48 protein-coding genes (1 of these 48 running past the window's edge) are annotated in these 57,671 nt (G+C 35.0%); 19 read left to right on the top strand and 29 right to left on the bottom strand.

The window, feature by feature from the left end:
• Window positions 1-28: 28 nt before the first annotated feature.
• Complete coding sequence (locus LZQ00_RS04525) at window positions 29-1,117, top strand: DUF6688 family protein (RefSeq protein ID WP_234512297.1); 1,089 nt, start codon at window positions 29-31, stop codon at window positions 1,115-1,117.
• A 27-nt stretch (window positions 1,118-1,144) separates the two neighbouring features.
• Here LZQ00_RS04525 and folB read toward each other — a convergent pair whose 3' ends face one another.
• The 4 genes from folB to LZQ00_RS04505 all read right to left on the bottom strand — a co-directional run bounded on the left by folB (window position 1,145) and on the right by LZQ00_RS04505 (window position 3,880).
• Window positions 1,145-1,507, bottom strand: a complete 363-nt coding sequence (folB, locus tag LZQ00_RS04520) for a dihydroneopterin aldolase (protein WP_234512295.1) — start codon at window positions 1,505-1,507, stop codon at window positions 1,145-1,147.
• 137 nt (window positions 1,508-1,644) lie between these two features.
• Window positions 1,645-2,079 (bottom strand): FKBP-type peptidyl-prolyl cis-trans isomerase, encoded by a 435-nt coding sequence (locus LZQ00_RS04515; RefSeq protein WP_234512293.1) that lies wholly within the window; start codon window positions 2,077-2,079, stop codon window positions 1,645-1,647.
• Window positions 2,080-2,098: 19 nt separating this feature from the next.
• A complete protein-coding gene (locus tag LZQ00_RS04510; RefSeq protein ID WP_234512291.1) occupies window positions 2,099-3,019 on the bottom strand; it encodes an endonuclease/exonuclease/phosphatase family protein in 921 nt (306 codons plus the stop codon).
• A gap of 72 nt (window positions 3,020-3,091) precedes the next feature.
• Window positions 3,092-3,880, bottom strand: a complete 789-nt coding sequence (locus LZQ00_RS04505) for a DUF3050 domain-containing protein (protein ID WP_234512290.1) — start codon at window positions 3,878-3,880, stop codon at window positions 3,092-3,094.
• 441 nt (window positions 3,881-4,321) lie between these two features.
• Between LZQ00_RS04505 and ppk2 the strand changes: the two genes are divergently transcribed.
• Window positions 4,322-5,131, top strand: a complete 810-nt coding sequence (gene ppk2, locus LZQ00_RS04500; RefSeq protein ID WP_234512288.1) for a polyphosphate kinase 2 — start codon at window positions 4,322-4,324, stop codon at window positions 5,129-5,131.
• Between the two features lie 21 nt (window positions 5,132-5,152).
• Here the strand turns inward: ppk2 and LZQ00_RS04495 are convergent, their stop codons facing one another.
• Together LZQ00_RS04495 and LZQ00_RS04490 are read right to left on the bottom strand one after the other, a co-directional pair.
• Window positions 5,153-5,833, bottom strand: coding sequence for a hypothetical protein (locus LZQ00_RS04495; RefSeq protein ID WP_234512287.1), 681 nt, complete (start codon window positions 5,831-5,833; stop codon window positions 5,153-5,155).
• Window positions 5,834-5,899: 66 nt separating this feature from the next.
• Window positions 5,900-6,511 (bottom strand): WbqC family protein, encoded by a 612-nt coding sequence (locus tag LZQ00_RS04490; RefSeq protein ID WP_234512285.1) that lies wholly within the window; start codon window positions 6,509-6,511, stop codon window positions 5,900-5,902.
• A gap of 90 nt (window positions 6,512-6,601) precedes the next feature.
• Here LZQ00_RS04490 and LZQ00_RS04485 point away from each other — a divergent pair, with 90 nt between their 5' ends.
• From LZQ00_RS04485 to rplI, 7 genes are all read left to right on the top strand, one after another.
• Window positions 6,602-7,468 carry a lysophospholipid acyltransferase family protein gene (locus LZQ00_RS04485; protein ID WP_234512283.1) on the top strand — a complete coding sequence of 289 codons (867 nt, stop codon included), beginning with the start codon at window positions 6,602-6,604 and terminating at the stop codon, window positions 7,466-7,468.
• Entirely contained in the window at window positions 7,465-8,496 is a 1,032-nt protein-coding gene (locus tag LZQ00_RS04480; protein WP_234512281.1) for a glycosyltransferase family 2 protein, read from the top strand. Before LZQ00_RS04485 ends, LZQ00_RS04480 begins: the two co-directional genes overlap by 4 nt.
• Window positions 8,497-8,616: 120 nt before the next feature.
• Complete coding sequence (gene ligA, locus LZQ00_RS04475; protein WP_234512279.1) at window positions 8,617-10,650, top strand: NAD-dependent DNA ligase LigA; 2,034 nt, start codon at window positions 8,617-8,619, stop codon at window positions 10,648-10,650.
• A 29-nt stretch (window positions 10,651-10,679) separates the two neighbouring features.
• A complete protein-coding gene (gene dapA, locus LZQ00_RS04470) occupies window positions 10,680-11,558 on the top strand; it encodes a 4-hydroxy-tetrahydrodipicolinate synthase (protein WP_234512277.1) in 879 nt (292 codons plus the stop codon).
• Window positions 11,559-11,769: 211 nt separating this feature from the next.
• Complete coding sequence (gene rpsF, locus LZQ00_RS04465) at window positions 11,770-12,138, top strand: 30S ribosomal protein S6 (protein ID WP_234512276.1); 369 nt, start codon at window positions 11,770-11,772, stop codon at window positions 12,136-12,138.
• Window positions 12,138-12,401 carry a 30S ribosomal protein S18 gene (gene rpsR / locus LZQ00_RS04460; protein ID WP_021191490.1) on the top strand — a complete coding sequence of 88 codons (264 nt, stop codon included), beginning with the start codon at window positions 12,138-12,140 and terminating at the stop codon, window positions 12,399-12,401. Before rpsF ends, rpsR begins: the two co-directional genes overlap by 1 nt.
• A 15-nt stretch (window positions 12,402-12,416) precedes the next feature.
• Window positions 12,417-12,860, top strand: a complete 444-nt coding sequence (gene rplI / locus LZQ00_RS04455) for a 50S ribosomal protein L9 (protein ID WP_234512274.1) — start codon at window positions 12,417-12,419, stop codon at window positions 12,858-12,860.
• 174 nt (window positions 12,861-13,034) lie between these two features.
• Here rplI and LZQ00_RS04450 read toward each other — a convergent pair whose 3' ends face one another.
• Genes LZQ00_RS04450 through LZQ00_RS04440 form a run of 3 tightly spaced genes read right to left on the bottom strand, consistent with a single transcriptional unit; the run spans window position 13,035 to window position 16,260 of the window.
• Window positions 13,035-14,759 carry a hypothetical protein gene (locus LZQ00_RS04450; protein ID WP_234512272.1) on the bottom strand — a complete coding sequence of 575 codons (1,725 nt, stop codon included), beginning with the start codon at window positions 14,757-14,759 and terminating at the stop codon, window positions 13,035-13,037.
• Between the two features lie 2 nt (window positions 14,760-14,761).
• Window positions 14,762-15,730: a FecR family protein gene (locus LZQ00_RS04445; protein ID WP_234512270.1), complete on the bottom strand. Its 969-nt coding sequence runs from the start codon at window positions 15,728-15,730 to the stop codon at window positions 14,762-14,764.
• Window positions 15,727-16,260: an RNA polymerase sigma-70 factor gene (locus tag LZQ00_RS04440; protein ID WP_234512268.1), complete on the bottom strand. Its 534-nt coding sequence runs from the start codon at window positions 16,258-16,260 to the stop codon at window positions 15,727-15,729. The genes LZQ00_RS04445 and LZQ00_RS04440 overlap by 4 nt, the downstream gene beginning before the upstream one ends.
• Window positions 16,261-16,478: 218 nt before the next feature.
• Between LZQ00_RS04440 and LZQ00_RS04435 the strand changes: the two genes are divergently transcribed.
• Window positions 16,479-17,042, top strand: a complete 564-nt coding sequence (locus LZQ00_RS04435; RefSeq protein ID WP_234512266.1) for a porin family protein — start codon at window positions 16,479-16,481, stop codon at window positions 17,040-17,042.
• 88 nt (window positions 17,043-17,130) lie between these two features.
• Here the strand turns inward: LZQ00_RS04435 and LZQ00_RS04430 are convergent, their stop codons facing one another.
• From LZQ00_RS04430 to LZQ00_RS04415, 4 genes are all read right to left on the bottom strand, one after another.
• Window positions 17,131-22,953 (bottom strand): DUF3320 domain-containing protein, encoded by a 5,823-nt coding sequence (locus tag LZQ00_RS04430; protein ID WP_234512264.1) that lies wholly within the window; start codon window positions 22,951-22,953, stop codon window positions 17,131-17,133.
• A gap of 80 nt (window positions 22,954-23,033) precedes the next feature.
• Entirely contained in the window at window positions 23,034-24,914 is a 1,881-nt protein-coding gene (locus LZQ00_RS04425; protein WP_234512262.1) for an Nramp family divalent metal transporter, read from the bottom strand.
• Window positions 24,915-24,993: 79 nt separating this feature from the next.
• Entirely contained in the window at window positions 24,994-25,575 is a 582-nt protein-coding gene (locus LZQ00_RS04420; RefSeq protein ID WP_234512261.1) for a 2'-5' RNA ligase family protein, read from the bottom strand.
• A gap of 139 nt (window positions 25,576-25,714) precedes the next feature.
• Window positions 25,715-27,718, bottom strand: coding sequence for an ATP-binding protein (locus LZQ00_RS04415; RefSeq protein ID WP_234512259.1), 2,004 nt, complete (start codon window positions 27,716-27,718; stop codon window positions 25,715-25,717).
• 83 nt (window positions 27,719-27,801) lie between these two features.
• Here LZQ00_RS04415 and LZQ00_RS04410 point away from each other — a divergent pair, with 83 nt between their 5' ends.
• The 4 genes from LZQ00_RS04410 (at window position 27,802) to LZQ00_RS04395 (ending at window position 31,467) form a co-directional block, all read left to right on the top strand.
• A complete protein-coding gene (locus tag LZQ00_RS04410) occupies window positions 27,802-28,416 on the top strand; it encodes a response regulator transcription factor (RefSeq protein ID WP_234512257.1) in 615 nt (204 codons plus the stop codon).
• Window positions 28,417-28,696: 280 nt separating this feature from the next.
• Window positions 28,697-29,941, top strand: a complete 1,245-nt coding sequence (locus LZQ00_RS04405) for a DEAD/DEAH box helicase (protein ID WP_234512256.1) — start codon at window positions 28,697-28,699, stop codon at window positions 29,939-29,941.
• 6 nt (window positions 29,942-29,947) lie between these two features.
• Window positions 29,948-30,337, top strand: coding sequence for a DUF1398 domain-containing protein (locus tag LZQ00_RS04400; protein ID WP_234512254.1), 390 nt, complete (start codon window positions 29,948-29,950; stop codon window positions 30,335-30,337).
• 104 nt (window positions 30,338-30,441) lie between these two features.
• Window positions 30,442-31,467, top strand: coding sequence for a threonine aldolase family protein (locus LZQ00_RS04395; RefSeq protein ID WP_234512252.1), 1,026 nt, complete (start codon window positions 30,442-30,444; stop codon window positions 31,465-31,467).
• A gap of 167 nt (window positions 31,468-31,634) precedes the next feature.
• Here LZQ00_RS04395 and LZQ00_RS04390 read toward each other — a convergent pair whose 3' ends face one another.
• Together LZQ00_RS04390 and LZQ00_RS04385 are read right to left on the bottom strand one after the other, a co-directional pair.
• Window positions 31,635-33,368, bottom strand: a complete 1,734-nt coding sequence (locus tag LZQ00_RS04390; protein ID WP_234512250.1) for a RagB/SusD family nutrient uptake outer membrane protein — start codon at window positions 33,366-33,368, stop codon at window positions 31,635-31,637.
• 27 nt (window positions 33,369-33,395) lie between these two features.
• Window positions 33,396-36,665: a SusC/RagA family TonB-linked outer membrane protein gene (locus tag LZQ00_RS04385; RefSeq protein ID WP_234512249.1), complete on the bottom strand. Its 3,270-nt coding sequence runs from the start codon at window positions 36,663-36,665 to the stop codon at window positions 33,396-33,398.
• Window positions 36,666-37,486: 821 nt separating this feature from the next.
• Here LZQ00_RS04385 and LZQ00_RS04380 point away from each other — a divergent pair.
• Window positions 37,487-38,020 carry a TQO small subunit DoxD gene (locus tag LZQ00_RS04380; RefSeq protein ID WP_234512248.1) on the top strand — a complete coding sequence of 178 codons (534 nt, stop codon included), beginning with the start codon at window positions 37,487-37,489 and terminating at the stop codon, window positions 38,018-38,020.
• A gap of 57 nt (window positions 38,021-38,077) precedes the next feature.
• Window positions 38,078-38,500, top strand: coding sequence for a TQO small subunit DoxA domain-containing protein (locus LZQ00_RS04375; protein ID WP_234512246.1), 423 nt, complete (start codon window positions 38,078-38,080; stop codon window positions 38,498-38,500).
• A gap of 82 nt (window positions 38,501-38,582) precedes the next feature.
• Here the strand turns inward: LZQ00_RS04375 and nhaA are convergent, their stop codons facing one another.
• From nhaA to thrS, 7 genes are all read right to left on the bottom strand, one after another.
• Window positions 38,583-39,758: a Na+/H+ antiporter NhaA gene (gene nhaA, locus LZQ00_RS04370; RefSeq protein ID WP_234512244.1), complete on the bottom strand. Its 1,176-nt coding sequence runs from the start codon at window positions 39,756-39,758 to the stop codon at window positions 38,583-38,585.
• A 468-nt stretch (window positions 39,759-40,226) separates the two neighbouring features.
• Window positions 40,227-40,676: a DUF3060 domain-containing protein gene (locus tag LZQ00_RS04365; protein ID WP_234512242.1), complete on the bottom strand. Its 450-nt coding sequence runs from the start codon at window positions 40,674-40,676 to the stop codon at window positions 40,227-40,229.
• 75 nt (window positions 40,677-40,751) lie between these two features.
• Window positions 40,752-43,037, bottom strand: coding sequence for a tetratricopeptide repeat protein (locus tag LZQ00_RS04360; RefSeq protein WP_234512241.1), 2,286 nt, complete (start codon window positions 43,035-43,037; stop codon window positions 40,752-40,754).
• 185 nt (window positions 43,038-43,222) lie between these two features.
• Window positions 43,223-43,567 (bottom strand): 50S ribosomal protein L20, encoded by a 345-nt coding sequence (gene rplT, locus LZQ00_RS04355; RefSeq protein ID WP_021191518.1) that lies wholly within the window; start codon window positions 43,565-43,567, stop codon window positions 43,223-43,225.
• A gap of 96 nt (window positions 43,568-43,663) precedes the next feature.
• Window positions 43,664-43,864, bottom strand: coding sequence for a 50S ribosomal protein L35 (gene rpmI, locus LZQ00_RS04350; protein WP_021191519.1), 201 nt, complete (start codon window positions 43,862-43,864; stop codon window positions 43,664-43,666).
• A gap of 41 nt (window positions 43,865-43,905) precedes the next feature.
• Window positions 43,906-44,469 carry a translation initiation factor IF-3 gene (gene infC / locus LZQ00_RS04345; RefSeq protein WP_234512239.1) on the bottom strand — a complete coding sequence of 188 codons (564 nt, stop codon included), beginning with the start codon at window positions 44,467-44,469 and terminating at the stop codon, window positions 43,906-43,908.
• A gap of 12 nt (window positions 44,470-44,481) precedes the next feature.
• Window positions 44,482-46,407 carry a threonine--tRNA ligase gene (gene thrS, locus LZQ00_RS04340; protein ID WP_234512237.1) on the bottom strand — a complete coding sequence of 642 codons (1,926 nt, stop codon included), beginning with the start codon at window positions 46,405-46,407 and terminating at the stop codon, window positions 44,482-44,484.
• 442 nt (window positions 46,408-46,849) lie between these two features.
• Between thrS and LZQ00_RS04335 the strand changes: the two genes are divergently transcribed.
• Window positions 46,850-47,473: a 7-carboxy-7-deazaguanine synthase QueE gene (locus LZQ00_RS04335; RefSeq protein ID WP_234512235.1), complete on the top strand. Its 624-nt coding sequence runs from the start codon at window positions 46,850-46,852 to the stop codon at window positions 47,471-47,473.
• Between the two features lie 485 nt (window positions 47,474-47,958).
• Here LZQ00_RS04335 and LZQ00_RS04330 read toward each other — a convergent pair whose 3' ends face one another.
• Both LZQ00_RS04330 and LZQ00_RS04325 read right to left on the bottom strand, forming a co-directional pair.
• On the bottom strand, window positions 47,959-49,212 hold the full coding sequence (locus LZQ00_RS04330; RefSeq protein ID WP_234512233.1) for a hypothetical protein: 1,254 nt from the start codon (window positions 49,210-49,212) through the stop codon (window positions 47,959-47,961).
• A gap of 217 nt (window positions 49,213-49,429) precedes the next feature.
• A complete protein-coding gene (locus tag LZQ00_RS04325; RefSeq protein ID WP_234512231.1) occupies window positions 49,430-50,503 on the bottom strand; it encodes a Gfo/Idh/MocA family oxidoreductase in 1,074 nt (357 codons plus the stop codon).
• Window positions 50,504-50,929: 426 nt separating this feature from the next.
• Between LZQ00_RS04325 and hisG the strand changes: the two genes are divergently transcribed.
• Together hisG and hisD are read left to right on the top strand one after the other, a co-directional pair.
• Entirely contained in the window at window positions 50,930-51,781 is an 852-nt protein-coding gene (gene hisG, locus LZQ00_RS04320; protein WP_234512229.1) for an ATP phosphoribosyltransferase, read from the top strand.
• A 35-nt stretch (window positions 51,782-51,816) separates the two neighbouring features.
• The gene (gene hisD / locus LZQ00_RS04315) at window positions 51,817-53,106 is read left to right on the top strand and encodes a histidinol dehydrogenase (RefSeq protein ID WP_234514786.1); all 1,290 of its coding nucleotides are present in this window, start codon (window positions 51,817-51,819) and stop codon (window positions 53,104-53,106) included.
• A 92-nt stretch (window positions 53,107-53,198) separates the two neighbouring features.
• On the opposite strand, the gene LZQ00_RS04310 is transcribed toward hisD, so the two are convergent.
• The 5 genes from LZQ00_RS04310 to LZQ00_RS04290 all read right to left on the bottom strand — a co-directional run.
• Window positions 53,199-53,774, bottom strand: coding sequence for a hypothetical protein (locus tag LZQ00_RS04310; RefSeq protein WP_234512228.1), 576 nt, complete (start codon window positions 53,772-53,774; stop codon window positions 53,199-53,201).
• Window positions 53,775-53,824: 50 nt separating this feature from the next.
• On the bottom strand, window positions 53,825-54,712 hold the full coding sequence (locus tag LZQ00_RS04305; protein ID WP_234512226.1) for a bifunctional 5,10-methylenetetrahydrofolate dehydrogenase/5,10-methenyltetrahydrofolate cyclohydrolase: 888 nt from the start codon (window positions 54,710-54,712) through the stop codon (window positions 53,825-53,827).
• A gap of 27 nt (window positions 54,713-54,739) precedes the next feature.
• A complete protein-coding gene (gene lepA / locus LZQ00_RS04300) occupies window positions 54,740-56,530 on the bottom strand; it encodes a translation elongation factor 4 (protein ID WP_234512224.1) in 1,791 nt (596 codons plus the stop codon).
• Window positions 56,531-56,638: 108 nt separating this feature from the next.
• Window positions 56,639-57,616: a cation diffusion facilitator family transporter gene (locus LZQ00_RS04295; RefSeq protein ID WP_234512222.1), complete on the bottom strand. Its 978-nt coding sequence runs from the start codon at window positions 57,614-57,616 to the stop codon at window positions 56,639-56,641.
• Window positions 57,617-57,667: 51 nt separating this feature from the next.
• On the bottom strand, window positions 57,668-57,671 hold the 3' end of the coding sequence (locus LZQ00_RS04290) for a bile acid:sodium symporter family protein (protein WP_234512221.1). The gene runs 977 nt beyond the window's last position; only the last 4 of its 981 coding nucleotides appear in the window; the start codon falls outside the window, past its right edge; its stop codon occupies window positions 57,668-57,670.

Raw genomic sequence — 57,671 nt, 5'->3', positions numbered from 1 at the left:
TCATCAATTTTCACAGCTGAAATAACCAATGGAAATTATTTTAATCGCGATTGTAGGTTTAATCATTATAGTACTGCTATCAACACAGTTTTTGAAAAAATTCAGAAAGCCAGTTTCAGCAATGGAGATCGTAATGGGTTGTCTGTACGTCCTCTCTTTATTTCCATTTGCATTGGGTCTATTATTCCATTCCAACGATTATCAAACAGCGATAGATCCTGTTGACAGTTGTTATATCCCTTTTGGAGGGAAACATATCATGACGCTTATTTTTTACTTCATCACGCTTAATATCGCCTTATTTGCCCTTTGGAATAAAGGAAGGAGGCTTCCTCCTTTGACACTCGTTTTAGCCATCCTATTTTTGATCATCGGACTTATGGTCAACGTGTTTGTTTTCATACAGATCTTAGGACACCAAACAGCATCTATTGATCTATACAAAAACAACGATGGCACAGGCTTCTTTATCTTTACACCCATTATTATTTTAATCATCGGTACCTATGTACTGCTATGTGTGATAAACGAAGAACATACGGAAGCGAAAAATCGTGTCTTTAAAAATAGCTTTTTGAACACATGCAACCAGTTTTTAGCGAAAAAATTTGATGCACCGATATGGGCAATCATCTTATTATTTCCTGTACTTATAGGAGTCACGCTTATTCTGATCTTATTTGGACAAGATATCAATTCACTGATTAAAGTTTTTACAGATACCACAACTTGGACCTTTTCACAGAAAATGCATCCGCCCACGCTTGAGCATCAGGGTCATTATTTGTGTACAGTGGCGGCTAAAGGGGACCCAAAAATTGTTAAACCCATTCATTTAGGAACACGATATGGTCATACCATTATCGTCAATAGGCAACTGCAGATCGCAAATGCTTTTGAGGAGCTTATCTACAAGAGCACCCCAAAACTCCATCATTTTATCAGAAAAAATTATGATCGTTATGGGTATAATTTATCCAGAAAGATCAATACTAGAATGAGATCGACCGTTACCTATATTTTGATGAAACCCCTAGAATGGGTATTTCTGCTGATCATCTATCTGTTTTGTCAACAACCAGAAGAACTCATAAAAAAGCAATATCGATATAAATAAGTAAGATAGAAAGTATAATAAGCCCTGCTAAAGGATATATTGGACGGAAACTTTAGAATGTGCAAAATCTCCACCAAATGGAGGGTTCAGTTTTTTTATTGCTACATCAATCTGCTTTGCAAAAGAGAATTGCTTATGTACAGCTTGTAATATCTCATGTGCAGCTGACTCCAATAGCTTCCTTTTAGGTTTCATGACTTGATGAATGATTTGGTATAGGATCTCATAGTTAACCGTTTTTTCCAAGTTTTCATGATCATCAATACCTGCATCAAAACTGACCTGTATCTGTACGATAAATTCATTCCCCAACATTTGTTCTTCCTCATAAAAGCCAATTGGAGCAAAAACGCGCACATCTTCTAAAGAAACAGTCTGTAATATCTTCATACTACAAACCTATATTTTTATTCTCAATAATCATGAAATATCAATTTCATTTTTATCTTTTTTATTCCTTTTCCATAGCGGCATAACCATGTGAATACATGCGCATGGCTAGTAGATCAGCTCTCTTGTTGTTCAGTTTAATGTACTGAAACAAGTTCAACTTCGAAAATCAATGTTGCATTTCCTCCGATTTCTTTCGAAACACCTATTTCACCATAACCGAGCGTTGCAGGTATAAATAAGCGCCATTTGCTTCCTTCCTGCATCAATTGCAACGCTTCAGTCCAGCCGGCTATTACTTCATTTACAGGAAATGAAACAGGTTTCTTCCGCTTTTCAGTCGAATCAAACACAGTTCCATTGATTAAGGTTCCATGATAAAAACACTTAACTACACTGGTTAATTTTGGTCTTTTGCCAGTTCCCTCCGCTATAATTTCATATTGTAAGCCTGATGGTAGACTGACAACAGTATCCTTCTTGGCATTCTCCTGTAGAAAAACTTCTCCTTCGATTAAGTTCTTTTTAGCTTCTATGCGCAGTTTTTTTAAATAGCCAGTTGCATTTGCCATAATTTTTCTTGTAAAAATATCAAACTTTACTTGAATCGTTTAACTTCCAATCAAAAATGACACGAATAGGCCAATGATCTGATAAAGGTATCTTTTGATCATCTACAAATTTCTTTTTTTCGACTTGATAGTTCTTCGGAATTAATGTAATCTCTTTGCTGCTTCTGAACATAATTTTATCGATTGATTCGGATTCGTTATCAATATCCATACTATCTAAACATAAAAAACGAGGATCAATATTCGGGATGACTTGATCATGCTGCAAGAAAACCCAACTATCCGTCAGTTGCGTTTCTCGAATAAAATCTGGCAAATTATCTTCTACATAATCGAAATGAGCATTAAAATCACCTGCAAGAATAATGGCCTTACCCCTGGAATGTGTACGCATATAAGTTGCCAGTTGATTGAAATTAGCTCTTCTCGCTTTGGCGGCTCTGATATGATCCTGTGAATTCGCATGGATATTATACAGATCAATTTCAACTCCTTTTGCCAAATGCAAAGAGCAATGCGTAAATCCCTTTGGGGTTAAACGATCAGAACCGGTTCTATTTAACCACTTCATACGTCTAAAATTTGAAAGGGGATATTTGGATAGGGTATCTAACCCATCGCCAAAAATAGCCAGCCCCATGCTGATGGATCGATAATGATGTTGATTCCCACCCTGATATAATTGATTATTGTAGTTAAAATCTTCTTGAATATTGATGATATCAAAATCATTCAACCGTGCGCCAATCACTTCTATACTTGTTGACCTTTCCGTTTTAGCGGCTGAGATTCCCTGTGGTAAACCTGCTATGTTATAGGTAATCATAGAAAAATTGCCCGCCTTTGAGTCGAGCAATTCATATTTATTTTCAGTTAAAAAAACACGTATACTTTTTCTGATCAAAGATTTCCAAAGCATCTGCAGGTATTGAAAAAACATATTTCCTTACAATCTAGTCTATATTGAAAAACAAATATATCACCCTCCCGTTAAATTACAATACGCCTATGGTTAAACTTTTATAAAATTATTTTTCTGTAAAGTCTCCGCTATAGCGTCCCATAATTTAATCCGTTTTTGTAAAGCCAATTTTGAAACTTCTGCTACTTCTTTCCATTTTAATGGATCCTCTTCACATAATTCCATGATCATCTTCATCGCCAATGGTCCATGTTCATCGCCATCCAATTCAATATGACGTTCAAAATAATACAACAGCTTTTCCAAATTAGTGGCGGGAAAATTGGTTTGAATCTCTTTCAAAATAGAAGAGAACATCTCTGGAATCAAGTCCTCTCTTCCAAAAGTAAAAGCAGCAGCTATTTCATGAGGCTCTCCATTTTCAATAATATCAAATGTAAAGGTCAAGAATTCCTTTATATTTGGATGAAGTATGCTATCAGCAATTACAGATAAAACAGCAGTTCCTGTATATACGGCATCCAAAAATTTTTTGATTTCTTGGGTATCCCCTCCGATCTCTTCCAACGCATCCACATACATTTCAAAATGACTTAACTTTCTTCCATCAATATAATCATCCGACTCCTCAGCGACCACAATTTCATTAATCAAATATCTGGTATTGGGATGTTTGGAAGGATACCAAGGTGTAGTGGTACAGGTTAATTTCTGCTGTAACGCTTTTAATAACGACATAAAATCCCAAACAGCATATATATGGCCTTGCATAAATAGTTGCAGATCATGAATTGTTTCTATTTCCGCATACAGTGGGTGTGCTAATAATTGTGCTCTTTCCGATGCAATGTGGTTATTCACGTTTTTGATAGATTCCATATATTCTGATTTGGAGGCAAAAGTACTTGCTAAATGAGAATTAAAACAATAAAGAGATAAATTTGACAGGTTCTTTACATACAAAGGCTATAAAAAATAGAAAAGCTTGAAGTGGGGAACCTCAAGCTAATCGTTAGCCATATATTAACCTATTTTATGAAAAGTATTTGTTATTAAAACGAGCGAATTATTAAAATATTATGTGTCGATCATTTTTTTTTATTTTTTCAAGGATATTCTTGAAAATAAACGCGCTATTACCCTTCAATTTGATCACAAATTGTCGTAATATTTGCTTTGTTTACAGATAAAACGCAATAAGTGACACTTTAGTATCGTTATGGTATTTTTATTAAAAAAATTGATTTTAAATGTAAAACAACAAAATGCTAACGTATATTTATGGTGATATTACGAGTGATTTATTAAATAATAGCAACGATGGCAGATTTCAATTTAGAAGATTTTATAAACATTTTGGACAACAAGGAAGTTTTTCAATATTTAATCGATAAAAAAATAATCAAAGAAAAAAAATTCTTAGAGACTTATGAATATGAAAAGGAACTGCATGAATTACAAATCCAGTTGACAGCCATTCAAAATAAAGTCATTGCAGAGAATAAGCGTGTCTTGATTATTTTTGAGGGAAGAGATGCTGCTGGCAAGGGTGGTGCTATCGAAAGATTAGTTGAATTTTTAAATCCTAAAAAATTGCGTGTCGTCAGCCTTCCTAAACCAACAGAGGAAGAACTTGGTCAATGGTATTTTCAGCGGTATTTTAAACAGTTACCTAATGCTGGTGAAATTGTATTCTTCGACAGAAGTTGGTACAACCGTGCTGTAGTAGAACCTGTCTTTGATTTTTGTACGAAGGAACAATATCAATTGTTTTTAAAACAAGTAAATGAAGTTGAAGAGCTTTTGATAAACGATGGGGTTATTTTAATCAAACTATTCTTAACGATTTCCAAAAAAGAGCAAGCAGATCGATTGGAAGAACGTAAAACTGATGTGCTCAAGCAATGGAAAATCGGATCGCTGGATCAACAGGCACAAGAAAAATGGGATGTCTACTCAAAATATATCCAAGAGCTGTTTAAAAGTACGGGAACAAAAAAGTCTCCTTGGATTGAAATTGATACCGATAATAAGAAACATGCGCGTCTCGAGGCTTTTAAAATTATCATCAATCAGATTGACAACAAAGAACGCGATAAAACAGAGGATTTTGTAAAAATACACAACTAAATTCTAGTTGGAAAAGAGCATTTATTTTTGCTCTTTTCCACTTATCGATCCTTCTACACCGATTACCTTCACAACTTTATCCCCCAACCTGGTAATATCCGATTTAAGCCCAACCATAACGGTCATGATATTGATTGGTGTTTCTTGTATTTTATTAAAGGAGTGTAAATAGCCTACTTCTACACCTAGAAAAAATCCATTAAATCGATAGTCGGCCCCTATTCCAAGTTTTCCTGAAAAGGATAATTTGTTTTCATTTTTAATGTTAACGATGCTTGTCGCAGCATCAACATGTGCCCGGGGTTCCATCATCAATCCCATTCCTGGACCTGCATAAGCATAGGTATTCAACCTTTTCAGTTGTTTACGAATACCTCCGGCTAATGAAAATATATAGAAATTAGCATTTGCATCCTCCAATTTATAAGCATATTGAGGATCTTGTGTCTTTTGCTTGTAATCAAAAGATAAGGTATACAATGCTGGGTATACATAATATTTTGGATTTTTAAGGGAAATGTCCAAACCTAAACTCCCTGAAAACTTAGGTGATAAAACAGTTTTGGTTTTCCCCATTGGAAATCCCATCCCTGTTCCTCCAAAATAATATACCTTACGATAGTGCAAGGTATCTACCCCAGACTGAGCAAAAACCGAACAAAATAGAAATAAACAAAAAATAGTTGTGAAAATTTTTTTCATAAAAAAAGAAACCTATTATTGAAAAACAATAATAGGCTTTAAAAGTTTTACAAATGGGTTAAAACCTTAAAAATAATTTTTAGACTGTGGTCCTTGGCTAAATAACAAATCTACAATACTAAGGTCTGGATAAAATCCATTTTTATCTTCAAACACTTGATAATAAGGTTTAGGATTCAGTAAAAGACTCTCCTTTTTGGGATGTATTTTATCTCTAAAGTCTAAAACATCTGGTACTTCTTTAAAATATTCATCTGTAAAAGACAGTTCACGCTTCAATTTTAATGATTTTAATAAAAGTTCCAATTGCGCTACATTAAAATCAAATAAAAATTTGAACTTTTGATTATAAAATTGAGCAAAGTCATCTTCATAATATTCGAAATAAGCTGAATTACGATAGGCAGCTTGAAGGCTTAACCAATGTAACCGTTGCCAATCAAATTCATAAGAAATACGTTTTTCTGACATGGGAGAACGCTCTTTTTTACTATGTTGAATCGGAACGATTAACTCCTGAATGCCATTAGCGGAAGCAATACGTGTTCGGGAACGATAAGTTTGTTTTTGAAAATTATCATACTTTTCAATCAAAATAGGCAATGGATTTTGTTGAATGCAATGAAAATATGAGATTGGGGGTAAGTAACAAGTCGTTAATAATAAATGAGTTGACATAAAAATCGTTGAATTTTACTTTATCTGCTACAAAAATAACTTAAATTAGGGATATTTGCAGTTAAGATTTACAATAGTTACAAAATATACATGAAACAAAAAGCATTGTCAGCATTTTTATATCTAATCGCTTTGATGCCTTTTTGGTTACTCTATTTCATTTCCGATTGCTTATACTACATCCTCTACTATATCATTCAATATCGCAAAAATGTTGTTTTTGAAAATTTAAGAAATTCTTTTCCTGAAAAAAATGAAACGGAAATAGTAATGATTGCAAAGAAGTTTTATCGTTTTTTCCCCGACCTGGTGGTGGAATGTTTAAAATTGAAGCGCATTACCAAGGCTGAGGTGAATAAAAGAATGATCTTAGTGGATGAAGATGAATTAACGAGACACCTCAGACAAAATAAAACTGTTATCGCTGTTACCGCACATTATTGCAATTGGGAATATGGCATCCATCGTTTAGGGTCGATCACAGAAGACCCCTCCTTTATCGTGTATAAGCCTCTTAATAATAAAACAGTAGACACGGTATATAATGATGTTCGATCTCGATTTGGAGCGATCATGGTACCGATGAAACAAATTTTGAGACACTTGGTAAAATTGAGAGGTAAAGCTAGCGTTAGTGTATTCGTTGCTGATCAAACACCCATGTATTCGGATGCAGATTATTTCATGAAGTTCTTAAATCAAGAAACACTGGTTTATACTGGTGTTGAACGTATATCGAAAATGACAAAAGGTCCAGTTGTATTTGCACATATTGGTCGTATGGAAAAAAGAGGTCATTATTTTTGCAAATTTACGACATTAATTGAAGACCCATCTTCTTATTCAGATAAAGAAATCACGCATATTCATAATGCATTTACGGAAAAAATCATCCGTGAACAGCCTGAATATTGGTTATGGTCTCACAAAAGATGGAAAAGAAAACGTAGAAAATGAAAAATTACCCTAAAGTAGCAGTCGTTATTTTAAACTGGAATGGGAAATTTTTCTTAGAAAAATTTTTACCTTCTGTATATAACAGCAGCTATCCAAATATAGAATTTGTAATCGGCGATAATGCGTCTACAGATGATTCATTAGCATTTGTACGGGCATCTTACCCAAAAATAACCTTGTTAGAAAATGAGCAAAACTATGGTTTTGCAGGTGGCTACAATCATATTTTAGCTCGTGTTGAAGCAGATTATTTTATCTTGCTTAATTCTGATGTGGAGGTGACAACCAATTGGATTGAACCTGTCATTGCGATGCTAGAACAAGATGTGAATCTGGTTGCTGCCCAACCGAAAATCTTATCTTTTCATAATAAAGCAAAGTTTGAACATGCAGGTGCTGCAGGTGGTTATATTGATCGCTATGGATTTCCTTTTTGCGCTGGACGTATTTTGGATAAAGTGGAATATGATCTCGGGCAATATGATGATGAAAAAGAAATTTTTTGGGCTTCTGGAGCTGCTTTATTTATCAAAAGTCAAGCATGGAAAGAAGCACAGGGACTAGATGAGGATTTTTTTGCTCATATGGAAGAAATTGATCTTTGCTGGCGCTTGAAAAGAATGGGATACCGTATTGGTTATTGTCCGGATTCAACCGTTTATCATGTGGGTGGAGGAACATTAAATGCAAGTAATCCTCAAAAAACCTATTTGAACTTCAGAAACAATCTGTTCATGTTACAAAAAAACTTACCATTGGGTCAAGCAATTGGTATCATTTTCATTCGTTTTTGGTTTGATCTCCTTGCTTTAATCAAATTTCTTTTTGATCAAAAGTTCAAGGATGCTTGGGCGATAAGCCGAGCGCATCGATCTTTCTTCGTGAATTTTTTCAAAAACGCTAAAAAAAGAAAAACTCTTCAGACAGTGGAAAATAAGACTGGAGGCTACAAAAAGTCAATCATTATTGATTTTTTTGTAGATAAGAAACATAAATTTTCAGATCTTAATCAAAAACACTTTCTTTAAGACTATTCTTTATCTGAAGTAAAACCGCAAAAAATTGCAGCTCTTCTTCAATAGTTGTGTTTTTTGTTAATTTCTCTATTTAAATTGATTAAACGCACTTTTTATTTGTAAATTCGCAACATGTCATCCATAGATATTGAACAAAGAATAAATTCATTAACACAAGAGCTCAATAGCTACAACTATCAGTATTATGTGTTAGCGCAAAGCCAGATTTCAGATTTTGATTTTGATCAAAAACTGAAAGAGTTGGAGGCTTTGGAAGCGCAATATCCTGAATATGCAGATCCCAACTCCCCTACACAACGTGTGGGAGGTGATGTGACATCAAAATTTGAAACGGTTAAGCATCGCTGGCCGATGTTATCGTTAGGGAACACCTATAATCAGGAAGATCTTCGTGATTTTGACCAACGTGTTCGAAAAATTATTGGTGATCAATTCGAGTATGTCTGTGAATTGAAATTCGATGGTTTATCCATTAGCTTAACGTATCAAAATGGGAAACTGTTGAAGGCTGTTACCCGTGGTGATGGTACACAGGGAGATCTGGTGACCAATAATATCAAAACAATAAGAAGTATTCCTATTCATCTCAAAAAAGGGCATTACCCTGATGAGTTTGAGATTAGGGGTGAAATCTTTATGCATAAAAGTGCTTTCTTACGTTTGAATGCCGAACGGGAAGAAAACGAAGAGCAAACTTATGCGAATCCACGTAATTTTGCTGCAGGTACCATCAAACTTCAAGACTCCGCAGAAGTGGCTAAACGACCTTTGGATTGTTTTTTGTATTTCCTGTATTGTGAGAACAGAAATAAGTTATTTCATAATCATTGGGAAAGTCTTGAGGCAGTCAAAGAATGGGGATTCCACGTTTGTGAGCATACACAGAAATGTGAAACATTGACGGATGTCTTTTCATTCATTGATTATTGGGATGAGAAAAGACATGAACTGAGTTATGAAATTGATGGGATTGTCATTAAAGTAAATGATTACGGAGCACAAGAAGAATTAGGCTTTACGGCTAAAAATCCACGTTGGGCAATTTCCTATAAATTCAAAGCTGAACGCGTAGAAACGCAAGTAAAATCGATCAGCTATCAAGTAGGACGTACAGGAGCGGTTACTCCTGTCGCGAATTTGAAACCCGTTAGCTTGGCAGGAACAACTGTTAAAAGGGCGTCTTTACATAATGCCAATGAGATTGCAAGACTCGGTCTTCATGAAGGAGATACTGTTTTCGTAGAAAAGGGAGGGGAAATCATTCCAAAGATCATTGCTGTTAATGAAGATAAAAGGCTTTCAAATGCCATTCCTTACGTTTACCCTTCCTATTGTCCGGAATGTCATACCGAGCTGGTCCGTCAAGATGGTGAAGCGGTACATTATTGTCCAAATGAAACAGGTTGTCCTCCACAGATTGTAGGAAAAATGCAACATTTCATTGGCCGTAAAATGATGGATATTGAAGGTATGGGCGATGAAACAGTAGAAACTTTCTATAAAAAAGGGATTTTAAAAAACATCGTTGATATTTACGGATTGCAAGATCATCAAGATCAGCTACAAAGCTTAGAACGTTTTGGTCAAAAGTCTATCGACAATATGTTGAAGGGTATAGAAAAATCAAAAGAAAAACCTTTTGAAAAATTGCTTTTCGCATTGGGTATTCGCCATGTTGGTGAAACGATAGCAAAAAAATTGGCACAACATTTCAAAACCATTGATGCGATTAAAGATGCTTCAATCGAAGAAATAGCAGCTGTACAGGATATCGGTATTCGCATTGCTGAAAGTATTCATGACTATTTAAATAATGAAATTCACATTGCGCAGATCGAACAATTAAAATCTTACGGTTTGCAGTTTAAAATTGAGGAGAAAGAAGTAATTTTAGCCAGTAATATATTGGCTGATCAAACATTCTTAATATCTGGGGTATTTGCAAACTATTCCAGAGAGCAATTGACGGCATTGATTGAAAGTCATGGAGGTAAAATGGTTTCCAGTATTTCTGCAAAATTAAGTTATCTTGTTGCAGGAGATAAAATGGGTCCTTCGAAATTAGCAAAGGCTGAAAAACTAAACATTAAGATGATCAATGAAAATGAATTAGTAGCATTGATCGACAATAAAACAAGTATATAAATTAAGTATTAATCTTTACAAACAACACAATGAACGAGCTTCATGGAGCGGGTGTAGCCTTAGTTACTCCTTTTAACGCAGATGGAACAGTTGATTTTGAATCTTTAGCACAGCTAATTGATTATCAAATCAATGCAGGTATGAATTATTTAGTTTCTTTAGGCACTACTGGTGAGGTAGCGACATTATCTAAAGAGGAGCGAAAACATATCTGGGATTTCACCGTCAAACAGGTGAACGCACGCGTACCATTGGTTGCGGGTATTGGTGGAAATAATACAGCAGAAATTGTCGATCAAATCAAAAATTTTGATCCTACTGGATTTTGTGCAATTCTATCTGTTTCTCCTTATTACAATAAGCCTGTTCAAGAAGGTATCTATCAACACTATAAAGCAATTGCAGAGGCATCTCCGCTCCCGATTATCTTGTATAACGTACCAGGAAGAACGGGGAGCAATATGACACCGGAAACAACAGTACGTTTAGCAAGGGATTTTAAAAACATTGTTGCTACGAAAGAGGCCTCAGGTAGTTTCGCGCAATTCAATGCAATATTAAGAGATAAGCCTGCTGATTTCTTATTGATCTCAGGAGATGATCCGATTACATTACCGATGATGGCTCTAGGAGCAGTAGGTTTGATTTCAGTGGTTGGAAATGCATATCCTGCGAAAGTGGCTGAATTGGTTGCTTTATGTGCGAAAGGAAACTATACCGCAGCAAGAACGATCCACAATGAATTGTTAGAAATAACAGATTTGTGCTTTGTGGAAGGTAATCCATGTGGGGTAAAATACATACTACAAGAACAAGGAATAGGTCAAGATCATGTACGCCTACCTTTAATACCAGTATCAGCTAAAACGCAAGCTGCTATACAGGCTGAAATGCAAAAAATACACTAAAACTAAACAGGGTTTATGGTCTAAAGGCTATAAACCCTATTTAGTTAGAACCATCCTTTTGGGCTACTGATCTTGTTTTCTCCTCGATAGTGATGCATAATAAAGGAATCAAAATATTCGCGCTTAATCGTTGTATATTTAAGATCTATTATTTACCTTTGCAGTTCCGTAAGTGCGGAAAAAAAATTTAATAACATAATTATTTAACAAAATGCAACAGTACGAATCTGTCATCATTCTTACCCCGTTGCTTTCTGATGATGCTGCGAAAGAAACTATCGCAAAATTTAAAAGTATCTTAACAGAAGGCGGAGCCGAAATTGTCGCTGAAGACAATTGGGGTTTGAAAAAATTAGCGTATCCAATCCAGAAAAAAACAACTGGGTTTTATCACTTAACTGAATTCAAGGCTCCTGGAGAATTAATTAATAAATTAGAGGTTGAATACAAACGTGACGAGCGTGTAATGCGTTTCTTAACTATTGCTTTAGACAAACATGCTAAAGCGTATAGCGAGAAAAAACGTAGCGGTGCATTCAACAAAAAAGCGGAAACTAAAACTGAGGAGGGATCAAACTAATGGCTAACGAAAATATCCAATACGTAACTGCCCCTAAAGTAGAGGACAATCGTAAAAAATATTGCCGTTTCAAAAAGAATGGCATCAAATATATCGATTATAAAGACGCTAACTTCTTAATGAAATTTGTAAATGATCAAGGTAAAATTTTACCTCGTCGTTTAACAGGTACATCATTGAAATTTCAACGCAAAGTAGCTCAAGCTGTTAAACGTGCTCGTCACATTGGCTTGTTACCTTACTTAGCTGATTCATTAAAATAAGCAAGACTAGAGAACATGGAAATTATTTTAAAACAAGATATCAAAGGCTTAGGTGAGCAAAACGATATCGTAAATGTAAAGCCAGGTTACGGTCGTAATTATTTAATCCCTCAAGGATTTGCTATTCAAGCGACTGTATCAGCAAAAAAAGTTTTAGCTGAAAACATTAGACAAGCTCAGTTTAAACAAGATAAAATTAAAAAAGACGCTACAGAATTAGCAACTAAATTGGAAACTATTAAGTTAACAATCGGTGCTAAAGCTGGTGAAACTGGTAAAATCTTTGGTAAAGTAAACAGCATTCAAATTGCTGATGCTTTAAAAGCTCAAGGTTTTGATGTTGACCGTCGTCGTATTACTTTCGAAGTTGAACCTAAAGAGATTGGTGAATACTTAGCAAACTTAAACTTACACAAAGAAGTGAAAGTTCAAGTTCCTTTCGAAGTAATCGCTGAGTAATTCTTATTCAGTATAACATACACAAAAGGAGATAATTTCGATTATCTCCTTTTTTTATGACCAAGAATGAGAGGAGTATATGAAGTACTCCTATTTCGTATAAACAAAAAGAGATAACGTTATCCGTTATCTCTTTTTGTTTATTCCTATAGAATGGGCTTGTTAGCATGTCGGTTACAATTTTAACATGATACCTGCTCCTGCTCCTCCAAAGAATGAGTTTCTACCTTTATCTCTTCCCCAAACCTTCCAAAGTGTCTTGCCTGTCTTCGTGACAGCATCATCATCTTTCTTCGCATAACTAAAGCTAGGTGACACAAACAGGGACAATTTATTGCTCAAACGCAACTCTGGAATCAACCGAAGAGTAGATTGGTTATTGGTTAACATTTTAAATTTATTTGTTAGATGATTTCGACTGGAGATTTCGGCACGTAACATGAACTTGTCGCCGTGCAATACAACAGCTCCTAGACCTGCTTCGAGCGCATATTTTGATCTATTATCATCCGTAGCCACATTCACCGCCAAAAGGCTGTATAGCACACGTCCACCAGATCTGAATTGCATCGCTAGATATTGATCTTGGTCTATGGCTAGAGAAAAGCTCTTTTCTCCGTTTTTAATGAAATTTAATAAACCGATTGGATAATCGCTGCTATCTGCAATATTGACTACAGCAGCCAATTGAATTCCTTTCACCTTCTTAGCGATATTGGCTATACCTGCCATCTGATGACCAACAGTACCTGTACTGTGATTAAACGCACCCGCCAGCTGGGTAGCATCGCTCCCCTCTTTCATGATATTACCTATTCCACCAATCTGCACACCTTTTACTGTATCCGCTCCATTCAATCCTCCTGCCATTTGCAAACCTTTGACATCTCCGAAGACTTGATTCGATAGTCCAGCGATCTGCATTCCTCTTACCTGACCACCCACTATATTAAATCCTCCAACGAACTGTAGACCTTGCATATCATACTGATTGAGGTTGAATACGCCTCCTATTTCTACACCTTTTACTCCTGCAGTTGATCCTCCAAGAATATTCATCGAAAATTTGTTGACAATCTGCGAACGAATGAATCCATGTGAGCTTAATCCTGGTGTCATAGAAACCTGATAGGGACTATAAAGAAAAAGTCCACCTAGATTCATATTTTGAATACTTTGCGCTGGGGATAGAAAGGCTCTTCCAAAAAAGGACTGATAAAAACCATTTCTTTCTCCATATCCAGTAAAGTAACCATACTTTCGTTTTTTGTTCCCCATCTTTGCTTCAATAGGAAAGATGACCATCACGCTGGTATCCCGAAACATTTCTTTACTGACATTGACAGCAATCAAACTGTTCTTTTTCTTAACATCGAGTTCGAAATAACCGTTTTTATCCGTTAAAGTAGAAAGTAAAGCATCTCGATCAAAAATACTTGCATCTGAAATGGGCTTATTGGTTCGTATATTTTTAATGTACCCCAAGATGACTACTTTATTTTTATCATCTGTCTGTACTTCAAAATCCACAGACATACGCTGTGGGGTATATTGCATGATAATATGTTTTCCTATTTCTTTAAAACTATATTCTTTCCCCAATATACCATCTAAATATCCAAACAAGGATCCCTTATAAGCTGCCACATGAATGATGCTATCTGTCTGTAAGATATTGCTATTAAAAGAAAACAAGGTCGCCTGTTTATCTTTCAACACTTGAAAAACCTGACCTACAGTAGTTTTTGGAAAAGCAGGCATCTGGATTTCTGCGGAAAGCTGTTGTTGCGCATGTGCTTCCAGAAAGCTGAATAACACGAAGAATAATAAAAAGCATGTAAGTTTTCTTCTAAAAAAAGGAGTGATTTTGATATGGTTGATACGTTTTCCCAAAAACATGATTATCGAGTTAAATGAATGATTGAATCTTTGATGATGACTTTACATTTAAATGTGTCTGCGATGATCTTTAAAATCTCGCTTAAACTATTTTGTTCGAAAGTTGCCGTTAACAAAAGCTTTTTATCTGCAGCTTGATCAATGACGATTTTCTGGTCATAGGCTTTATTTAATAACGCAACGACCCGCTCCAGCGACGTATTTTCAAAGACAAACTCCCGATCAACATAATACTTATAGAATTGATCTGCTGTCTGCTTGACCGAAACTTTAGTCGTATCATTATCTCTTACTGTGATCATCTCTTTTGGATGTAAGTAAACTTCTTTATTGCTATAGGAAACTTTCACTAGCCCTGTGGCGACAATGACTTCAGTAGCATCAGTCATGCGACGCACATTAAAGCTAGTACCCAACACCGTAATCTTACTTTTACCTGTTTCGATTACAAAAGGATGTTCCTTATCTTTAAACACTTGAAAAAACACCTCGCCCTGCTCTAATTTTACTCTTCTTTGTTTGTCGATCCAATTATTGGAATAAGTCATTATCGAGTTTTTATTCAACGTTACCAGCGATCCATCAGGTAATGAGTCCTTCAGTACCGATTCATTACTGAATAGCTGTTTTTCTTGTTTATAGCTGTTATTGAATACATAAAAACCAAGCGAGCAGATCAAAAGTATGCCCGCTGCAGCCCACCAATTCCAACCCATGGCTATTGTTTTCTTTTCCACAGCTAGAGCTGTGCTAGCCGTTCTTTTATCTCTTGCGGCTTTAAAATTTGCCCAAGCTTGATCCACATCTACAGCTGGCGTTTCAAGGGGTTGAGGTAAACTATCCCACATTTTTTTAATTTTCAAATATTCAGCGTTGTTATCGGAGTTTTGTTCCAGCCAATGTTGTATGCTTCTATTCTCCTCTTCATTGGTTTCTCCAATGATATATTTTTCTAGTAATTCCTTGTTCATAATATATAGATGACATAGAAAATGATCAATGTTAAATAATCCATAAGCTCCGTACGCAAATGTCGAAGGGCTTTAGTCATATGACCTTCAACCGTTTTTATAGAAAGATCCAATGTGTTGGCAATATCTTTATATTTCATCTCCTGAAAACGACTCAGTTCAAAGACGGTACGACTCTTTTCCGGGAGTCCAGCCAAGGCTACTTGTAGCTTTTGGTTAAGGTCTTTTGCACTTTGGTCTACGGCAGGTACCAGTTCTTCTCTACTTTGCTGATAGGATTGGTACTTTAGCTTTCTTTGTTCCTTTTTCAGGAAATTCATACTTTCATTATAAATAGCACGATATAGGTACGCTTTTAAAGACGTGTGCACCTCTTCCTCCCAATCTTTTTCCCATAACCGCAAGAATACCTGTTGGACGATCTCCTCGGCACTTTCACTATCTCTCAGGTATCGGAATGCCGAACGGTGCAATTCCTGATAATGTGCTCGAAACACCTGTTCAAAATTTTTCTCTTTATTTTCTGACATTGATTGAATTTTCCTTATTCATTAAACAATCCACTTTATTAGTAAGACAACTCAATTGCCTTATACCCTCATTGGATGTTGTTGTTTTTCACTGGCGCAAATTTAAAACATATTAAACTGGAATAATTCAAAATTCAGTAAGGGTATATCCATTTTTCGTTGTCATAAGAGAAAGAGCAACAATTAATCGATACAAATACACAATTACAATTAAAAAAATGAAAACAACTTTGAAAACAGCCCTTTTGGGATTAACATTATTAGGATTGGGTACTACAGCAAAAGCACAAGAAGTTACTTATGGTCTTCAGATTGGGAGCAATTATCACATGACATCATTTGGCAATAAATCGGTCAAAGATAACAGTGCAAAAATAGGTGTTTCTGTTGCTGGATTTGCCCGCATCGGAGATAACCTGTTCTTTCAACCTGGTATCGGAGCGAGCTTACTACGCAAAGAATATAGTTTTGACAAGAGTCAAAAGACGCTTAAATTCTATCAAATAAATTTACCACTACAAGTTGGTTACAAGATTATTAACAAAAAAGATTTCAACCTTCGTGGTATGTTAGGCCCTCAATTGAATTATGATATAAAAACTACCAAATCAACGGCGACTACAGATTATAAGAAGTTTTCTTATGATGGGAGAATTGGTTTAGGAGTCGACATCAGTCGCTTGACATTAGATGCTTATTACAGCCATGGATTGAGCCGTGTTGATAAAACTTTGGATGCCAAAAACAGAACGATAGGTGTTATGGTCGGTTATAAATTTTAATAACGACTGATCTTTATACGACAACCGCTACTCTTTGAATAGCGGTTGTCGTATTTTATTTTAATGCTCTTTTTATATTGAACCTATCTTACTTGACTTCAACCATCTTTATTCGTCCATTTTCTTTCTTTAGAATTTGTTTTTCAACAGCCAGATCAATCGCATAACGGGTAGCACTATCAATCTGCTTACCTACTTTTTGAAAACTAAATTGACGTGCTAAATAGCGAATTAAATCTTCTTCGGCCACACTTATATTTCGTTCAACAGCTTCTCGAATAGCAACAATGAGCTCTTCTGGCGCAATATCTTCCATATTTCGTTTCACAAGATCATTTGATCGATAGGTGTCCAATTCTTCGCCCCCCTGATCTTTCCAATAATAGGGTTGTTGATGTTCCTTGGTTACTGGACGAATTTCTTCCATGATAGTGGAAAGAAGCTGTTCCACACGAGCACCTGTTCTTGTTATGTCCCAATGTTCAAAGATTCGTTTATAGAGCAGTGATTTGCTGATTGGTGACTCGGTCTCAATGATCTTTTTAATTTGTTCCCTTATGATTGTCGCATTGTTGAAATCATATATACCTTCCACACTTTTATTACCTGCTCTTTTTAAAACAGTTGATTCATATGGAATTTGTTTGGAAATCACGACATGCGCATCGATTTCTTCAATATGAAGCTCTTGCATGTTCATTGCCGCATCTGCTTCAATTGTATTTTCTGGTTCTTTTTCTGTTTTCAACAATAATCCATTCACTCTTTCTAGGACAGATTCAACAATGGAATCAGCATGTTCTATCCAATCCAACGACCAGATACGATAAAGATTCCAGCCTAAACTCTCCAACATCTGTGGTAGTACTAATTCACGATCATTAGTGGTATCGGCCTCATAATAATTATCGCCATCTAATAAAATGGATAAAATATAACGTTGGGGATGATGGGGATGAACAATGCCTAAATCGACTTTATAATCTGATGTACCGATATTTTCATTGACCACTAATCCTTCTGCTCGCAATCTCTTAGCAATATTTTGAGATAGACTAATAGCCGTATCCTCTGCTTTGATCTGGTTTGCTTCTATTGCTAAATATCCTCTTTCAGCAAAAGTCAGGAAGTTTTTTAACCCTGCAACACCTTCTGAAGCTGTTCTATTTAAATTAATCTGATCAGCACGCAGTGTAGAAAAAACTTTCATTTCTTCCCTTGCTCTAGTCACAGCAACATTCAGTCTTCTCCAACCTCCCTCCCTATTCAAAGGTCCAAAATTCATGCTCACGACACCATTTTCATCCGGTCCATAGCCAATGGAAAACAAGATCACATCCCGTTCATCTCCTTGAACATTCTCTAGGTTCTTGATGAAAATAGGTTCTTCTCCTTCTGTTGCCCAACGCTCTAATTCGGAATCCAGTCGATATAGTTCATTCAACTTATCTTCAATAAGACTTTGTTGTACTTGGCTGAACGTTACAATACCGATACTTTGTTTGCGATTTTTTTCATGACGGAAACGTTTGGCTATATCATCTACAATGGCCTGTGCTTCGTATTTATTCTGACGGCTCTTTCCTTTATCATAATGTCCTTCGACATATTGATGAGTCACCTTGCTGTTTAAATCATCGGCAGATGGAAAAGTCAGTAGTTTATTGTCATAATAATTTGCGTTACTGAATGCAATTAAACTTTCATGCTTACTACGATAATGACGCAATAGATATTTTGAAGGAAACGATAAAGACAGACAGTCGTCTAAAATGCTTTCTAAATCCTCCACTTCCAGATGTTCTTCATCCACTTTATTGGTCATGAAAAATGAAGTTGGTGGCATCTGCTTTGGATCTCCAACGATAATAGCCTGTTGTGCTCTTGCTAAAGAGCTTACTGCTTCGCAAGTTGGTAGCTGAGAAGCTTCATCAAAAATCAGTAAATCAAATTGATTTGGATTGACTTCAAAGTACTGTGCGACAGAAATAGGACTCATCAATATACAGGGAGCCAAACGTGGTAATAAGGTCGGGATCTGATCAAATAATCGTCTGATGCTTACACCTCGACCTCTATTTTTTATTGCACGTTGCAAAATGCCTATTTCTGACCCTTGCATCGCTTCTATCGTGGTATTGGGTAATCGCTCGTTCAATCGTAAGAGCAATTCTTTTTTTGTTAATTCAGTAAATGTTTTCGCAATTTGCTTATACTTTTCAATTTTATCTTCAAACAATCGAACATTAAACATGGTTAATGGTTCGTGTTCAGCAATAATTTTATTAGCAAGATTATAATGGATAAGGTATTCAAAATGTGGGATTAAATGACTAGAATCTATCGTATCACTTTCATATAATTCCATCAACCAATGAAGATCTAATGCTTCCGCCTTTTCTTTTGTTTTAGAATAATTTGTCCAATTCTTCAGTTGATCAATATGTTGTAGAATACCCGAAAGTTTTTGCTTCATTTCTGCTATCCAATTGCTTTGGATAGGGTAAGTTCTGATTGCTAATTGTGTTTCGTTTTGAAATATATCTATTGAAGAGATCAACGTAGATCCTATTTCGACTAATCTTTTGAGTTCTTGTTCTTGATTCAAGATGAATTGATTTGTCTTTCTCTTAGCATTACCAATCCATCGTGCTAATAGATCATGGATAGATATAGATGGAACAAGACTAGTCAACGTATTAGTTAACCTTTTTAATTGAATAGCTTGTTCTTTAATCAATTCCAGGTTAGTTTCTTCGGCTAAATAAGAATCGGATAAAAGTTGTGGAATAACAGCATATTTATGTTGTTTGACAAGAGATTCTGCCTGTTGAAAAGCATTACTTTTTTCAAAGAACTGGTCGATTGTGTCGTCATCATCAAACGAAATGGTGCTGTAATTTGCTAAACCTTTCTTTACGTTTCGCTTTTTGAACCATTTTGGTAAAAACCAACGTTGCTTAGCTTCGTTCCATATCGACTCTAAGGCTGTTAAATTCGCGTCTAACACACTTTTATGTGCTAAGGATAGTATAGCTATCCTTTTCTTCTGAAAGTCTTCAAAATGAACCAACCATTGATCTAGTATATTTTGTTGAGATTGGTGTAAAAGGTATTGCCAAAACGTTAAGTTGGTTTCTGGTAAAGTCAATAATAACTGTGCAAACTGGTTAAACTGAACCATGTTTTCCCAAGAATGTACTTCAACAGGAATCTCCAATGCTGATGTAAAAGTCTGCATGGCTTTTTCATAATCCAATAAGCGTTGTTGCAACTGGGATACTGATGATTCAACTTGTTGTTGTATAATGGGTGAGAAATTGTTAAGAGCAATCCCTTTTAATGGATTTTGACTCGGTTTGGTAATGATCTGCGATACAGAATAGAGATCTTGTATCAGATCTTGCCAGGAACGCCATTTTTCGGGTGTCAACGTATCAAAGATTGTCGTTGATAAATGAATCTTCGAAAAACCATAAGACTCTAGTGTCGAAATCTCGATAATACTATCGTACAAACTCCAACCGATAGGTTGTTGTGCATGCAAAAGTTCAATATAGACCTGAAGATCTTTTTTCGCATTTATTAATTGATTAGCCTCTTCTTGGAAACTAAAATTACCTTTCAATTGCGGTTGATCCAAAGTCTGGGCAAGCTGTGCGAGGACATCCGATTTTTTCGCTTTATTGGAATGTAACTCCAAACAAAAGTTAGCAAGTCCTATAGCCGCTAGACGCTTATGCACGACATCTAAGGCCGCTTTCTTCGCGGCAACGAATAATACTTTCTTTCCCTGATACAATGCATTTGCAATGATATTGGTAATGGTTTGTGATTTTCCTGTGCCAGGAGGACCATGCAATATAAAACTTTGATTTTGATTGGATGTATAGATAGCTTCTAATTGTGATACATCCGTAGCGATTGGTAACGCTAATGCTGTTGGATTTATGTTATCAAAATCTAAAAGCGTATTTTCGATAGAAATAGGTAGTCTTAATTGACCGTCAATAAGACTTTTGACAATATTACTCTTCGCTATTGCTTCTGATTGATTCGCAATATCGTTCCATAAGATCAATTTATTGAAAGAAAAATTACCCAGGATAACCTGATCAGCAATATCCCAACCCTTTAGTCCCATAATCGCTCGTCTGACTTGCGTAATCACTTGCGCAACATCAACTCCCCTTCCATCTTGCGGTAATTCTTCTAAACCACTTAAATCCAACTCATATTCTTGACGTAGAAACTCGAGTAACGTAATATTAATCATTGTTTCCTCTTCGCGGCTTCGAAGTGTAAATTTAGCGTTGATGGATCGTCGGCTTAATTCCACGGGAATTAATAGAATGGGTGCAGAACGAACTTGATCGGGTGTTTTTTTATCCCGCCATTTCAATAAACCAATCGCAAGATACAGTGTACTAGATCCGTTCTCTTCGATAGATAACTTTGCATTTCGATAGATATGCGTTAAAATGGTGTCTAAATCTTCACTATGGTAATAAGATACTAAACGATTATAGGTCAGTTCTTCTTTTGCTAAGAGATACGCGGAAGAAGAGGGATGCAATGCTTCGTTGAAGATATTATATTGTTTCAATATTGAGGCATTGGCACTCGGACTAATCGAAAAGCTTTTACCATCGGCTAAAATATTTTCCAATTCATGGATGTCCACATCCATAAGTTGAAGCATGTTTTTTGTGGTCCGCAGATTCAGTAAATTATTACGAAGGGATAGATCTAATAATTTACGTTCCCAAACTTTTTGTTTACTAACAGGACTACTGTCCTTTAATTCATTTTCTTCATATATTTTTCCAATTTCTATCTTTTCTTCTGCTGAACTTGAGCTTGCATTTTTTAAGATAAAATCAGACACATCGGCTGTTGTTGTATCTATTTTGAGTGGAAGTGGTTTTATACCATTTGCACGCGCTTGTTTGATATCAATGGAGAGTATAAAGTCTTCTTTACCAATTAGGCTCGCTTCCGCTAAATCTTTTGCTTCATTAAAAGTTATGTTGTTTCCCTTGCAAACACTGGTCGCTTCGATGACGGCCAATTCGCTTATTCCCTTGGCAAATCGTTTGGTTATTGCAGTTTTATCTTCATTGATAATCTGCGGGAATTTATCTTGATGAAGCCAACAACCAACAAAAGCATGTCCTTTGGTGACGATAATAATCGGATTTAGATCAATCGCTTCCAGACAGGCTGCAAATAACAAACTTAAATCAATACAATTGCCAAAATGTTCGGTGGCAATCATATCTAAAAGTCGCAAGCGTTGTCCTTTATTCTCAAAACTTGGAGGCAATGCGCTATAAACGATCTCTTCCTCCTGTATCGCTTTATAAATGGCCCGCATCATTTCCAATATACGCGCTGGTTCTTCGGATTGATAACCTTCGAACTTTGCTGCTAGGTTTTGCTGCTCTAGATATACAATAGCTTTATGCTTAATAGCATAAACATAAGGATGATTGGGTGTTATATAAGAAGCTAATAATTCTGGAAGAATATTGAATCCTCCGAAAAAAGATAAGGGTTGTAATTCAATTTCTGCAGTTTCCGCTACAAGCAAGTTTTCCTGTTGATAGATTCGAATATGAAAAGATGCACGCTCGACCTCCGATAAACGAATAAAAGAAGCAGGTTTGAGGATTATTTTATCTATAGGAATTTTAACAGGAACTCCAATTGGAAGGTAAGCAAGTTGATAGGAATAAGGTTCCATCCAATCCATATCTGATTCGATATCAATACGAATCTTTTCTAAAATAACACCGCTTTGGTTAGCAACCATCAGATTACTTAAAAAATTAATCTGATGTTGATACATAGCAAGATTCAAAAAGGTTGTTATTTCTTTCTCTATTTTGACCTGTTTAATATAATCCATTCGTGTTATAGCTATTGACTAAAGATAAAGAAGATAGCGAACACTTCTACAATCTTTTATCTAAAAATTATAATATAAAATTATTGAGCAATAAATACGGGTATTTTTACTGCATGTCGCAATTTATTAACAGTTTCTCCAAATACAAAATCCTTCACACCAGTATGTCCATGACTTCCAACAATCAATAAATCGGCTTGGTACTGTTCGCAGATTTTGGCGATAGACATAACACGATTGTTATATCCAAGTTCAAAATCCACTTGATAATCTCTATCTGAAAAGAAGTGTGCATATTTTTTTAATCGTGCCAAATCTTGTCTTGATTCCAAATCGTCTGTACTTTCTCCTGTATATTTTACCGTTGCACTTTCTACGATATGTACGAGAATAAAATGAGAATTTTTGTTCGCAATAGAAAGGGCATATTGTACAGTCTTGGTATCTGATGCGGAATAATCTAAAGCTAAAACCACCTTGTTAAAAACTTTGGGTTCTTCAAAAACTAACTCTTCAAAAGGGGGATGCACGCTCAGTACAGCTCGTTTGTTCTTGTGTAGGATCGGATACAAAACAGTCATGACCAATAATACAACCATACCAACTGCCCCTGCAATCAGCAATATTGTCAACCACCATTGATCATATTTTACAATCCATTTTGAAATTTCTTCGTACACTAATTTTATATTTAAGACGGCAATGACGATAGCGATCAGCCAGGCTAATACCTGTAGGTAAGGTTTAATAGCAAAATTGCCCATTTTTTTCTTATCACTCACAAAGTGAATCAATGGGATTACCGCAAAAGCCAATTGCATACTTAATATCACTTGACTAAAAATCAATAAAGAACCAACTTCTGATTCACCTGCAATTAAAATCACTAAAACAGCAGGAATTATCGCTAATAAACGGGTGATAATTCTTCTTAACGTGGGGCTAATCCGTAATCTTAGATAACCTTCCATCACAATCTGTCCCGCCAATGTACCTGTTACTGTAGAACTTTGTCCTGCTAAGATCAATGCGACCGCAAATAGTTTGGGAGCTAAATCGTTTCCTAATGTTTTTCCTAATAAATGATAAGCGTCTTCCAATTCGGCTACGTTATGCATACCATTTTTATGGAATGCTGCGGAAGCAAGAATGAGGATAGCGGCATTGACCAAAAAAGCTAAATTTAAAGCGATAGCGCTATCAAAAAAATTATATTTAAGCGCTTTTTTTATCGAATGCTCATCTCGGTCAATTTTACGGGTCTGCACCAATGCGGAGTGTAAGTATAGATTGTGCGGCATAACGGTAGCACCAATAATACCAATAGCAATATAAAGAGCGGCACTATTGGGTAAGCTAGGGATAAATCCAGTAACGACTTCGCTAAAATCTGGTTGAACCAAAAACATCTCGATCATAAAACACATACCTATCATCGAGACCAACCCAATAATAAAGAGTTCCATTTTACGCATCCCTAGTTTTTGTAGATACATGATCAAGAAGGTATCCGCAAAGCTGATTAAGACTCCCCAAAGGATGTCAATACCAAACAATAGGTTCAGGCCTATTGCCATTCCTAATACTTCAGCGAGATCACAGGCTGCAATTGCAATTTCTGCCAAAATATACAACACAAAATTCATCCTTCTTGGATAGGTTTCTCGATTACATTGAGCAAGATCTCTACGTCTCACAATCCCCAAACGTGTACATAAGCTTTGTAATAACAAAGCCATGATATTACTCATCAACAAAACCCAAAGTAATGCATACCCAAACTGACTCCCTCCTGCTAAATCAGTTGCCCAATTCCCAGGATCCATATACCCCACACTAATCAAATATGCAGGACCGAAAAAACTTAGTGCTCGTTTTAATTTTGATGTACCTTTACTGATTTCAACACTTTCGTGCACATCAGACAAAGATTTTTCATGGTGGTATGGATCTTTATTCATGTAGTACTTTCCTCGAATCTTTCTTTTGCAAATAAAGATAGAAATCATTAAACGAAAGTCCTACATTTTTATCCTTTTATTAAAAATCGAAAGATAATTGTCCTTCTTCTTGAGCTGGTTTTGGGACATTACCAAACCTAAATTCTTCAATAATATCGTATTGCTTTCTAATGGGATTGAATCTTCGCAAAAAAATACTCGCACAAAAAAAATCCAAATCAATCATCTTATAATTTTGAACTGCAATAGCCAATTTTTCTTGATCAAGTTTCCTCGCTACCGTTAAATGAGGTTCGTTACTTTTATTAATTGGTGTACCAAAATCAATATTCGTAATTACGTTCATTTTTTCTTTCAAAAACTGTTTTGATTTTAATGTTGGAGCAATATAAAAAGTACCATGATTGGGGAAAAAAGCGTATTCTTCAAAATAGACATATTGTGATTTTTCATATTTCAAAACTTCAACAAGCTGCTTTTTGATATAATAAAGTTTGGATTCATCTGCAAAACATTCACATATCGTCATGTGTGCCAAAGCATGACAACTAGAAAACCAGCCTATCTTATTCTTTAAATCTTCCTTAATCGATTTTACAATTTGAATTCCCTCTTCAGAAGGTTGAAATACGAATGAATACTTTTGTATGGCTTCTGGCATTGTTTCACTTAGCAATAATAACTTTTTGCACCTATCTAAAGGTAGTCAAAATAAAGTATAAGGTCACTCCTTTTAACCTACTTTACTTTCTTAACGCATCATTCATTAATTACTATTCCCCTCTACATAAAAACAATTATTAATTTGGTTTACAAATAATATAAAGAGAAGTTCCTCCATTCGGTTTAGAAACGAATTTAATACTTCCTTTGAGATGGTGTACTCTTGAATAAAGACTTTTTATTCCTAAACCAGTATTTAAATTTATTTTATCGACATCCATTCCTATACCATTATCTTCGATCGTAATCACAACGACTCCTTTTCTCGTTGTTTGTATTTGAATCAATATCTCTGTTGCATCTGCATGTTTAAAAATATTTTGAACAGCCTCTTGCACAACGCGATATAGTGTTATCTCACTATCTGTAGAAAGATTTGGTGGAAAACTAACCAGTTGAAGTTGAATTTTTAATCGATCTGATTGAATCTTTTTACAATATTGTTTAATCGCTTCAATAAGACCAAATCTTTCCACAACCAATGGCGTCAGGTTATACACAATACGATTCAGTTCCTGTTTAGATTCATTAATATAATCTAAAATTTGATCTGCATTTTTTATGGTGTTGGGTTCTAAAAGATTTTGTTCTTTAAAATGATAAATTAAAATTTTAATGGAAGAAAGCAATCCTCCTATGCTATCATGCAGGTCATTAGCAATTCGATTCCGTTCTTTATCTTCCACTTTTCTCAACAGCGTCATTTCATCAATAAGATACTTTTGTTTTTCTTCCTCTAAATTTGCCTGCATCAATTTCAGTTTCTGTTCATTCATCAACCTTTCCCGAAGTTGAGTTTTATTTCTGAAAATTATGACAATCAATATGATAACAAGTAAAATCAATAAAACAGCAATAAACAATTGGTTTCGTTGAGAGGTTACTAAAGATTTTTCATTACTCGCTTTTAATCGCTCGTTCTCCAGAACTTTATCTTTAAATTTATAGATGTAATCTAATTCTTGAAAATGAAGTGATTCTTTTCCTTTTTTTTCATCTACCAGATGGGCCGCCAATTTTCTATAAGTTTCTATTGATTTTTTGTAATTTCCTGATTTTTCATACACTTCTCCCAATTTTACCAATGCGTCTTCTTTGAGGGTTTCATTTTTGTTGGTTAATAACATTTCCAATAAATAGATCGCTTTGTTCCAATTTTTCGAATAAGTATAATAGTCGATTTCAGCTAAAGTAGCGTATTGCTCTTCTTTACTAACGTTAATTTTTAACGCCTGTTCCTTGCCTTTATTTATATATTTCAAAGCCTCATTGGGATTATTCTTGTATAAGAAAGACAATCCTTTAAGCGTATAAAATCTAGCCAAGTATCCAGGTGTTAATGACTCGTTAATTTGTTTTTCAGCAAGATCGGTGTATTTAATGACACTGTCTCTTTGACCTAAACGTTTGTAAACACTTGCCAACAAAATTTCATTGTATCCTCTTTCATGATATCGTACAGTATTTTTGTTGATTAATGGTCTCGCTAAATATAAATATTCCAGTGCGCGCTTATATTCTCTAAGTTCATAATAAGCCAGTCCAAAATTGGTGTACATACCATAAGCTATCGTATCATCCTTTAGCTGGTGGATTAGGGGAAGAATATCAATCATTTTTTGAAGTTGTGTACTTCTATACCCCATCTCACCAAATAGTGTAGCCTCATTCACTTTCAACAATACTAAATCATTTAGAACCTCTTTATTATGGATTTTTTCGGCAAATAAAATCCCTTCTTTATGAACCCGATCTGCCTTTTCATACTGATTGTCAGCGATTAAACTTACACCATAATACAGGTATACTTTAGTCAAATAAAGACTATCGACTTGTCCACGATTTTGCTTTAAGATTTTTTCTGCGTATTGTATGGAAAACTTAGAATTTCTATATGCATTGGTTTTCAATAATTCAACAATTAATTTTTTTTCTTGATTAATTGATCTACTCTGCCTGATTTCCATCTCTAAAGAATCTGATTTCTTTTTTAAAGCACTATCTGACTGCCCTTTACCAGTAAAACACCCAAACAAAAGCAATATAAACACAAAAATTTTGAGATAAGAAAGTACTTTCATAAAGGGAAATTATTAATTATAATTGTAATTGTAAAACGCAAGATGATAATAAATTATTATTATTGTTAGCCCTAACTGATTATATGACACGAATCATTATCATAGAAGATCATTCTATTGTCCTGTTCAATTTAAAAATTGTATTGGAATCAATTCCTGACTTCGAAGTAGTTGATACCTTTTCTTCTGGTAAAAAATTATTTGAATCAACTGGCCTAGAAAAAGTAGATGTCGCTCTTTTAGACATCAATCTCCCCGATACAGATGGTTTTTTTATATGTGATTACTTTAAAAATAATTTTCCTCACCTCAAGATCATTGGTATTTCCTCTTTTGAAAATGGGGAATTTGTATCTCGATTTTTAAAAATGGGTGCACATGGTTATGTTGTAAAAGGAACTTATAATAAAGATCTGGTTCAAGCAATTCATGAAGTTTTAAAAGGTAATACATTCCTTTGTAAAGTAGCACAGACTGCTTTAAATAACCTACATACCAATAACCAATCTCAAATCCAACTCACGAAAAGGGAGAAATATATATTAGAACTTTCTTCAACGTTAGACTCTATTAAAGAGGTTGCTGCAGCGATCGATGAAAATGAAGAAAACACAAGGTTATATCTTGAGCTTTTAGAAGATAAAATCAATTTCTACAGATTACCGTTCAAAATCAAAGAAGTCTTTTTAATACAGTAATACCATCTCTTCTTTTCACTGAGACAATTATCCTAAATATAAATCAATCTATTCATGCATTAAACCTGGTTATTTTTCACAGTTTTTGGATTTAATATTGCTAAGCAGCCTTGTTACAAACCCTACAATTGTTCAATCTTATCTTCTTTAAATATATATTGGCATAACCAGCAAAACCCGATGCCAAGTTTTTTTTAATTAACTTTGTATATTATTCATTAAATACGGCGATATAGTGTCTCTAGATAAATTAAAACTAAATAAACGGTTACATAAATCCATGGAAGAACTGGGCTATTTAACCGCAAAGGAAATACAAGTGAAGTCAATGTCACGGATTTTAGGGGGGCAGGATATAATTGCGATAAGCCCCGAAGGTTCTGGTAAAACGACAACCTATGTGCTGAGTGTATTGACAAACATGAAGTTCACCATAGCAGATGCACCAAAAGTTTTAATCTTAGCACCGGATCAAGATCGTATTCAAGCAATTGTTGACCAATTCTATTTTATTAGTAAAAACAAAGAGCTTAGCATTATCGGTTTACGTACTGGAGGAAGCATGGAACAGGAGATCGAGAAGCTTGTAGCAGGAGTTGAAATTGTAGTGGCAACACCAAATAGAGCTAGGGCTGTATACCTCAAATTAGGTTTAAATCTTAATTTAATACATACACTGATTATCGATGATGCGGAAGATATCATAAAAAATGGAATGATTACTCCTGTTAAAGAGCTTGCCAAAAGTTGTAAAAAATGTCAACATCTTATTTTTAGCACCGTAGAACATGAAAAATTACATCAGATGGTGGATGATTTTATGGTTCAACCAGCTTTGATTGAGGTGGAAGTACTGGCGGAACAACAGTTAGAGGTACATGATTTATTTCTTTACCGAGTGCCAAATTTCACAACTAAAATTAATCTTTTAAATCACTTGATGCGTGATACTGAAGTTTTTGACAAAGTCGTCGTATTTGTAAACAGCAGACTGACAGCTCAAAAACTCAGCAAAAGCTTACATCATCGAGATAAGGAAGAAATCTTGGTATTAAATCCGCTATTTTTTGACGATATAGGTATAGATGATTGTAATCTTTTTAAAGAACGACCTGCATCGCGGATTTTAATTGTCGCCAATGAGGGAACTGACCATCTAGATTTAACAAGCATTCCTTTTATTTTTCATTTTGAACTTCCTGAAAATAAAGAAACTTTCTTGCAACGTATTATTAAAACAGATCAGGAAGAACATTTCGCATTTACATTTTCCACTGATCTTGAATTGCCTGAAGTGAAAAGAATAGAACAAATAATTGGTCAAAAGATGCAACTGATGGAACTACCAACAGATCTAGCCATTTATAATGCAAAAAAGGAAATCAGAAGTGGCACCATGACTCCTAGTGAAAAGGATGAGACTCGTGGTGGTGCTTTCCATAAAAAGAAAGAAAGTAATAGTAAAACATATAATTATGGTGGTGGCGTAAAGGCTAAAATGACCATGAAAAAGAAGAAAGGTTAAAATCAAATGTTTACAGTTGAACAAATTGAACGTGCGCACGATCAAGTAAAATCTGGCGCTGACTTTCCTAATTATATCCAAGAAATAAAACAGATGGGAGTCATCGCATTTGAAACTTGGGTGATGGATAGTCATACCAAATATTTTGGAAAAGACAACTACCGTACACAATCAACCCCACAGTATAGCGCACTAGCAATTGCGGTAACTGCTGATACAGAAAAATTTAAAACCTGTTTAAAAATTCACCAAGAAGGTAAAACAGACTATTATACCTTCTGTCGGGATTGTGCAGAAACAGGTATTGAGAAATGGCTCGTTGACCTTACAAAAATGACTTGCTCCTACTACGATAAAGCTGGAAATGAGATTTTAGTAGAAATAATACCTTCCTAATCAAAATCTCTCGCATATTCTTCTTAAAGAATAAAAGGATCAGGATGATAACGAACTATTCATTAGTCTGTTTCAAATAATAGCTGTTTAAAATAATAGATAAGATGTACAATTTTAAAAATGATTATTCTGAGGGTGCACATCCCCATATTCTACAGAAATTAATAGAGACTAATCTGATCCAACAATTGGGATATGGTGAAGATGAATATGGCATGCAGGCCAAAGAAATATTGAAGGAGAAAATAAAAAATCCAAATACCATCATACATTTTCTTTCAGGAGGTACTCAGACAAACCTGATCGTTATTTCATTTCTTTTACGTGTACATGAAGCCGTTATCAGTGCCAAAACAGGACATATATCCGCCAATGAAACAGGAGCTATTGAAGCCACGGGACATAAAGTGATTACTGTTGAAACTAATGATGGCAAATTGAAACCTACTGATATAGAAAAGGCTTTACAGGAATATGCACTAAAACCTCATGTAGTAAAGCCAAGAATGGTTTATATTTCTAATTCAACGGAGATTGGTACGATTTATCGTAAATCAGAATTAGAGGAATTAGCAGCATGTTGTCAATCCAACAACTTATTACTGTATCTAGATGGAGCCAGATTAGGTCATGCTTTAACAGCAAAAAATAATGATCTGACGTTAGCGGATATTGCTCGATTAACAGATATCTTCTATATTGGAGGGACTAAAAATGGTGCGCTGTTGGGTGAAGCCATCGTATTCAACAAACCCGATCTAGCACTAGATTTTGAATATGTATTGAAACAAAAAGGTGCAATGTTGGCAAAAGGCCGTTTACTTGCTATTCAATTTTTAGAATTGTTTAAAGATGATCTATACTTTGATTTAGCCAAATATGCCAATCGTATGGCTATGAAAATCGCCGATGCTGTAAAAGAAAAAGGATTTTCATTTTTGACAGAATCAACAACGAATCAAATCTTTCCTATATTACCTAAAGCTGTAATTGAAAAACTTGCTGAACGTTACTTATTCTATGTTTGGAAGGAGATCAATGACGATCTTGCTGCTGTACGATTGATTACTTCTTGGGCAACGGATGAAAATAAAGTGGATGCATTCATCACTGATTTAAAACAGCTATAACTGATAACAAGTTATTTTTTCTTAAGTGTTGATCATCTTCGTATTTGTAAATACTGTATCCCATCTTTCATGAATAGAAAGGTATTTTTCTGATCACATTATTTTTGAACAAAAAAGGCACTCCAGTTAGGAGTGCCTTACATATAAATGAAAACAAGTGATTCTAATTAATATCCTGCATTTTGTTTCAAATTCCCCATACTTTTATTTAATTCCTCTTGTGGAATAGGGAAATATTCATTTCTATTTGGGGTAAATTGTATTCCTTTAAAAATTGGTAATATAGTTCCTTCAAAAGCAGAATAACTTTCAATAACCTGCTTAGCATCTCCCCAACGTACCAAATCAAAGAAACGATGTCCTTCTAAAGCTAATTCTAACCGACGTTCGAACTTAACAGCTTTACGCGCATAAGCTTGATCTGGGAATGTTAAATAAGGTTTTACAACATAAACTGCTGCTGGTTTTCCATCTACAGTAGTTTTTCCAGGTAATTTCGCAGCTCTATTTCGAATTAAATTAACCAATCGCATAGCTTCTGGCAAATTATTCGCCTCAACTTCACATTCTGCAGCCATTAAGACTACGTCAGCTAAACGAATAATATTAACATCTAAATCAGTGATATATGCAGCTCCTGATGCTGTATGCGCTGCATGTAGACTTTTTGGGATCATGGTCTTGATCCCTGTGAATGGACCACCGTGTGGTCTGCTTCCTTCTTCAGGCCTCAACCATGCATCTCCTGGGAAAATACCATAATCCAAAAACGCAACTCCTCTACGTCCTACTGTATAATCTAAACGAGGATCAAAATGTAACTTTGTATCCAGCACATACTTTGGTAAGTCAGCTTTTGGCACTAAAATATCTGATGTATATGGATTGTTTTTATAAGAGTTATCCAACAATGGTAATCCATTCGCATCTACTTTATAAGCATTAACTAAATCAATCGTGGGTTGATAAAAACCACAACATCCTACAGGATTCGCTCCATTCAGTCCACTTAACATATCACCTACATTACCATTATCTCCTGAACCATCTGGATTGATTGTATGTTTAGCAACTAAGATCGCTTCTGTACCATTTTCTTTAGTTGGATCAAAGTTATCTTGAAAAGATGTTGCTGCAATATCTTTTACAGCCATTACATCTTTAAACAACAACAGTGCTTGTGGATATTTTTTCTGATAAAGGTAAAGTTTACCGAGATAAGCTTTTGCTATTATCTGATCCATTCGTCCACTTTCACTATTGATTTTTGTCGTAGGTAATAACGTAATCGCATCTTTTAAATCGGCCTCAATTTTTGGTAAAACGTCTTGATCGTTTTTAACAACCTTTGCCTCTTCAATTGTTGTATTTTCATCTACATAAGGAATATTCTTAAAAATACGCCATAGGAAAAAGTAATAATGTGCACGTAACATCTTCGCTTCTCCTTCAATTTGTTTTGCACGATCAGCAGCTACTGTTTTAGCTCCTGCTTGATCAAGCTTCAATAATCGCAAAGTATTATTTGATCTTAACACACCTTCGTAATACACCTGCCACATAGTCGATAAATTATCATTAGATGAAATCGCTGAAAATGTTTCAATCATATTCATGTTCGGCTGATCGGTAATTACCGATCCTTTATGTGCATTATCAGAAGTAACCTCTCCGAAAAGCCATTGACTAGGTGCTGAGGCGTAGTTTCCCCATGTACCATTGACATTTCCATTCATAATGGCATATGCTCCAACTAATTCCGCCTCTATCCCTTTTTTATTTGCAATCTGTTCTTCAACTAATTGTCCTTGAGGGGTTTTATCTAAAAAACCTTTACTACAACTCCAAATACTTAAAGTTGACACCCCCAATAAACCTAATAATATATATTTCTTATTCATGATTATCTCTTTTTTAAATGTGAACGACTAAAAACCTAAACTTACACCTAACATGAATTGTCTTGATTGCGGATATACCCCAAAATCAACCCCTAAAGCAGGGTATTTAGAAGGTGTAGCTGTCACCTCTGGATCTAATCCCTCATATTTAGTAATGGTAAATAAGTTGGTGACGCCAAAATAAGCTCTTAATTTTTTAACACTTGTATTCTCTCCAAAAAGTTTATTGGTTTGAAAATTATAGCCTACTTGTAGGTTCTTCATTTTTAGAAAACTCGCATCTTGAATAAAGTAACTTGATGAAGCGTACTCATTTGCTGAAACCGTTTCTTTTGTTTGAGAAGGGATCAAACTATTTGGATTTTCCGGACTCCACGCATCAAGAACGCGTACACTTTTTTGTCCGTCAAATACACCGAAATCTGTAAAATAACGTGTTGCCTCATAGTTTTTATTACCTTGAGAACCATAGAAGTACATCATCAAATCAAAATTCTTATAATTCGCATTGAAATTTAAAGAATATGTAAAATCAGGATGAGGGCTTCCGATCACAGTTCTATCTGTTGCATCGAGTTTTCCGTCTCCATTGATGTCTTCATATCGGAAACCGCCCACACGTGCATCATCATAAGATGGATATTGGGTCAATTCACCTGTATTTTGGTAAATACCAGCAACTTTATAACCATAAAAAGCACCAAATGGTTGACCTGTTTTCATAATGGATGTTTCCATACTACGGAATGCACCATAAATAACTTCGTCAATACCAGGAGCTAATGCAACAATTTTATTTGCGTTATGAGAGATGTTAGCACCTATATCAAAATTAAACTCTTCTGGATCTTTTTTACCATGATGATAATTTAATGAAAACTCGATCCCTTTATTTTCCATATCTCCAATATTTACATAAGGAGAATTAGCACGCCCTACTGCAGTTGCTGGTAACGGTAAAGCAAACAACATATCGGATGTTTTCTTATTATACCAATCTAACGTACCATCTAACTTACCTTGTAAAATGGAAAAATCGAGACCTAAATTCAACGATTTCACTTGCTCCCATTTCACGTCTTCATTTTGGTAATCACTGATCCATAAACCACTAGAAAGTTCATTATTAATTGGATATGAGGCTGAATTTTGAGAAGTAGCATAACGTTTCAAATATTGATAAGCAGGTATTCTTTGATTTCCTGTTACCCCATATCCAGCTCTAATTTTCAAATCACTTAACCAATCAGAACCTTTCAAAAATTCCTCTTCAGATAAACGCCATGCAGCACTTACGCCTGGAAATGTACCATATTTATTATTTGAACCAAAGTTGGAAGAACCATCTCGACGTAATGTGGCACTAAATATATAACGATCTCTAAAAGAATAATCTACTTTTCCAAAAATTGAGAATAAAGAACCTAATGCCCCTTCACTCGTAGCCGAGTTTTTTTGTCCTTGTGACACATAGAAAAAATCTAAGCTATTGGTGATGAAAAATGAATTTCCAGAACCCTGAACTTGTCTATAGGTATTATCAATTGCTTCTGTACCGAGTAAAACATTTAAACTATGTTCATCATTGAAATTAGCTTTATAATTTAAGGTGTTGGTCCAGGTCCATTCTGTGTTATAACCGGATGTCTCTGCCATACCATTATTTGCACTTCCTTCTGTGAATTCTAAGTTCGGATAGGTATAGCTTAGATTATAATAATTTTCATATTTAATACCAAAGCTTGTTTTGAACGTTAGCCCTTTCATCAGATCATATTCACCAAAAGCATTTCCAAAAAAGAAGTTACTTTTATTGATATTATCTTTTGCACGATAAGCAATCGCAACTGGATTTTCTCCATTTCCCCATCCCCCTAATGATCCAGCAAAATTACCTCCTTCATCATAAACAGGAATAATATTTTTAATACGATAAGCAAATCCAAGCGCACTACCCTCTCCAATATAATCTCCTGCAGTATTGGTATTCACCCCTATACCATGCCCTCTGGTCATACTGTATTGCATATTTTCTCCAAAACGTAGTTTTTTATTAAAAGCGGAGAAATTAGTATTGGAACGAATATTAAAGCGTTCAAAACCTGTATGAATGATAGTACCTTTTTGCCCCAAGTAACCACCGGAAACAGCGTAGTTTGCATTTTCACCTCCACCCACAGAACTTAATTGATAAGATTGTGTGGGTGCATTTTCAGTTAGTTCATCAAACCAGTTTGTACCTGCTTTATTTGCTTTTGTGATCTGATAAAAATCAGTTTTGTTATCAGCGTAATTATATTTGGACATATCCGCATCTGCTGCAGTAACATTATTTCCAATTGCCGAACCTGCTATTAGGTATTCTGGTAATTTGTCGTTTCCATTTGTAAGTTTGTTGTTCAGATCCAAAATTTGTTGTGGACTAAGCATTTTAGGAAACCGATTACGATTAACTGCTTGAATACCATAATAGGCATCAAAATTAATACGTGGAGGACCTGATTTACCTGATTTTGTTGTTATAATAATAACCCCATTATTGGCACGTGAGCCATAGATAGAGGCTGCTGAAGCATCTTTTAGTACTTGCATGGACTCAATATCATTCTGATTCAGCCAGCTTAACTTTCCTTCAAATGGTACACCATCAATAACATATAAAGGTTCATTGTTATTAATCGTACTAAATCCACGGATCTTTATCGCTGGTGTCGCTCCTGGAGCTCCATCTGTGACTATTTGAACACCTGTAGCACGACCTTGTAAGGATTCAACAGCACTCGCTGCTGGCGTACTTTTTAACTGATCGGTATTGACAACTGCAACAGATCCAGTTAAATCTTTTTTGCGTTGTGTGCTGTACCCCGTTACAACAACTTCATCCAAAGCCCCACTTTCATCTAGCAATCCTACAACAATAGGTAATGATGTAGAAGTTACTTTAATTGATTGTTTTGAAAATCCAATGTAGGTGATCTCCAATACATCACCAATAGCGGCATTGATCTGGAAACCACCATCCGCATTGGAAGAAGTCGCAGTAGTCTTTCCAACGATTTTAATTGTTGCCCCACTAATTGGTTGTTTTGTCGTGGCATCTTGAATTTTACCTTGGATAGGTGTTTGGACATCGTTAACATGCGTTTCATAATGCGCTGTTTCCGAAAATTTTGACATAGGATTACCGAATGTTTGGTGACTAATTAGTACCAAAGCCGCAGATACCCAAAGAGAATGTTTTATTGATTTTTTATTTTCAATAATATCCTCATTAAAAAACTGTAATAGTTTTACCATAATATAAAAAGGATTAATTGGTTTATTTATTCGTGCTATTCCCTAAAAGAATCTCCCGAGCACGATCGTTTAGTTGTAGAATAAATGTACACAATCGATTGAATTTTCTTAATTATTCAACTAATTATTTTCTAAATAATACATAATTCCCTGATAATTAGCCAATAAATATATAACCTTATTGTAACAAGTACATGGTAAACAAAAATCTACATGAAGAGAAGTAGAAAAGATATATGAATGCGTATTGTTAGAAAAAATAGTTTGTTCAAAATATGACAATATCATCATTTACCCTATTGATGTATTTATCCCTAACTTATTCAATAATTGAAGCTTTTATCATTTAAACGAATTTTATTAATCTTAAGAAAATCATTACCTTTAAATTTCTATTGAATGAATAAAACACAATTCATATTTTTTAGGGTTAGACAATTTTTATTGTTACTGACAGTTATGTATGCACTAAGTTCCTGCGTATTAAAGGAAAGTCTGTTTCAATTATTTGACATAGCATATAGTCGTAGCTTCAACAAAAATATCAATACGGGCCAAAGAAATACGACATCTTGTTTTGAATCGGTGCAAACAAGAGAAGCTATGCCCAGCTCCTAATTCATTAATTGTTTACATCATCCCAATTCAGAGTTTCTGGTTATAAATCCTACTTCAAAAAATACGATTAGTAGCATTTATTTTTCAAATACCACTTCTGGTAATAGCCCTCCTTTTTACATCTTGTATCATCGATTGAAGCTGGATATTATTTAAAATAATACTCATATTATTTTAAAATTATTCCATCGACAAACGAATCAATGAAATTACAGACAGAAAATCAAGCATTTAAAACTGCTGGTCTATTTACACTATCCATCCGTATGGTTATTGGATGGACATATTTTTCCGCTTTTTGGCGACGATTAATCTTAGATAACAAACTCATCGAAGATGAAGCTGGTTATATTGGTGAAAAATTTAATCATTTTCTTCCCAATGCCTTAGGTATTAAACCCATTATCGAATATTTAGTTACGCATCTTGAAGCACTATGGTGGTCAATGGTGCTATTCACAATAATCGAAGGGATTGTTGGATTATTTATTATACTGGGCTTATTTACCCGACTCATGAGTATTGGTGTATTTGGTTTAGCAATGGGCATATTACTTGGCTCAGGTTGGTTAGGAACAACCTGTTTGGACGAATGGCAGATCGGCATTCTAGGTATTGCTTCAGGATTTACGTTATTTTTAAGTGGTAGTGGAGATTTTTCCTTAGATCAATATATGACAAATAAAAACTATTCCATTACCCAGCAACAATGGTTCAGATGGATAGGATCAGGTTAGTTACCCATTAGAAATCTAAAAGCATTTATTTTAGGAGGAGTAGGACTAATCTTCTTCATGACTTTATTCACGAATCAATACTTTCACGGTGGGGTGTATGGAACGTTACATAACAAATCTGTACAACCAAAAATTGAAATATCCAACGCGCAAGTCCTAAATAATAATCTTTATTTAACGCTATATCGTGCTGATGTTTATGGCTCTTTCTTGATCGAAATACAAATTCTAGATACCAATAATAGGATTGTCCAGCATATCCGATCAGAAGAACTTGCCGCTCTTGATAAAAAGAATATCGATAATTTTTATGTTGCAAAAATACAACCTGGAAAACACAGTCTCGTTATTCCGTTAGGTGCTAAAGCAATTGTAAATTTTGATTTAAAACATATAAAATTGAAAAAGAACGGAGATTATCAAGTTAAGCTAATTGACATCAGTGGGCTTGAATGGATTGAAAAGCTTCAGATCAACTAGGAATAAACCTCTCCTATTTTAATTTTGAAACAGATTTGGTTTCTTTAGGCAATCTCTAAAATTTAGAGGTTGCTTTTTTAGATCATATATTTTTTTTATTGCCAATGTTTGCTAAAAACAAATAGCCTGAAACTCCTGAAGCCAATGAGCCGATTAGCACAGCAAATTTTGCTTCTTCAATTAATAGTGGATCTGTAAAAGCTAAAATGGAAACAAAAATGGACATTGTAAATCCAATACCTCCCAATAGTCCTACTCCAAATATGTGTTTCCAATTTGCACCCTCAGGTAAAGTACATAGTTTTAATTTTGTAGCAATAAAAGAAATACCCAATATGCCACAAGACTTACCGATGAGCAGTCCTCCAATGATACCGATACCTAAACTTGTGGTCAATCCATCGATCATTTCACTATGTACTGTAATATTGGTATTGGCAATCGCAAACAAAGGAATAATAATAAAATTGACTGGAGAAGTCAAGATATGTTCTAATTTTTCTAGTGGTGATTCTTTATCCGTAACATTTGTCGGCAATGTCAGTGCGACTAAAACCCCTGCTATAGTAGCATGGATACCAGAGTGATGAATAAAATACCAAATAAAAATCCCGGGAATTAAATAAGCCCAAATCTTCTTGACACCTAAAAAATTAAGCAATAACAAAAATGCAAATATACCCAAGGCTATAAATAAATAATTGTAATGTAAATCGCCGCTATAAAACAATGCAATTACTAGAATAGCCAATAAATCATCCACGATAGCGAGTGCCGCTAAAAAGATCTTCAAACTGGTCGGTACGCGATTTCCCAGTAAGGTTATCACTGCTAATGCAAAAGCAATATCAGTAGCCATTGGAATTCCCCATCCATGTTCCGTTGGTAATCCCTTATTCAGGAATAGATAGATGAGTGCTGGCAAAACAGCACCTCCAACAGCAGCTAAAATAGGTAAAAGAGCTTTTTTGGGAGAGGATAATTCACCTTCTACCAATTCTCGCTTAATCTCTAAACCCACCAACAAAAAGAATATAGCCATCAAACCATCATTGATCCATAATAAAAGGGAATAATTCAAATGAATATGATCCGTTTCAAAACCCAATGTTGTATTCAATAGACTGTTAAAAGCATCCGCAAGCGGACCATTAGCAATAATCAATGACAGAATAACACAGATAAACAATAAGATACCTCCAGCATTACTTGATTGCAAGAATTGTTTGAATATTTTTAAATTAATTAAATTAGGCATGAAGATCTTTCATTTAATATATCATTTTCAAATGGTTAAATTCAAAAAAGATATGGCAGTGTAAATACGTAAGTTCACTAAGATAAGTTTTTCTTTTAAAACAAAGAAGGAATATGTCTTTTAACTCGGATATACAGCTCCATAAAAATCATTCTTTCAGAGTTAACAAAAACTTCATATCAAATTTACCATAAGGTAAATTTGAAGGATTACTTTTACAATAAATAAAAATGAAAAAAGATGATTAAAGATTGTGAATTACATGAGCCAGAAAATCACATTGATGTAATTGAGTTTACATTTGATGGAGATGATCTATTATTCGGGGAAGATTAACATTAATTTTCAACAAATGATGCCACACGCTATAAGCGTGTTTTTTTTGCTTTATACCCACCTCCCATATTATCTTTCATAAAGAAAGGACTAATGATTACATTAGTCCTTTCTATTTCTCAGTGAAAAAAATTATTTTATTTTCATTACCATATTATCGGCTCCTTCTATAGAAGTATCTGCTTTACCCGATTTATTTTTAGTCGATTTATAATGTACATGATTTTGAGCACCTTCTACAGTAACCGTATCCACATTTCCGGCATTAATTCTATTATCAGCTCCTTCCACACTTATTTTAGAAGTATTCACCAAATTAACAACATTACCTCGTCCCTCTACTTCCAATCTCAAAAAAGTTCCTTCTATGGTAATTTTATTATCCGCACCTGCTATTTTTACAACATCATTGGCAGAAGCTTTGATTGTTTTTTTATTATTAGTTCCCTCAACAACAATCTCCTTTCCTGATTTTTGATTTACAACAACAGTAGGATGAGGCGTTACAATAGCATATGAAATGCTTGTTGTGCTTAACAGCATCGTTATAGCACCTAATAGAATAAGTTTTTTTGTTTTCATTATTTTAATTTATATTATGTAATAATAAACGGATAGAAATTGTTTTTATTTTTTAAAACAAAACAACTTAAAAATTTATTTTTTCAACCAACCAAACCATCCAGAACCCCATTCTTTCTTCTTTTGTAATGCTTTCTCATCTCTTGGAAATAATTTCAGAATAGTTTGGATTTTTTCTTTTGCTTGATCATTTAATCCTAGCTTAAAGGAAGCTTCAGCGGAGAGCAGAACAATTTCTTTCCAATCGTCATCCTCTTCCCAATTCTCGCTATCATACAATTCAGCTGATTCTTCACTAATACGAATAACATTTTCCCAATCTTGTAAATGATAATAAGTACGAATAAGATGAAGCATCACCAGATGAAAGTCACCATCTGATTCCTCCTCCTCTAAAGTTGTTTTGGTAGATTCGTATGCAATCAAAAGGTCGTGAAGTGCCTGTTTATAATCTGCAGTCAGTAAATATGATTTACCTCTTAAATAATGTAATTTACGATAATCAATAAGTGCCATTTCCTGCAATGGCTTAGTTGCTTCATAATTATTGGCACAAGCTATACATTGCTCATATTGTCCCAGTTGAAAATAATTCTGCATCAACATATACCAATTAGAAGCATCATCAGGCTTACTTTCTAATTGTTTTTGCCAATCCTTTAATGTTTCTGAGTCTCCCCTATGATTGATTAAATCAAAACGAGCATTCTGAATTTCCATATAAGCCTGACGCGTCACAAACAAATCATCCTCTTCATAATCTGCGTATTCTGCAGATTGAATCAATTCATCATATTCTTGCGCGATTACAGCTAATCGTTCTTCTGCTTCTTTGATATATCCCAATTTAAATTCACATTTGGTTATATAAGCGGAAATTCGAAGGTAATTAGGAAAATCAAACCGTTTAAGATCATACTCTAATACTTCATGATAATTAATGAGCGCATCTTCATATTCATTCTTCTCAAAATGAGCATCGGCCAATGTGTTATAGAGTTCCCAGAATGTACCATATTCCAAGCCTTCTTTACAAATAACGATTACCTCATCATATTTCCTTTTACTGCTCAATGCTAAAGCATAGTTGTTGCAGCACATCGCTACGAGATGTTGATTGATAAAATAATTTGCATCAAATTTATTTTCATGAAAATAAGCTTTAAATCCGAGATAAGCTCTTTCAAAAAATTGTAATCTAAAATTCAATAATGGAAGATCCAAAATGGGTGAACCAATTGAATTTTCAAATTCCGAAAACTCACATCCTGAATTATAGTAATCAATGGGAGAATCGTCTGGCCAACTTAAGATTTCAGGGAGCACATGATGGACTTCATAATAAGTAATGATATAACGATAGATTGTTACCGAAAAACCACCAAGTTGAACAGCTTTCGCAAAATATGGTAAAGCTTCTTCATAATTTCCCCCTTCGAGAATATAGGTTCCAGCGAAGTGATAAGGAATAAACCAATCGGGATAAAGATCGATATAACGTTTTGCTTCTATCAATGGATCTGATAAATCGAGCCCCAATTCCTCTCGAAAGTTACGCTGCACCATAATGACGAAATAAATGCATTGTTTATCTTCCAACCCTGCATTCAATTCAGCGATTACCTGTTCATAGAACTTAAATATCTCCGCATCAATTTCTGGTTCTTCATTTCCATACAATACAGCTTTAAGTCCGCACCAACCAACCATCTCATAATCGTTAAACTGAAAAGCTAATTTTCCAATATCTAAGTATAACAATACATTGTTAGATAGAATATCATTTTTATATTTTTTGAATTCTGTAAGCGCTTGTTGATCTTGATTTAAGTTCTCGCGCATGATCATGGTTTTGAACAATAAGCTTTCTGTTAGGAATGCACATTTATTAATACGATCATGTGCATATAATATCTCGTAGATAGATAGCAATTCATTAATATTACTGATAGACTCAGTATACTTTTCATGTAAGTAGTTTAAATCTGCTTTAAAACGGCAGACATTTTCCAACTGATCCTCATGAATAGCTAAGCGATCTATATAAGTAGCATACTCACCATAATCTAATTCTTTATAAAAAAATCGTGTTGTCTCCAATAATCCAAACAATGCTTCTTCATTATCGGGATCCATCTGCAAAACGGATTGATAAATATCCAATACCTCTTGAAAATCGGTTAACGAGAGATCATTGCTATCGATCTCTTCATTCTGAAATACAAGTTCCTTAAGTACAGTAGCTTTTAAAATTAAGGGAGGAATATCTTGCGGATTGAGCACCAAAAAGACTTCTAATTCAGACAAGCAGTCTTCATATCTTCCTTCTTCATATAAATTTACTAAATCTTGAAACTTCATAAATTACCAGTCTTTTATATAAAAATAAAAATATATTGTAAACTTAAAAGCAGTTCAAAAAAATAAATTTCGAAGCAGCTCATTATTAAAATATTAAATAAAAATAAGCTTCAGGCTACAAATAAAAAAAGGAACCCTGCTGGGTTCCTTTCCAATATCTAACAAATTGACTCGGGGTTAAAACTCTATTTTACTGCGTCAATAACTGCTTTGAAAGCATCTGGGTTGTTTAAAGCTAAATCAGCTAAAACCTTACGGTTTAAACCAATATTTTTAGCGTTTAATTTACCGATCAACACGGAATAAGATAAACCTTGTTGACGGGCTCCAGCGTTAATACGTTGAATCCATAAAGCTCTAAACTCGCGTTTTTTGGTTTTACGGTCGCGGTAAGCGTACTGTAAACCTTTTTCTACTGTATTTTTAGCAATAGTATATACTTTGCTACGTGATCCATAATAGCCTTTTGCTAATTTAAGGATTTTTTTACGTCTTCTTCTCGAAGCAACTGCGTTAACCGAACGTGGCATATTTTTAAAATTATTTGGTAAAAGGCGTCATGTTTTACAATGAACTTACTACCTTGTACCCGGTTAAAAATTATTATTAATTAAATCGAATAAAACTTATTTACCGATAGCAAGCATACGTTTAACGTTGCCCATATCGCCATCAGATACGTAACTTGTTGTTGTTAAGTTACGTTTACGTTTTGTGCTCTTTTTTGTCAAGATGTGGCTTTTGAAAGCGTTTTTTCTTGCGATTTTACCTGTTCCAGTAAGCTTAAAACGTTTTTTAGCGCTGGAATTGGTTTTTACTTTTGGCATAATACTTTAAATTTTATATCAATCTGTTAGAATTTCTATTATTATTTTTTAGCTACTGCTTTAGGAGCTAAAGTCAAAAACATACGTTTACCTTCTAATTTAGGTAGTAGTTCTACTTTTCCTACGTCTTCTAATGCTTGTGCAAAACGCAATAACAAGATCTCTCCTTGTTCTTTGTGTACAATTGCACGCCCTTTAAAGTGTACGTAAGCACGAACTTTCTCCCCACTTTCTAGGAATTTGATCGCATGTTTCAATTTGAAATCAAAATCATGTTCACTGGTATTAGGTCCGAAGCGAATCTCCTTAATAACAGTTTGTTTTGCATTAGCTTTGATTTCTTTTTGTTTCTTCTTTTGCTCGTAAACAAATTTACTGTAGTCGATAATTTTACAAACCGGCGGAACAGCATTTGGCGAAATCTCAACTAAATCAAGTTCCAATTCATCTGCAAGCTCTAGCGCTTTACGGGTAGGATATACTCCTGTTTCCACATTATCACCTACCAAACGTACCTCAGGTACACGGATGAGTTCATTAATGCGGTGATCTGGTTCTTTCTTTCTCATTGGTGGTCTAGGACCACCTGGTCTTTTTAATGCCAAATGTTTAAATATTTAAACGGTTATTTCTTTAATTAATACTTCTCTAAATTCGTCAGCAGTCATGGATCCCAAGTCAACTGAACCATGTTTACGCACAGAAACCGTGACACCCTCAGCCTCTTTCTCCCCTACAATCAACATATAAGGCAGTTTTTTAACCTCTGCATCTCTGATTTTACGACCTACCTTTTCATCACGCAAGTCTATCAGTCCGCGAATATCGGAATTATTTAGCGATTCTAAAAGGTTTTTCGCATATTCTTCATATTTTTCTGACACTGGCAAGACGATAAATTGTTCTGGAGCAAGCCATAACGGAAATTCACCCGCACAATGCTCGATCAATACAGCGATAAAACGCTCCATAGAACCAAATGGTGCTCGGTGAATCATCACGGGTCTATGTTTTGCATTATCAGAACCTGTATACTCCAGTTCAAACCGTTCAGGTAAATTATAGTCGACCTGAATTGTACCTAACTGCCATCTACGTCCCAAAGCATCTTTTACCATAAAATCTAACTTAGGACCGTAGAAAGCTGCCTCTCCATATTCAATTACAGTCGATAGTTCTTTCTCTGCTGCTGCTTCAATGATAGCACTTTCTGCTAAAGCCCAATTTTCATCGCTACCGATATATTTTGTACGATTTTCTGGATCTCTTAATGAAATCTGAGCAGTATATTCTTCAAAACCTAAAGCTTTAAATACATATAATACCAGATCTATTACTTTTTTGAACTCTTCTTTTACTTGATCTGGACGACAGAATAAATGTGCATCATCTTGTGTAAACCCTCTTACACGAGTCAAACCATGCAATTCTCCCGATTGCTCGTAACGATAAACCGTTCCGAATTCAGCAAAACGTACTGGAAGATCTTTATAAGAACGGGGTTTTGTTTTGTAAATCTCACAGTGATGTGGACAATTCATCGGTTTCAAGAAAAACTCTTCGTCTTCAACTGGAGTTCTAATAGGTTGAAATGAATCTTCACCATATTTATCATAGTGACCTGAAGTTACATACAGTTGCTTATTCCCGATATGAGGAGTCATAACTGGCTCATACCCCGATTTCAACTGTGCCCGTTGTAAAAAATCTTGTAATTTCTGACGTAGAGCCGTTCCCTTAGGTAGCCATAATGGAAGTCCAGCTCCTACCTTTTCAGAAAAAGCAAATAACTCCAATTCTTTACCTAATTTACGATGATCACGTTTCTTTGCTTCTTCAATAAACTTCAAATATTCTGCTAGTTCAGAAGCTTTTGGAAATGTAACTCCGTATATACGTGTCAATTGTTTACGGGATTCGTCTCCTCTCCAATACGCTCCTGCGACATTTGTTAATTTAATCGCTTTAATAAATCCTGTATTCGGGATATGTGGACCACGACAAAGGTCAGTGAAATCTCCTTGTGTATAGAACGTAATTTTACCGTCTTCTAGATCCTTAATTAGATCTAACTTGTACTCATCTCCTTTTTCGGTGAAATAAGTTAACGCATCGGCTTTAGAAACAGCTTTACGGTTAAATGATTCTTTACGTTTTGCCAATTCCATCATTTTATCTTCGATTTGTTTAAAATCATCTGATGAAAATTCACGATCGCCAAAATCGACATCATAATAGAAACCCGTTTCGATAGCTGGACCAATACCAAATTTAATACCTGGATAAAGATCTTCCAATGCTTCTGCTAATAAGTGCGCAGATGAATGCCAAAAAGTAGACTTACCCTGCGTGTCATTCCAGGTCAACAACTTTACTGTGGCATCTTCTTCAATCGAACGAGAAGAATCCCAAATCTCTCCATTTACTTCAGCTGCTAATACATTTCTAGCTAAGCCTTCTGAAATCGACAACGCTACTTGAGCGGCTGATGTTCCTCTTTCGTATTCACGTACGGAACCATCAGGTAATGTAATTTTAATCATCAACAAATATGATTATGAGTTATTAATTTATTTATAAAACACCACTTGACAAACACACAACATACTACGTTGTAAACGTGTTTATAAAGCCTTTTCCATAAAATCTGCAAGTAGATTCAATATGCATCAAATATACTGAAAATAATCCGCAATTACATGGTAGAACTGCGAACTGAATATCAGCGACATAATCTGATATTAGCTCTTTTATAACCTCCTGATCAAGAGTCAAAAAGCTGATATAATCTTTTTTATAGAAATAGATAATTAAGATCCCTGCTCTGGAAACTGCAAAATCTTAAGAATACAATTCATCATCATTTCTTTCATGAACAATAGAGAAAGAATCAAGCAAAATCAATCTAATCTAAAAGTAATGAATTCAAAACTATCCCCATATCACAATCTTTTTTATTAATTTTGCAATCTTAAATACATTATTATGTCACATCAAGTTCCAGAAGACGGCACTTTACTTCCGTTGATGGAAGAGTTCTATACAATTCAGGGAGAAGGATTTCACACAGGAAAAGCTGCATACTTTATTCGATTAGGGGGTTGTGATGTAGGTTGTCATTGGTGCGATGTCAAAGAAAGCTGGGACGCTAATTTGCACCCACTTACTGCTGCAGATCTGATTATTGAAAACGCAAAACAATATCCAGCAAAAACAGTCGTGGTCACAGGAGGTGAACCTTTAATATACAATTTGGATTACCTAACAAAAGGACTACATGAGGCTGGTATTCAAACTTTTATCGAAACATCTGGAGCCTATCCATTAAGTGGTGAATGGGATTGGATCTGCTTATCACCTAAGAAATTCAAGGCACCACGTAAAGATGTCCTTGATGCAGCAGGGGAATTAAAAGTCATTGTTTTTAATAAAAGTGATTTCACTTGGGCCGAAGAGCATGCGCAACTCGTAAATAGCGCGTGCAAACTATATTTACAGCCAGAATGGTCAAAGTATCCGGAAATGACCCCATTGATTATTGACCACGTCAAAGAAAATCCAAAATGGAATATTTCTCTTCAGACCCATAAATATCTGAACATTCCTTAATAGCTACCATAAACTGTTCTACTATCCATCTCAGGCAATGACGGGAGTTAACTGGAGACCAAATTAGGACCAATTCCTACCTGTGAGCACAGTGAGAGCACGGTGCGTGCACCGTGAGTCCACCTTTTACTGTACTCACACGGCGCTTCCACCCTTCTGGCAAGGTACTCACAGTCCAGAGTTGGTCCCAATTTGGTCTTAATTTGATCCCTGGCACATCTATAACCGTTTATCGAGGTTTAGATGTTTATCCATAACACTTTATTTATTCTCAAATAAAAGCGAAATCACCCGAAAAGGTGGAAAATCGATAACACTATAATAACCCGTTGGGTGTAATTATTTGAAGTAAAAATAAACAATATTAAAAATCGAACAATTTAATTACACCCAACGGGTTTGTGTTACATAAGGTATTATACTTAAATAGTAAATCATTATCATTGAACTCCCTTATATCCTCATATCTGGTCAAAAGACAATTTTTATTTTAGATATTTCACTTGAAAATCTTCTAACGAATACTGTTGAGTTTCTTGACTCACCTCTAAATCTTTAACCAAGATATTTCCTTGATCATCCGTATCGATAGACTCTAAAGTAGGCTGTAGCACAATTTTACCATTAAAATCCAACAAACCTTGCTTACCACGCTGTGTAAAAAGCAAGTATTCACCTACAAAATTACTGATATTACTTAATCCACCAATAATGGATACTCCAGACGCATTGATGATACCATATTGATCATCGATAGCATATACCATATTTTCATCATTAATACCATAAAGTATCTCAAATCCAACATGATTTATTTTTTTAGCTTCATCGTCAATGATCCAAAATAAGTTGTCACTATCCGAAACAATTGCTCTTTCATCATTCAAAACATCAATCGAATAAAAAATGGCAGGTTGTACAATAGAACCATCTGCTTTTTTAACACCATATAAATATTCATCACCATAAGTTTCATTTTTTTGAGAAAACCATTCTAATGGTGCTTTCAATTTAAAAGCATCTTGAAAAAGACTGATATCCTCTGAATGAGTACTATCCGCAGATTTAGAAAGATTAACAATCTGCACATGTGGAGGTAGGTCGAATGTTTTTGAATCTGTTATTTCCTTCACTTCAGCAACCTCGAAACCTAAAGCAGGATTTATCTGGTCATCTAATTTCAATACAGCTCCTGGAAGATTAATCAGAAAAGGAAAATTACTTAAATAATAACTCGGGATATCAGGAGCATACCAAACTGTCATTGCTATTTCTCCAGCACTTGGATCGACAACTTTCAATATGGCTTTTATACAATCTACATTCCCTATCTTTTCTTTTTCGGTTGCATTTTCCAAAACAAGATAGCCATTGTCATTTTGTTCTTGAGCAGTCAGCAATGGAAGATCTGCAGATAAGGTTTCCTGTGACAACATATCATCCCCATTGGTATATGAAAATTCTTGTTTTTTAATCCGATCAGTAATTAAAATATGTCCTTGCGGATAAATTGATTTGATATTTGATGGAGAAATAAAAACTGTCACCTCTTTAAAAGACGCAACTCCTTTTACATAAGGTTCATAAAAATCTACAGCAAATGCAGGTACTGACTTTTCCAATTCTGCTTGAGAAACCTCTCCTTTAAAATTCAATTTAATTTGCCATATTTTATCCTGAGCTACAACAGATTGGGATAAAACTAAAGTCAAGAATACAATATGGATCAACTTTTTCATACGTTACAAATATAGCTTCTAAATAGCAAAAGACAGACTAAAAAAATCTATCTTTTACAATAAAAAAACTTTTAATTGATTTTTCTTTGTATTCATCGAAATAAAGAAAAAAAACTAGTTCTACACTTACGATCTATATCACATTTTATCCTTTTTTAATAACTAATGTAGACAGATAGAACTACTTGATTCTAGTTAAAACAAAAAAGACAATGATTTATAAATCAATTGTCTTTTTTGTTTTAACGGCTTCATCACAAGCAAAAGCAATACGCAAACTATTTAATGCATCGTCAGCCTGTTTCTTTAAGTCTAAATTCTCTAAAATCGCTTTTTGAAAAAACAATTGTTCTCGATTGCATAAATCTTGATGGGTAGGTTCATCCTCTAAATGAATCCATTCATCAGCTTTTACAAATTCATTGTTTTTGTCAATATCTGCATAATGTACCCTTAATGATTCTGTTTTTGTATGAGCTTCTACAGAATCCGAGGCTCCTTCCTGAACGGCTTTACTAGGGACAATAGACACAGATCCCTTAGGTCCGAATACGTCTTTGACAAAAAAAGCAGTCTGACTGACCATAGGCCCCCACCCTGCTTCGTACCAACCCACAGATCCATCATCAAAGTGTAATTGCAATTGTCCATAATTATAGTTTCCATCGGGTATATCTGAAGATAATCTTGCGCCAATAGCTGATACTTGAATCGGCTTGGCGTCGGTCATCTGACACATCACGTCAATATAATGCACACCACAATCCACAATTGGACTTAAACTTTCCATCAAATTACGGTGTACATCCCACATAAAACCATGGCTCTGTTGATTCAAATTCATCCGCATGACCAAAGGAGTACCTAAGCTACGACTAATGTCAATAAATTTTTCCCAGGAAGGATGATAACGTAAGATATAACCAACAACCAGCTTTTTATTGTATTTCGAAGCCGCACTTATAACATTTTGAGCTCCCAAAACCGTATCTGCTAGCGGTTTTTCTATAAACACATGAGCACCAGACTGAAAAGCTTTAATCGCATAAGACTCATGTGTGTCCGGATAAGTAGCAATACAAACAGCATCAGGTTTTGTGAGACTTAATGCTTGTTCATAATCATCAAATTCTGCATAACTAGATTGAAGAGTTGCATTTAAAATAGTTTTACTATTACCTCTAGACACTAAGCCTACAATTTCAAAGCCCTCTAATTCATGATAAGCACGAGCATGAGATGCGCCCATATTACCACAGCCAACAACTAAGATTTTAATTTTTGTCTTCATATCTTAAACAATTTCCCTCCATAATTACCCATAGTGAGATCTTAAAATTAATATTAAATTTTAGACAAAAAAAGTGTAAATAGCGTTCAAGTGTAATAATATTGTGGATAAAATCATCTTTTCAATGATACTGTGAATTTTATGCTTTCCACCAAAGCAGCAAATGAAATAAATCATGAAACATCACATTATAACATCGTTCATTTTATTTTTTTCAATTATTAGCTAATTTAATTTGATTTCTATCAACAATATCTTATTTTTGACTCATTATTAATACAAACATGATTTTTGTTCACGTACATCACTTTCATATGCATCATCGCCATTGCGGCGATATGTAATAAGTGTGTTTCTACGTGAAGCATTTTTTCCCTTGTGTTTGAATTCTATTTATTAATAATTTACAGCTAACATTATAAAGCTTTGAAAAATCTTAAAATTGCTATCCAAAAATCGGGTAGATTAAACGAAAAATCAGTTCAATTACTTAAAAACTGTGGTCTTGACTTCGAAAATTATAAAAGTTCTTTAATAACAACCGTTTCTAACTTTCCACTTGAAATACTTTTCCTTCGGGATGATGATATCCCAGGATATGTAGAACAAGGAATTGCTGATTTAGGGATTGTAGGTGAAAACGTCATTGATGAAACAGAATCTCAGGTTAATTATTTACAACGTTTAGGATTTGGAAAATGCACACTCAAATTAGCCGTTCAAAAAGACAGCACTATTGAAAATTTAAAAGATCTAAATGGTAAATCAATCGCAACTTCATATCCCGTTATTCTAAAGAAATTTTTAGATGAATATCAAATTAAAGCAGATATTCAAATGATTTCGGGATCCGTTGAAATTGCACCAGGGTTGGGATTAAGTGATGCTATATGCGATATTGTTTCCACAGGTGGAACGTTAAAAAGCAATGGGTTAAAGCAATTTGCTGACGTGCGCAAATCTGAAGCCATCTTAATCGGTAGACAAGGGCTGGAAGACAATGAAATTCTAACAGAATTACGACAAAGAATACAATCTGTGCTATTAGCGAAAGAAACTAAATATGTTGTTCTCAATGTAGAGAAAACAAACTTACCAACCATTATGACACTTTTGCATGGTGTTAAATCACCCACAGTTGTTCCTCTGGCTGAAGAAGGTTGGGTCGCTGTTCATACCGTTATTTCTGAAGATGATTTTTGGGGTAAAATCAACAAATTAAAATCTGCAGGAGCACAAGGTATTGTGGTGATGCCGATTGAAAAAATTATTATGTAAAAAATAAGCATTACCTGCTTAAAATAACATTCATGATGCTTAAAACTTTTGAATACGCGAAATTAACAGCCGCAGATCTGCAGCAGATAACAAAGCGGAATACAGATCCTGCTAACACTATTCAAGATACGGTATTGGATATCATCCAAGAAGTACGTCAAAAGGGAGATCAAGCTTTAATCAATTATGCAAAGCAATTTGACAAAGTTGAATTAGAAAAACTGTATCTTGAAACTGATGAAATTGATGCTTTAGCCTCTACCATTAACCGAGATCAGCAAAGAGCTTTAGAAATAGCCTTTCAAAATATTCATAAATTCCATTCTTCACAGGTTAAACGTGAACGGGTAGTGGAAACCATGCCAGGTGTGAAATGTTGGAGAGAAATTCGCCCTATCGAAAAAGTAGGACTTTATATTCCTGGTGGTTCAGCTGTACTACCCAGCACCTTACTGATGTTAGGTATACCCGCACGTATAGCCGGTTGTAAAGAAATTGTCGTTTGCTCCCCTCCTCAAAAAAGTGGTAAAATCAATGGCTTTGTAGCCTATTGCTTACGATTGTTGAAAATCGAACGTATCTACCTTGTTGGAGGAGCACAGGCCGTCGCGGCAATGGCATTTGGTACTGAAACCATCCCACAAGTAGATAAAATTTTTGGACCAGGAAATCAATTTGTTACGAAAGCAAAAAGCATTGTTCAAGGAATTTCTAATGTAAGTATTGATATGCCTGCAGGTCCTTCTGAAGTGTTAGTAATCGCCGATGAAACAGCAAATCCAGCTTTTATAGCTGCCGATTTATTAGCACAAGCAGAACACGGCGCAGATAGTCAGGCGGTTTTGGTTGCTACATCAAAATCAATCATAGCAGAAGTAAATTTGGAGTTAGAAAAACAATTAGCTGTTTTACCTCGTTTCGAATTAGCAAGTAAAGCTATTGAGAATTCCTATGCTATTCTAGTTCAGGATTTGCAGCAAGCAATTTTGTTTAGTAATCAATATGCACCCGAACACCTGATCTTAGAAACAGATCAATGGGAACCATTCGTGCGTTTTATTTTAAATGCTGGATCTGTATTTTTAGGTCATCTGACACCTGAAAGTGCGGGTGATTATGCATCAGGAACAAATCATACACTCCCGACCTCTGGCTATGCCCGATCATATTCAGGTGTTTCGGTAGATTCTTTTGTCAAAAAGGTAACCTTTCAACACATCAGTTCCGAAGGACTTATAAACATCGGCTCTACTGTTGAGATTCTAGCAGAATTAGAAGGTCTACAAGCCCATAAAAATGCGGTAACTATTCGTAAAGAAAAATAAGGTTACACACCTATTATGTCACGTCCTAAAATAAGAAAAGCCTTTCAGAAAATCTGAAAGGCTTTTTTAATACATTGTAATAGAACTTGCAACTAGTGTTTCAAAGCTTCGCCTACGTTTTTAGCTTTACGAGATACATCTTGTGCCGCCTTCTCTGTAGCACTACCAACTGCTTTAGCAGCATCTTTAGTTCCTTCTACAGCAGATTTTCCAGCGTTAACCGTAGCATCTGCAGCTTTATCAAGTGCTTTACCTGTTGCATTCGCAGCTTTACCTGTTGCATCAACAGCCTTGTCAACGGCTTTTCCCGTGCCATTTGCAGCATCTACAACACCTTCTTTAACATCAGATGCTACTTCAGAAGTACCTGATTTAATTTTTTCCCAGGCTGATTTTGATTCTTCTACTGTTTTACGAGCAGCTTCTTCTGCTTTTTTGTCTCCTTTAGCAATCGCTTCATCTAAATCTTTTTGAGCTTGTTCGTATTTAGCTTTCGCTTCATCAGCAGCTACATTTACTTGTTGATCTAAGCTGTCTAAAGAGTTATCTAAATGTTCACCTGCAGTTACTTCTCCATCTTTATTTTTATCTTCTTTTGGAGTGTTATTACAAGAAGCAAAAGTTAATGAAGCTCCTGCAAACAATGCTAAAAATGCAATTTTTTTCATTTTTGTATATTTTTTTTTGGTTAAAATATTATAGTCAATATTTATGCCAATTATCCTCTTGAGTATACAGTACCTTTTGCGGCTTCTAATGTATTCTTTAATAGACCAACAATCGTCATTAATCCTACCCCTCCTGGTACAGGAGTAATCCAAGATGCTTTTGGAGCAACCTGATCAAAATCAACGTCTCCATATAATTTAAATCCTGATTTTGTTTCTGAAGAATCTTCCCTATTGATTCCGACATCAATCACAACAGCCCCATCCTTCACCATATCAGCAGTTACAAAATTTTTCTTTCCTATTGCAGCAACAATAATATCAGCACGTAGAACTTCTGTTTTAAGATCTTTTGTACGGCTATGTGTTAAGGTTACAGTACAGTTTCCAGGATTAGCATTACGAGCCAGAAGAATACTCATTGGCGATCCAACAATATTACTTCTACCTACTACTACCGCATGCTTACCTGCTGTTTCAATGTTGTAATGATCCAACATCAACATAATTCCATAAGGAGTAGCTGGAATAAAACAAGGTAAATTGCGTTGCATTCTACCTAAATTAATCGGGTGAAAACCATCAACATCTTTACGGTAATCTATTGCTTCTGTGATTTTATCTGGATCGATATGTTTTGGAAGAGGCAATTGTACGATCAAACCATCAATACGTTCATCCGCATTAATTTCTTCAATCTTAGCAATCAATTCTTCTTCGGTCACATCAACATCGTAACGAATATTCGTAGACTCAAAGCCTACTAATTCACAATTACGCATTTTACTCGCTACATAAGTTTCACTACCACCGTCATTTCCAACAAGGATAGCAACCAAATGAGGTTTACGTCCAGCTTTCGCTGTAAATTCAGCAGCATCCTTTTTGATGTCTTCTTTTATTTTCGCTGATACGAGTTTACCGTCTAATAAATTCATTTTTATAGGAATAGGATTTTTTAATTTCTAATCTAATTTCAATACAGCCATAAATGCCGATTGCGGAATTTCTACGTTACCCACTTGACGCATACGTTTTTTACCTTTTTTCTGTTTCTCTAAAAGTTTACGTTTACGCGAAATATCACCACCATAACATTTTGCAGTTACATCTTTACGTAATGCAGAAATGGTTTCACGTGCGATAATTTTCATTCCGATAGAAGCTTGAATACGAATTTCAAACTGTTGACGAGGTAATAGTTCTTTTAATTTTTCACAGATTTTTTTACCAAAATCATAGGCATTACTCCTATGGATCAAAGAAGATAATGCATCTACAGGTTCATCATTCAAACGGATATCCAAACGAACTAAATCAGATTGACGATAACCAATTTGAGTATAATCAAAAGATGCGTAACCTTTAGAAATGGTCTTTAATTTATCATAAAAATCAAATACGATCTCTCCCATTGGCATCTCAAAAATCAATTCAACACGATTAGATGTCAAATACGATTGATTAACAATGGTACCTCGTTTTTGAATACACAGTGACATAATGGGTCCTACAAAATCAGATTTTGTAATGATGTTTGCTTTGATATAAGGCTCTTCAATAGCATCCAATTTACTTGGATCTGGCAAGTCTGATGGATTGTGTACTTGAACCTCTTCTTTATCTTTCGTTAGATATGCCTTATAAGATACATTGGGAACTGTCGTAATCACAGTCATGTCAAACTCTCGCTCCAGACGCTCTTGAATAATTTCCATGTGCAGCATTCCTAAGAAACCACATCGAAATCCAAACCCTAAAGCAGCAGAAGATTCTGGTTCAAACACCAAAGAAGCATCATTCAATTGTAGACGATGCATAGATTCGCGCAACTCTTCATAATCCTCGGTATCAACAGGGTAAATACCCGCAAATACCATCGGTTTTACTTCTTCAAACCCCTGAATAGCTGACTCACAAGGTCTCTCTTTATGGGTAATTGTATCTCCAACTTTTACTTCACGTGCTTCTTTAATACCAGAGATGATGTAACCTACATCACCAGTTCTAACTACATCTTTAGCAACTTGATTTAATTTTAAAGTACCGATCTCATCAGCGGTATATTCCTTGCCTGTAGCAACAAATTTCACTTTATCACCTTTGCGAATCTCTCCGTTTTCTACTTTAAAATAAGCCATGATACCACGGAAAGAATTGAATACAGAGTCAAAAATCAAGGCTTGTAATGGCCCTGTTGGATCACCTACCGGTGCAGGTACACGTTTTATAATCGCCTTCAAAATATCTGGAATACCTAAACCAGTTTTTCCTGATGCTGGAATAATATCTTCTCGATTACCTCCGATTAAATCAATAATCTGATCTTTCACTTCCTCAGGCATCGCTCCAGGAAGATCCATTTTATTTAAAACTGGAATAATCTCCAAATCATGCTCTAAAGCCAAATAAAGATTGGAAATTGTTTGTGCTTGTATTCCTTGGGAGGCATCTACAATCAATAAGGCACCTTCACAGGCTGCAATAGAACGAGATACTTCGTACGAAAAATCGACGTGCCCAGGTGTATCAATTAAGTTTAAGATATACTCTTGACCGTCTTGTGTATAATTCATTTGGATTGCGTGACTCTTGATAGTAATACCACGTTCACGTTCCAAATCCATATTATCTAGTAATTGTGCCTGCGCTTCACGTTGCGTAACAGTATTGGTAAACTCCAATAATCGATCGGCCAATGTACTTTTACCATGATCAATGTGAGCGATGATACAGAAATTACGTATTTGCTTCATATAGGATTTTTAAAAATCGTTTGCTAAAAAGCAAAGATACTTTTTTTGAAAGACATTTGGGCTAATCTCCCCCCTATTTTATGCACATAAATTTTACGTTATTGTCCATTAAGAAAGAAAATGTTTACGATTTGGAGTCACATTTTCTACCGTCCATTCGATAGGAGCCTGGAATTCTGTAGAGCGTATAGGACAATCTTTTACTTGACAATAATGACAGCATTCTGGTAAACAAGGATCCGCATGTATAAAAAACTCTGTTTTAATAGACATTTTTGTATTGACAGTTTTATCTAAAATAGAAATTTCATCATGTACTTTCGTCAAGGAGTAATAGTTCGGTAACGTTAAATGACAATCAACATGCAACTCATGTCCATAGCGTTGCACGCGAAAATTATGGATATCAATCCAGTCCGGTTTACGGTTTTCTTGCAATACATCGACCACCTCTTTGATAATCTCTACATCAGATTCGTCCATTAATCCACCAATAGACTGGCGAAGCAGTTTGTAACCACTATATAAAATAAAACCTCCCAGAACAAAAGAAATCCCAAGATCAATCCATTTTAATCCAGTCAATTTCATCAGAATCAAACCAACAATAAGACCAAAAGTACTGTAAGCATCGACCTGTAGATGTTTTCCATCTGCTTCCAATGTTAACGATCCCAGTGCACGGCCTCTTTTCATGATATAAAATCCAATGGCAAAATTAATGAATCCTGTAATCGCAATAAGACTAATCCCTTCTTCCAAGTTAGCCAATGTAGATGGAAAAAAGATATTATAACAGGCCTTGACCAAAATAATGGATCCTGCAATGAAAATTAATCCCCCTTCCAAAAAAACAGAAAAGAATTCCACCTTACCATGTCCATAAGGATGGTTACCATCTTTAGGTTGAGAGGCCAAATGGATGCTATAGAAAGCGAAACTAGAGGCAATTACATTTACAATACTTTCTGCAGCATCTGTAAATATCGCATTGGATGCCGTTAAGAAATAGGCTACAAACTTGATGATCATCAGTCCTAATCCCGTCATTAAGGAGAGTAAGACCAATCGTTTTTGTTTAGACATAAATTGCTAATTTCGCGATAAAGGTAACGATATAACGTATTTGTTTACATTTTAG

Source organism: Sphingobacterium sp. SRCM116780, from assembly GCF_021442025.1.
Taxonomy (GTDB): domain Bacteria; phylum Bacteroidota; class Bacteroidia; order Sphingobacteriales; family Sphingobacteriaceae; genus Sphingobacterium.
The sequence above is the reverse complement of the archived record's forward strand: the minus strand, read 5'-3'. Positions and strand labels throughout refer to the sequence as shown.

What these genes read in the sequence shown, in the direction of transcription:
- LZQ00_RS04305 (WP_234512226.1), bottom strand. Translation starts at nt 54,712, where the DNA reads ATGAATTTATTAGACGGTAAACTCGTATCAGCGAAAATAAAAGAAGAC.
- lepA (WP_234512224.1), bottom strand. Translation starts at nt 56,530, where the DNA reads ATGAAGCAAATACGTAATTTCTGTATCATCGCTCACATTGATCATGGT.
- LZQ00_RS04510 (WP_234512291.1), bottom strand. Translation starts at nt 3,019, where the DNA reads ATGTTTTTTCAATACCTGCAGATGCTTTGGAAATCTTTGATCAGAAAA.
- LZQ00_RS04450 (WP_234512272.1), bottom strand. Translation starts at nt 14,759, where the DNA reads ATGTTTTTGGGAAAACGTATCAACCATATCAAAATCACTCCTTTTTTT.
- LZQ00_RS04440 (WP_234512268.1), bottom strand. Translation starts at nt 16,260, where the DNA reads ATGTCAGAAAATAAAGAGAAAAATTTTGAACAGGTGTTTCGAGCACAT.
- LZQ00_RS04295 (WP_234512222.1), bottom strand. Translation starts at nt 57,616, where the DNA reads ATGTCTAAACAAAAACGATTGGTCTTACTCTCCTTAATGACGGGATTA.
- LZQ00_RS04390 (WP_234512250.1), bottom strand. Translation starts at nt 33,368, where the DNA reads ATGAATAAGAAATATATATTATTAGGTTTATTGGGGGTGTCAACTTTA.
- LZQ00_RS04495 (WP_234512287.1), bottom strand. Translation starts at nt 5,833, where the DNA reads ATGAAAAAAATTTTCACAACTATTTTTTGTTTATTTCTATTTTGTTCG.
- LZQ00_RS04505 (WP_234512290.1), bottom strand. Translation starts at nt 3,880, where the DNA reads ATGGAATCTATCAAAAACGTGAATAACCACATTGCATCGGAAAGAGCA.
- LZQ00_RS04330 (WP_234512233.1), bottom strand. Translation starts at nt 49,212, where the DNA reads ATGAAAAAGTTGATCCATATTGTATTCTTGACTTTAGTTTTATCCCAA.
- LZQ00_RS04435 (WP_234512266.1), top strand. Translation starts at nt 16,479, where the DNA reads ATGAAAACAACTTTGAAAACAGCCCTTTTGGGATTAACATTATTAGGA.
- LZQ00_RS04415 (WP_234512259.1), bottom strand. Translation starts at nt 27,718, where the DNA reads ATGAAAGTACTTTCTTATCTCAAAATTTTTGTGTTTATATTGCTTTTG.
- rpmI (WP_021191519.1), bottom strand. Translation starts at nt 43,864, where the DNA reads ATGCCAAAAGTAAAAACCAATTCCAGCGCTAAAAAACGTTTTAAGCTT.
- LZQ00_RS04395 (WP_234512252.1), top strand. Translation starts at nt 30,442, where the DNA reads ATGTACAATTTTAAAAATGATTATTCTGAGGGTGCACATCCCCATATT.
- hisD (WP_234514786.1), top strand. Translation starts at nt 51,817, where the DNA reads ATGCTTAAAACTTTTGAATACGCGAAATTAACAGCCGCAGATCTGCAG.
- LZQ00_RS04360 (WP_234512241.1), bottom strand. Translation starts at nt 43,037, where the DNA reads ATGAAGTTTCAAGATTTAGTAAATTTATATGAAGAAGGAAGATATGAA.
- LZQ00_RS04375 (WP_234512246.1), top strand. Translation starts at nt 38,078, where the DNA reads ATGACTTTATTCACGAATCAATACTTTCACGGTGGGGTGTATGGAACG.
- rplI (WP_234512274.1), top strand. Translation starts at nt 12,417, where the DNA reads ATGGAAATTATTTTAAAACAAGATATCAAAGGCTTAGGTGAGCAAAAC.
- ppk2 (WP_234512288.1), top strand. Translation starts at nt 4,322, where the DNA reads ATGGCAGATTTCAATTTAGAAGATTTTATAAACATTTTGGACAACAAG.
- LZQ00_RS04365 (WP_234512242.1), bottom strand. Translation starts at nt 40,676, where the DNA reads ATGAAAACAAAAAAACTTATTCTATTAGGTGCTATAACGATGCTGTTA.
- LZQ00_RS04515 (WP_234512293.1), bottom strand. Translation starts at nt 2,079, where the DNA reads ATGGCAAATGCAACTGGCTATTTAAAAAAACTGCGCATAGAAGCTAAA.
- LZQ00_RS04410 (WP_234512257.1), top strand. Translation starts at nt 27,802, where the DNA reads ATGACACGAATCATTATCATAGAAGATCATTCTATTGTCCTGTTCAAT.
- LZQ00_RS04380 (WP_234512248.1), top strand. Translation starts at nt 37,487, where the DNA reads ATGAAATTACAGACAGAAAATCAAGCATTTAAAACTGCTGGTCTATTT.
- ligA (WP_234512279.1), top strand. Translation starts at nt 8,617, where the DNA reads ATGTCATCCATAGATATTGAACAAAGAATAAATTCATTAACACAAGAG.
- rpsF (WP_234512276.1), top strand. Translation starts at nt 11,770, where the DNA reads ATGCAACAGTACGAATCTGTCATCATTCTTACCCCGTTGCTTTCTGAT.
- LZQ00_RS04430 (WP_234512264.1), bottom strand. Translation starts at nt 22,953, where the DNA reads ATGGATTATATTAAACAGGTCAAAATAGAGAAAGAAATAACAACCTTT.
- LZQ00_RS04485 (WP_234512283.1), top strand. Translation starts at nt 6,602, where the DNA reads ATGAAACAAAAAGCATTGTCAGCATTTTTATATCTAATCGCTTTGATG.
- LZQ00_RS04445 (WP_234512270.1), bottom strand. Translation starts at nt 15,730, where the DNA reads ATGAACAAGGAATTACTAGAAAAATATATCATTGGAGAAACCAATGAA.
- dapA (WP_234512277.1), top strand. Translation starts at nt 10,680, where the DNA reads ATGAACGAGCTTCATGGAGCGGGTGTAGCCTTAGTTACTCCTTTTAAC.
- folB (WP_234512295.1), bottom strand. Translation starts at nt 1,507, where the DNA reads ATGAAGATATTACAGACTGTTTCTTTAGAAGATGTGCGCGTTTTTGCT.
- LZQ00_RS04480 (WP_234512281.1), top strand. Translation starts at nt 7,465, where the DNA reads ATGAAAAATTACCCTAAAGTAGCAGTCGTTATTTTAAACTGGAATGGG.
- LZQ00_RS04310 (WP_234512228.1), bottom strand. Translation starts at nt 53,774, where the DNA reads ATGAAAAAAATTGCATTTTTAGCATTGTTTGCAGGAGCTTCATTAACT.
- LZQ00_RS04385 (WP_234512249.1), bottom strand. Translation starts at nt 36,665, where the DNA reads ATGGTAAAACTATTACAGTTTTTTAATGAGGATATTATTGAAAATAAA.
- LZQ00_RS04525 (WP_234512297.1), top strand. Translation starts at nt 29, where the DNA reads ATGGAAATTATTTTAATCGCGATTGTAGGTTTAATCATTATAGTACTG.
- rplT (WP_021191518.1), bottom strand. Translation starts at nt 43,567, where the DNA reads ATGCCACGTTCGGTTAACGCAGTTGCTTCGAGAAGAAGACGTAAAAAA.
- LZQ00_RS04490 (WP_234512285.1), bottom strand. Translation starts at nt 6,511, where the DNA reads ATGTCAACTCATTTATTATTAACGACTTGTTACTTACCCCCAATCTCA.
- LZQ00_RS04420 (WP_234512261.1), bottom strand. Translation starts at nt 25,575, where the DNA reads ATGCCAGAAGCCATACAAAAGTATTCATTCGTATTTCAACCTTCTGAA.
- LZQ00_RS04425 (WP_234512262.1), bottom strand. Translation starts at nt 24,914, where the DNA reads ATGAATAAAGATCCATACCACCATGAAAAATCTTTGTCTGATGTGCAC.
- thrS (WP_234512237.1), bottom strand. Translation starts at nt 46,407, where the DNA reads ATGATTAAAATTACATTACCTGATGGTTCCGTACGTGAATACGAAAGA.
- nhaA (WP_234512244.1), bottom strand. Translation starts at nt 39,758, where the DNA reads ATGCCTAATTTAATTAATTTAAAAATATTCAAACAATTCTTGCAATCA.
- LZQ00_RS04405 (WP_234512256.1), top strand. Translation starts at nt 28,697, where the DNA reads ATGGAAGAACTGGGCTATTTAACCGCAAAGGAAATACAAGTGAAGTCA.
- LZQ00_RS04400 (WP_234512254.1), top strand. Translation starts at nt 29,948, where the DNA reads ATGTTTACAGTTGAACAAATTGAACGTGCGCACGATCAAGTAAAATCT.
- LZQ00_RS04335 (WP_234512235.1), top strand. Translation starts at nt 46,850, where the DNA reads ATGTCACATCAAGTTCCAGAAGACGGCACTTTACTTCCGTTGATGGAA.
- rpsR (WP_021191490.1), top strand. Translation starts at nt 12,138, where the DNA reads ATGGCTAACGAAAATATCCAATACGTAACTGCCCCTAAAGTAGAGGAC.
- LZQ00_RS04325 (WP_234512231.1), bottom strand. Translation starts at nt 50,503, where the DNA reads ATGAAGACAAAAATTAAAATCTTAGTTGTTGGCTGTGGTAATATGGGC.